Source organism: Pseudomonas sp. ARP3, assembly GCF_001029595.1.
Taxonomy (GTDB): domain Bacteria; phylum Pseudomonadota; class Gammaproteobacteria; order Pseudomonadales; family Pseudomonadaceae; genus Aquipseudomonas; species Aquipseudomonas rhodesiae.
In genome coordinates, this window is the sequence record NZ_LEKF01000002.1 from 344,992 (window position 1) to 402,662 (window position 57,671).

The following is a 57,671-nucleotide window of genomic DNA, read 5'->3' on the forward strand; positions in this document are numbered from 1 at the left end:
TAGATGATGCCCAGGCCCAACGCGCTGAACGCCGCCGCGAATTCCAAGTGCTGCACTAACGCGAATTGCAAGCCAAAGCCCACCAGCGGCGGGCCGAACAGCATGCTGCCATCGACGTAATCACCTTTGGCCGCCGACCAGCGCAACAGTGCGCCACGGCTATCGTCTTGCGGCGCGTCGCGCATCTGCAGCAATTTGCGGCGCGCAAACAACAGGCCGATGGCCAGGTACATCAGGAAGAACAACACCAGAAACGGCTCGGTACTCCACAGCAATTCCGGGGTGTAGGAACGCAAGCCCCAGGCAAAGCCAATGCCGAAGGTGCCAACAAAACCGATCAGGTTGAGCAAGCGCCAGGCCTTGAACCAGGCGATGGCGAGGATGCCAGTGTTGAGCAAGGCAAAGTAACTGAACAGCGCCACATGGTTGCCCGAGCCGGTAGAGGTCAGAATCGGCGCGGCAAAACCGCCGAGCGCCGCCGCGCAGGCCAGCCCCAGCGCGTCCTGGGTAATCGCCAGGATCGCCGAGAACACCGTCACCGCCACCAACAGACCCAGCGCCGCACTCGGATCGATCAGCGGATGCAGGCGCATCGCGGCGAACACCGTGAGGTACAGCACCGCAATCCCGGTGCCTTGCAGCATCAGCCCATAGTTGCTGTTGCGCAGTCGCAACCACCAGCCCAAACCCAGCAGGCCGATGGCCGCCGCCGCCACACCGGCGTAACGCACTTCGATCGGCACCACCATGCCTTCGGTGGCATAGCGCAGCAGGAATGCTAGGCCGAGAAACAACAGCACCACCCCGACGCGCAGCACGGTATTGCCTCCAAACAGCCAATTCCGCGCGCCGCCGAGGGCGCGCTCGATCAGGGTGGGGCCACGGGGTACGACCGGTTCTTTGGGGAGCGGTGCAGGCGCAGGTGTTGGAGCCGGTGCCCACACGTCGGCGGGCAACGGTTGGCTGGCTTGCTTGGTAACGGCCACCGGGGCCAGTTCAGGCGGTAATTCCCAAACCAGTTCGACTGCCTTGGGTGGCGGTGCGGCTTGGGGAGCTTCGGCCACAGGCGTTTCGACAAATACCGGCGGCGCAGGTGTGGGATCAGGTTGTCGCGCGGGTCTTTCCAACTGCGCCAGACGCTGCTCGACGGCGCTCAGGGCTTTTTGCGCGGCCTCCAGCTGACGAGCCTGTTGGTCCGCTTGGGACGACAGCATCGACAGGCGGATCGCCTGGCCAATGCCCAACCCCAACAGCGCACCGATGCCCGCATCATAGAACGACTCATCGAGCGTCCAGCCGAGCACCAGCCCTATCAGCATGAAAATCCATTGCATGAACGATATTCCCTAAGCAAACCGGCGCTCAGTATATCGACGCGCAACCAATGTGGCAGGGGGCTTACCCCCAATAGCGGTGTACCAGTCCACATATCTGCAAACTGACACCCTGCCATCGGGGATAAGCCCCCTCCCACACTTTCAAACTGCGCTGTTTAGTCGAGCGCTTTCCAGATCTCGGTGGCGTATTCGCGGATGGTCCGGTCCGACGAGAACCACCCCATTCGTGCGGTATTGAGCACCGCCGAACGCCACCACGCCTTGGAATCGTGCCAATGCGCTTCGACCCGGGCCTGGGCGTCCCAATAAGAATCGAAGTCGGCGCACACCAGGAAGCGGTCGTAATCGATCAGCCCGTCGATCAAGCCCACATAACGGCCCGGATCGTCAGGCGAGAACACCCCGCCCCGGATCGCTTGCAGCACATCGTTGAGGCGATGGGACGCGGCGATGTCCGGCCCGGCGTGGAATTCACCGGCGTGTTTGCGCGCTTCCACCTGCTGAGCGCTGAGGCCGAAGATAAACATGTGGTCGGCGCCCACGCGCTCGTGCATTTCCACGTTGGCGCCGTCCATGGTGCCGATGGTCAACGCGCCGTTGAGACCGAACTTCATGTTGCTGGTGCCCGAGGCTTCGAAGCCTGCCGTGGAGATCTGCTCCGACAAATCCGCCGCCGGGATGATGCTCTCGGCCAGGCTGACGTTGTAGTTGGGCAAAAACACCACTTTGAGCAGGCCGCGCACGGTCGGGTCGTTGTTGACGGTGCGGGCGATGTCGTTGGTCAACTTGATGATCAACTTGGCCTGGTGATAACTCGCCGCAGCCTTGCCGGCGAAGATCTTCACGCGCGGCACCCAGTCGGTTTCCGGCTCGGCACGGATCGCCTGGTACAGCGCCACGGTGTGCAGCAGGTTAAGCAACTGGCGTTTGTATTCGTGGATGCGCTTGACCTGCACGTCGAACATCGCCGCCGGGTTTACCGAAATGCCCAGGCGCTCGTGGATGATCTCGGCCAGGGCACGCTTGCTGTGCAGACGCTGCTCGGCGAAGGATTTGCGGAACGCCTGTTTCTCGGCGAAGGTTTCCAGCTCGCCCAGGCGCGTCTCCATGTTGTCGAGGATGTCAGGACCCAAAGCGTCCACCAGCATCTGGGTGAGCTGGGGGTTGGCCTGATACAGCCAGCGGCGGAAGGTGATGCCGTTGGTTTTATTGTTGATACGTTCCGGGTACAGCTTGTGCAGTTCGGAGAACACCGTGCTGCGCATCAGTTGGGTGTGCAGGCCGGACACGCCGTTGACGCTATGGGACCCGAGGAACGCCAGGTTGCCCATGCGCACGCGGCGGCCGTTGTCTTCTTCGATCAGCGACACGGCGCGCAACACGTCGAAATCGTGGATGCCCTTGGCGCGCAGCGAGTCGATATGCTGGGCGTTGATCAGGTAGATGATCTGCATATGCCGGGGCAGCATGCGTTCCATCAAGCCTACAGGCCAGGTTTCCAGGGCCTCGGGCAGCAACGTGTGGTTGGTGTAGGACAGGGTTTCGACGGTCACGTCCCACGCGGCTTCCCACGGAATATCGTGCAGGTCGACCAATTGACGCATCAACTCCGCCACGGCGATGGACGGGTGGGTGTCGTTGAGCTGGATGGCGGCGTGTTCGCCCAGACTCAAGACCGAACCGTGCATGTTCTTGTGGCGACGCAGCAGGTCTTGCAGCGAGGCCGAAACAAAGAAGTACTCCTGACGCAGGCGCAGCTCCTGCCCCGCTTCCGTGCTGTCGGCCGGGTACAGCACGCGGGAGATGCTCTCGGCACGGGCCACTTCGGCCACCGCACCCAAGTGGTCACCGGCGTTGAAACGCTCCAGGTGCAAGTCTTCCACCGCGCGGGCACGCCACAGGCGCAGGGTGTTGACGCTGGCGCCGCGCCAGCCGACCACCGGCGTGTCATACGCCACGGCGCGTACGGTTTCGTTGGGCGACCAGACCTGGATCATCTTGCCGGAGGCATCCGCCAATGTTTCGACGCTACCGCCAAAACCGATCGGGTAAATCACTTCGGCCCGTTCGAATTCCCAGGGGTTGCCGAAATCCAGCCAGCGTTCGGTCTGCTCTTGCTGCCAGCCGTCGACAACGGCCTGGCGGAACAGGCCATGTTCATAGCGGATGCCGTAACCGTGGCCGGCAATGCCCAAGGTCGACATGCTTTCCATAAAACACGCCGCCAGACGGCCCAGGCCCCCGTTGCCGAGGGCCGCGTCGGGCTCCAGCAGGCGAATTCGCTCCAGGTCGACGCCCAGCTCGGCCAGCGCATCGCGGGCGATTTCCAGCACGCCCAGGTTGCTCAGGCTGTCGTAGAGCAGGCGGCCGATAAGGAATTCAAGGGAGAGGTAGTACACCCGCTTCTGGCCTTTACGGTAGATGCGTCGGGTGTGATCCATCCAGTGGTCGACCATTTGGTCGCGGGCGGCCAGAGCAATGGCTTCGAACCAGTCGTGGTCGAAGGCATGATCGGGGTCCTTGCCCACCGCATAGGTGAGTTTGGTCAAGACAGCATCGCGAAACGCGGCTACCTCTGCTTCTCGTGCAAGCGGTTCCTGAGACATCGGTGTGACCTCGGGCGAGATTGAAGGAGTTGCTAGAGCCTAGTCGGTCTGACAGACGGCAGAGGCTCTGGTTCGGCAGTTTTTTAACTCATTCACCGTTACCGGAATTAGATGCAGGGGCCGTGCCCGATCCTGCGCCGCGCCGCCTTTTAGCCGAAAACCGCAAAATATTGTTCAAAAAAGCACCAATCCCGGTATGATCGCGCGCCCTGATACCGCCCCACCCTGGAACCCTGATGAAGCCTCAACTGATCGCCGCCGCGGAACTCGACCGTCTCGAAACCTGGCAGAAATACTCCAGCCATATGTGCGGCGGCTGCGTGTCCAGCTGCTGCACGCTGCCGGTTGAGGTGAAGATCAAGGACCTGATCCGCATTGGTATCGTCGATGAGTTCGAACGCGGCGACCCGCCGAAGAACATCGCCAAGCGGTTGCAGAAGGAAGGCATCGTCGAGCGCTACAACAACAAGTCCGAGATTTTTACCCTGCAGCGCATGAGCAATAACGACTGCCTGTACCTGGATCGTAAAACCCGCTTCTGCACTATTTATGACAAACGCCCGGACACTTGCCGCAACCACCCGAAGATCGGGCCGCGGCCGGGGTATTGCGCGTATAAGCCCAAGGAAGTGGTGCGCGAGACTAACTTCAAGACCCTCGATAAGTTCTGATCGGGGTTTTGTGGGGGGCTTGAGGGCCCTATCGGGGGCAAGCCCCCTCCCACCTTTGAATGTGTTCACAGATCAAAATGTGGGAGGGGGCTTGCCCCCGATGAGGCCAGAACAGCCACCCCAAAATCTGCAGGCATAAAAAAACGCCCCCGGCCTTTCGACCGGGGGCGTTTTTCATTCAGCCTGAGTTAACTCAGTTCTTGGCTTTCTTGGCAGCGCGGGTACGCTCGCCTTCGTCCAGGATCTTCTTACGCAGGCGGATCGACTTCGGCGTGACTTCGCACAGTTCGTCGTCCTGGATGAATTCCAGGGCCTGTTCCAGGGTGAAGCGAACAGGTGGAACCAGGGCGATGGTTTCGTCTTTACCCGAAGCACGCATGTTGTCGAGCTTCTTACCTTTGGTTGGGTTGACGCCCATGTCGTTGTCACGGCTGTTCAGACCAACGATCTGACCGTTGTAGATCTCTTGACCGTGTTCAACGAACAGCTTGCCGCGTGCCTGGAGGGTTTCCAGGGAGTAGGTCAGCGCCTTGCCGGTTTCAACCGAAACCAGAACACCGTTCTGACGGCCGGACATGTCGCCGGACTTCATGGTGTCGTAGCGATCGAAGATCGAGGTCAGGATGCCAGCACCGTTGGTCAGGGTCAGGAACTGGTTACGGAAACCGATCAGACCGCGAGCAGGGATGTTGTACTCCAGACGAACACGGCCTTTGCCATCCGGCACCATGTTGGTCAGGTCGCCCTTACGCAGGCCCATCTCTTCCATGACCTTGCCCTGGGATTCTTCAGGGGTGTCGATGGTGACGTTTTCGAACGGTTCCTGCTTCACGCCGTCAACTTGACGGATGATCACTTCCGGACGACCAACACCCATTTCGAAGCCTTCGCGACGCATGGTTTCGATCAGTACCGAGAGGTGCAGCTCACCACGGCCGGAGACCTTGAACTTGTCGGCCGAGTCGCCTTCTTCAACGCGCAGTGCAACGTTGTACAGCAGCTCTTTGTCCAGACGCTCCTTGATGTTACGGGAGGTCACGAACTTGCCTTCTTTACCGCAGAACGGCGAGTCGTTTACCTGGAAGGTCATGGAAACGGTTGGCTCGTCGACGGTCAACGGCTTCATCGCTTCTACGGTGTCCGGGTGGCACAGGGTGTCGGAGATGAACAGCGAGTCCATACCGCTGATGCACACGATGTCGCCGGCTGCAGCTTCTTCGACGTCGATGCGGTGCAGGCCGTGGTGACCCATCAGCTTCAGGATACGACCGTTGCGCTTCTTGCCGTCGGCGCCGATAGCCACAACCGGGGTATTCGGCTTGACGCGACCACGAGCGATACGGCCAACGCCGATAACACCCAGGAAGCTGTTGTAGTCCAGTGCGGAGATCTGCATCTGGAACGCGCCGTCACGGTCAACAGCCGGTGCTGGTACGTTGTCGACGATCGACTGGTACAGCGGGGTCATGTCTTCGGCCATGTCGTTGTGGTCCAGACCGGCAATGCCGTTCAGGGCCGAGGCGTAGACGACTTTGAAGTCCAGCTGTTCTTCGGTGGCACCCAGGTTGTCGAACAGGTCGAAGATCTGGTCCAGAACCCAGTCCGGACGCGCGCCTGGACGGTCAACCTTGTTGATGCACACGATCGGACGCAGGCCGGCTTCGAACGCCTTCTTGGTCACGAAACGGGTTTGCGGCATAGGGCCGTCTTGAGCGTCAACCAGCAGCAGCACGGAGTCGACCATCGACATTACGCGTTCTACTTCGCCGCCGAAGTCGGCGTGGCCCGGGGTGTCCACGATGTTGATGTGGTAGCCGTTCCAGTTGATGGCGGTGTTTTTCGCCAGGATGGTAATACCGCGCTCTTTTTCCTGGTCGTTGGAGTCCATCACGCGCTCGTCGTTGAGCTCGTTGCGCTCCAGGGTGCCGGATTGACGCAGGAGTTTGTCTACCAGGGTGGTCTTACCATGGTCAACGTGAGCAATGATGGCGATGTTACGTAGATTTTCGATCACTTGTGTATCTCGATCAGAGGATTCGGTGTGCTGTCAGGTCGTGGCAGCGATTAACAGTAGAGTCAGGCCTTGCCGTTACAGCTTGACGGCAGAGTCGGGGGGCCGGTGACGCAGGCCACAGGCAAACAGCCCCGGGCTCTTAGCTCGGTCGATAAACGCGCACATTGGCATGCCCCTCACTGAGCAAATGGTGAGCATGCAGGCGACTCATGACGCCTTTGTCGCAATACAACAGGTACTGACGGCTGTTATCCAGTTCCTTGAAACGCGCGTTCAATGCATAGAACGGCAGCGTTTGTACGTCGATGCCAGGAATCTCCAGCGGCTCGTCCTCGGCGGCATCCGGGTGACGGATGTCGATGACGATCTGGCCGGCCAGGGCTTCGCTGACTTCTTCGATCTGCACATCCTGGCCCAACTCGTCGATCACGCGATCGATCGGGACCAGTTTGGCGTTCTCGAGCGCACGCTCCAGAATCGCCATGTCGAATTCTTTCTCTTCATGCTCCACGCGGTGACGCTTGGCGTGGGTCTTGGGGTTCACCGAAATGACCCCGCAGTACTCCGGCATATGTTTGGCAAAGTCGGCGGTGCCGATTTGCTCTGCCAGGTCGATGATGTCCTGCTTGTGACTGGCGATCAGCGGACGCAACACCAGCTTCTCGGTGACGCAGTCGATGATCGACAGGTTGGGCAGAGTCTGGCTGGACACCTGGGAAATCGCTTCACCGGTCACCAGCGCGTCGATCTGCAATTGATCGGCAATTCGGGACGCAGCGCGCAACATCATACGCTTCAATACTACGCCCATATGACTGTTATCGACTTTGCCGAGAATTTCTCCCAGCACTTCCTCGAACGGCACGCTCACAAATAGCACACGCTGGGAGCTGCCGTATTTCTTCCAGATATAGTGCGCGACTTCCATCACGCCCAATTCATGTGCACGCCCGCCCAGGTTGAAGAAGCAGAAGTGGCTCATCAGGCCGCGGCGCATGATCTGGTAGGCCGCCACCGTGGAATCGAAACCGCCGGACATCAATACCAGGGTCTGTTCCAGGGCGCCCAGCGGGTAACCGCCGATGCTGTTGTGCTGGCTGTGGATCACAAACAACCGTTGGTCGCGAATTTCCATGCGCACTTCAATTTGCGGCGCTTTCAGGGAGATTCCGGCGGCGCCGCACTCGCGACGCAGCTTGCTGCCGACGTATTTCTCGACGTCCATCGAGCTGAACGGATGCTTGCCGGCACGCTTGCAGCGCACAGAAAAAATCTTGCCTTCCAGCGAGCTGCCGTAGTGCCGTTTGCACTTCTCGGTGATGTCGTCGAAGTCGCCGAGCGGGTATTCGTCCACCTGCAGAAAATGCGCGATGCCCGGCATGCAGCTCAGGCGTTCGGTCATATCCTTCAAGGCTTTGGGGTCGGTAACACGGGTTTCCAGTTCGAGGTTGTCCCACACGCCGTTCACCACCACAGCCGGGTCCAGATCGCGGAGCACGGCACGGATGTTCTTGGCCAACTGACGGATGAAACGCGTCCGTACCGGTCGGCTTTTGATGGTGATCTCGGGGAAGACTTTAACGATTAATTTCATGGAAACAGCGCGCGCAGGGCCTGCCGAAAAAGGGGGGCGCGGATTATAGCGGAAATCGCTCAAGGTTTAACCAGTTAATATGCACTTCAACCGCCACGCACTAAAGCAGTGCGTTTAACGCGAGCCGCGCCACATTGCGGTGCGCTGTTTTTGCAGTTTTGTCACAATGCACCTTTATAGGGGCGTTTTTGGAACAGAAAACCCATGTTGGCGCACTGGCATGCAATTTGCTCTCTTGTGAGGCAGGTTGCCATGGCGGAGTATCCGCGCCGGCATCACCCACATTCTAAGGGCTAACTCCACTACCCCAGCCCGAAGCCACCCGGAGGACACTATGTCGAAGTCGGTTCAACTCATCAAAGATCATGACGTTAAATGGATTGATCTGCGCTTCACGGACACCAAAGGCACTCAGCACCACGTGACCATGCCGGCTCGCGACGCGCTGGATGAAGCTTTCTTCGAAGAAGGCAAAATGTTCGACGGTTCCTCCATTGCTGGCTGGAAAGGCATCGAAGCCTCCGACATGATCCTGATGCCGGACGACAGCACTGCCGTGCTGGACCCATTCACCGAAGAGCCGACCCTGATCCTGGTATGCGACGTAATCGAGCCTTCGACCATGCAAGGCTACGACCGCGACCCACGTGCGATCGCCAAGCGTGCCGAGGAATACCTCAAGTCCACCGGTATCGGTGACACCGTATTCGTAGGCCCGGAGCCAGAGTTCTTCATCTTCGACGAAGTGAAGTTCAAATCCGACATCTCCGGCTCCATGTTCAAAATCTACTCCGAACAAGGTTCGTGGATGTCCGACCAGGACGTGGAAGGCGGCAACCATGGCCACCGTCCAGGTATCAAAGGTGGCTACTTCCCAGTTCCGCCATTCGACCACGACCACGAAATCCGTACCGCCATGTGCAACGCCATGGAAGACATGGGCCTGGTCATCGAAGTGCACCACCACGAAGTGGCCACTGCCGGCCAGAACGAAATCGGTGTGAAGTTCAACACCCTGGTGGCCAAGGCTGACGAAGTTCAGACCCTGAAATACTGCGTGCACAACACTGCCGTAGCTTACGGCCGTACCGCTACCTTCATGCCTAAGCCTCTGTACGGCGATAACGGTTCGGGTATGCACGTTCACCTGTCCATCGCCAAAGATGGCAAGAACACCTTCGCTGGCGAAGGTTATGCCGGCCTGTCCGACACCGCCCTGTACTTCATCGGCGGCATCATCAAGCACGGTAAGGCCCTGAACGGCTTCACCAACCCATCGACCAACTCCTACAAGCGTCTGGTGCCAGGTTTCGAAGCACCTGTAATGCTGGCCTACTCGGCTCGCAACCGTTCGGCTTCGATCCGTATTCCTTACGTGTCCAGCCCTCGCGCTCGCCGTATCGAAGCTCGCTTCCCGGATCCGGCAGCCAACCCATACCTGGGCTTTGCCGCCCTGCTGATGGCTGGCCTGGACGGCATCCAGAACAAGATCCACCCTGGCGACGCCGCCGACAAAAACTTGTACGACCTGCCGCCTGAAGAGGCCAAAGAGATCCCACAAGTGTGCGGCAGCCTGAAAGAAGCCCTGGAAGAGCTGGACAAGGGCCGTGCGTTCCTCACCAAAGGCGGCGTGTTCAGCGACGACTTTATCGATGCCTACATCGCCCTGAAAAGCGAAGAAGAAATCAAAGTACGCACCTTCGTACACCCACTGGAATACGAGCTGTACTACAGCTGCTGATCCGGTTGCGCTGCTTGACGTAGCGCGATGAAAAAGGCCTCCTTCGGGAGGTCTTTTTTTTGCCCGGACATTACATAGCTCCGTATCTGCAAACCCAATCAAAAAAGGTGGGAGGGAGCTTGCTCCCGGTAGCGGTGGATCAGCTGATACAGGTGCTGACTGACACTCTGCCATCGGTGTAGCCCCCTCCCACAAGGAGATCAGCCTTGAAACGTCGACTTGTATTCGCTTTGTTATTGGCCAGCGCCAGCGCCAGCGCTGCGCCGCCCAGCCTCGAACCTTTACTCAACAGCATCACCGAACGCCTGGCCATCGCCGACCAGGTTGCGCTGAGCAAATGGGACAGCAAAAAGCCGGTAGAAGATAAACAGCGCGAACAGGAAGTGCTCGCCAGCGTCGCCGCCCAGGCGCCCAACTACAAACTCGACCCCGCCGTTGCCGAGCAGTTTTTCGCCGCGCAGATCGAGGCCAACAAACTCGTGCAATACACGCGCTTGTCCGACTGGCAGTTCATGGGCAAGGCCCCGGATCTGCCACGCCCGGACTTGGTGGGTAAAATCCGCCCGCAGCTGGATCAGCTGCAAAAACGCCTCTTGCAGCAATTAGCCGACTTCGCCCCACAGCGTAACAACCCGCAATGCCCTCAATGGGTGGCCAGGGCGATTCACGAGCCACTGCACGAGCCCTTGATGCAGATAGCAAGAGCCCGCGCCACTGGCGAGCTATGCCTCCAGGCGCCTGCCAGCAAATAAATACGTGGACTACCTCATCCTAGGCAGTTTCCGGCATCTTCCGATTGGGGGCTCACCCTAGCCTGGCGGGTCATTGACCACACAGGATGGCCCCATGAAATCCTTCAACGGCTTGATCGCTGCAGCCGCGTGCTTGTCCGCGCTCGGCTGCACCACCCCACAACCGAATACGGCCCCCATCAAAACCGAGTTACTGCTGCAAAGCAACGAGTCATGGGACGGCACGCCTTACAAGGCTTACCCTTCGGGCGCTCCACAGTTGACCCTGATACGCCTCAATATCCCGGCCAATACCCAATTGCCGTGGCACACCCATCCCATACCCAACGCGGCGTATATCCTTTCCGGCGAATTGCAGGTCGAAGCCCGTGAGAGCGGTGCCACCCGCACATTGCGCCAAGGCGATACGCTGGCCGAAATGGTGGGCATCGAGCATCGCGGCAGTACGGGCGACACGCCGGTCGAACTGCTGGTGTTCTATGCCGGTAGCCCCGGTATACCGCTTTCGTAAACCCACTGACCGCCTTATGCATCGCAGGATCGTTTGCCCCAAACGATCCTGCCTTCACGCTTGCTGAACAAACGTCATCAATTCGCACTATATTGGTGCGACAAGTTGCACCCTACCCAATCCGAAAACCCATTTTGGTTCGAAACTTCACGATAAAGCTGGCAGAACGCCACAGTTTCGCGCCAAAAACCCTTATTTCAGGGCCTGCGCGCTTCTTTTCGGAGCCTTGGTTTGGTTTTTGCATTTTCTTGGTATCAGCGTGTGCCTCAAGCCCGCGCCTTGCTCCAAAAGAGGTCCTGATGACCATCAGCGATGCACTGCACCGTTTGCTACTCGACAACCTGACCACCGCGACCATCCTGCTCAATGACGATTTACGTCTTGAGTACATGAACCCGGCGGCGGAAATGCTCCTGGCCATCAGCGGCCAGCGCAGCCATGGGCAGTTCATCAGCGAATTGTTCACCGAGTCGGCCGAGGCCTTGAGTTCGTTGCGCCAGGCAGTTGAACAGGCGCATCCCTTCACCAAGCGCGAAGCAATGCTCACCGCCCTTACCGGCCAGACCCTCACCGTCGACTACGCCGTAACCCCGATCCTGAGCAACGGCGCCACCCTGCTGCTGCTTGAAGTACACCCCCGCGATCGATTGCTGCGCATTACCAAAGAGGAAGCGCAGCTGTCCAAGCAAGAGACCAGCAAGATGCTGGTGCGCGGCCTGGCCCATGAGATCAAGAACCCACTCGGCGGAATCCGTGGCGCGGCGCAGTTACTGGCCCGCGAGCTGCCGGACGAGAACCTCAAGGACTACACCAACGTCATCATCGAAGAAGCCGACCGCCTGCGTAATCTGGTGGATCGCATGCTCGGCTCCAACAAGTTGCCGTCGCTGGCGCTGACCAACGTGCACGAAGTGCTGGAGCGCGTCTGCCAACTGGTCGAAGCCGAAAGCCAGGGCTGCATCACCTTGGTGCGCGACTACGACCCAAGCATCCCCGACGTGTTGATCGACCGCGAGCAGATGATCCAGGCAGTGCTCAATATTGTGCGCAACGCCATGCAGGCCATCAGCAGTCAGAACGAACTGCGCCTGGGCCGCATCTGCCTGCGTACCCGCGCCCTGCGTCAGTTCACTATTGGCCACGTGCGCCATCGCCTGGTGACCAAGGTCGAGATCATCGACAACGGCCCGGGCATTCCTGCGGAACTGCAGGAAACCATTTTCTTTCCCATGGTCAGCGGCCGCCCGGACGGTACCGGGCTGGGCCTGTCCATCACCCAGAACATCATCAGCCAGCACCAGGGCCTGATCGAATGTGAGAGCCATCCCGGCCACACCACGTTCTCGATCTTTCTGCCACTGGAACAAGGAGCCCCATCGACATGAGCCGTAGTGAAACTGTGTGGATCGTCGATGACGACCGTTCTATCCGCTGGGTCCTGGAGAAAGCCTTGCAACAGGAAGGCATGACCACCCAGAGCTTCGACAGCGCCGACGGCGTGATGAGCCGCCTGGCGCGCCAGCAGCCCGACGTGATCATCTCCGATATCCGCATGCCCGGCGCCAGCGGCCTGGACCTGCTGGCGCGGATTCGCGAGCAGCATCCGCGCCTGCCAGTGATCATCATGACCGCCCACTCCGACCTGGACAGCGCCGTGGCGTCTTATCAGGGCGGCGCGTTTGAATACCTGCCCAAGCCTTTCGATGTGGACGAGGCCGTGGCTCTGGTCAAACGCGCCAACCAGCACGCCCAGGAACAGCAGAACCAGGAAGCGCCGCCGACACTGACGCGCACCCCGGAAATCATCGGCGAAGCGCCGGCGATGCAGGAAGTGTTTCGCGCTATCGGGCGCTTGAGTCATTCCAACATCACCGTGTTGATCAACGGCGAATCGGGTACCGGTAAAGAGCTGGTGGCTCACGCCCTGCATCGTCACAGCCCACGGGCGGCCTCGCCGTTTATCGCCTTGAACATGGCGGCAATCCCCAAGGATTTGATGGAGTCGGAACTGTTCGGCCACGAAAAAGGCGCCTTCACCGGCGCGGCCAACCTGCGTCGCGGTCGCTTCGAACAGGCCGACGGCGGCACCCTGTTCCTCGACGAGATCGGCGACATGCCGGCCGACACCCAGACCCGCTTACTGCGCGTGCTGGCCGATGGCGAGTTCTACCGTGTTGGCGGGCACACCCCGGTGAAGGTCGACGTGCGAATCATCGCCGCCACCCACCAGAACCTGGAAACCCTGGTACACGCGGGCAAATTCCGTGAGGACTTGTTCCACCGCCTCAATGTGATCCGCATCCATATCCCACGCATGTCGGATCGTCGCGAAGACATCCCGACCCTCGCCCGTCACTTCCTCAGCCGCGCCGCCCAGGAACTGGCCGTCGAGCCGAAGCTGCTCAAGAGCGAGACCGAGGAATACCTGAAAAACCTGCCATGGCCCGGCAACGTGCGCCAATTGGAGAACACCTGCCGTTGGATCACGGTGATGGCGTCCGGGCGCGAAGTGCACATCAGCGACTTGCCCCCGGAGCTGCTGAGCCTGCCGCAGGACTCCGCGCCGGTGACCAACTGGGAACAGGCCCTGCGCCAATGGGCCGACCAGGCCCTGGCACGCGGCCAGTCGAACCTGCTGGACAGCGCCGTGCCGGCCTTCGAACGGATCATGATCGAAACCGCCCTCAAGCACACCGCCGGTCGCCGCCGCGATGCCGCTGTATTGCTGGGTTGGGGGCGCAATACCTTGACGCGCAAGATCAAGGAACTGGGCATGAAGGTGGATGGTGGGGACGATGACGAGGGCGACGACGCCTGATCTCCAATCTACCGAGGTCTAATGTGGAGGGGGCTTGCCCCCGATAGCAGTAGGTCAGTCACAACCTCTGTGCCTGATACACCGCCATCGGGGGCAAGCCCCCTGCCACATTTTGACCGTCACAGAGCTTCAGGGTCGTGCACCGATTCAATGCACCATGAACCGGCATCGGGCACCGACACGAGCGCCTGAACACCACCGCCGCTAAACACCGCTGCTGAGCTTAAACCGCCAAAGCCCCGAATTCCGGGGCTTTGCGCTTTTCGGCATGATTTTTTGGGGAAAATTGCAAACTCTGGCACGCGCCCTGCAATAACCCTGGTACTACCCAGTTTCGGGGACCTTGGTACAGGCAGGCCGAGAATCCCCTCTTTAACGCCGAAGCCTTTACGGCTTCACCCCGTTTTGGGAGCCCTGGTACAGGCAGGCCGGGAACTCCCTCTTTTATTGCCCTTGGAGATGGATCTCCAGCCGCCAGCGGCCGTCGGCCTCAGCGCCTTTCCACTCTCCGCGCAACGGCCGCGCCGCCACCAGGTTCAGCAGCAAGCCACCATCGGTCTTGCGAATGCGCCAGTTCACGTCCTTATCGTTGACCTTGAGCTGCCCACTGGCAGCCTTGCCCTGGGCGTCGAACAACAGCGCCACGGTGCCGTCGATATGTTCGCCGTGCAGTTGGGGTTCACTGTTGAACCACACCACCACGCCGTCCGGCGCCGTTTCGACCTGCTGCAACTCAACCGGGTCGGGAATGGTCAGGCGGCCGATCATCAGGCCCACCATCAAGCCGACAATCGCCAATGACCCCATAACCCTCGGCAATAGCTTCGGCCTTGGATCCTCTTCGGGGGTAGAATGCAGCGCATCTTTGCCTTCGGAGCCGTGCATGTTTCACGTCATCCTTTTTCAACCAGAAATTCCGCCGAATACCGGCAACGTTATCAGGCTGTGCGCCAACAGTGGCTGCCACCTGCATTTGATCGAGCCCCTGGGCTTTGACATGGACGACAAGCGTCTGCGTCGCGCGGGACTGGACTACCACGAGTACGCCACCCTCAAGCGCCATGCCGATTTGGCCAGTTGCCTGGAAAGCCTCGGCCATCCACGGCTGTTCGCGTTTACCACCAAAGGCTCGCGCCCATTTCATGATGCCAGTTTTGCCGAAGGCGACGCGTTTCTGTTCGGTCCGGAAAGCCGTGGCTTGCCCGCCGACGTGCTCGACGCCCTGCCCGACGGCCATCGCCTGCGCCTGCCGATGCGCGAGGGCTGCCGCAGCCTGAACCTGTCCAATACCGTGGCCGTGGCGGTCTATGAAGGCTGGCGCCAACTCGGTTTCAAGTAATACACAAAACAAATGTGGGAGGGGGCTTGCCCCCCGATGGCGAAGTGTCAGTCAACTTATGTGTGACTGATCCACCGCAATCGGGGGCAAGCCCCCTCCCACATTGGGTGCTGCGTCGGTTACAGATTACTGAACCGTCGGCGCGCCTTCCTGCTGCATGCGCTGCAGCTCTTGCGCGTACAGGGCATCGAAGTTCACCGGCGCCAGCATCAATGCGGGGAACGAACCACGGGTCACCAGGCTGTCCAGGGTCTCGCGAGCGTACGGGAACAGGATGTTCGGGCAGAACGCACCCAACGTGTGGCTCATGGAAGCTTCGTCCAGGCCTTGGATCAGGAAGATACCGGCCTGTTGCACTTCAGCGATAAAAGCCACTTCTTCGCCGTTCTTGACGGTAACCGACAGGGTCAGCACCACTTCGTGGAAGTCGCCTTCCAGGGCTTTCTGACGGGTGTTCAGGTCCAGGGCAACGCTTGGTGTCCACTCCTGACGGAAGATGGCCGGGCTTTTCGGCGCTTCGAAGGACAGGTCACGCACATAGATCCGTTGCAGCGAGAATTGCGGGCCTTGGGCTTCTGCTGCTTCGGTGTTCTGTTGATCAGTCATCGCAGATCCTTCTCTATCTTGGGGTCTTTAAGGGTTTGGGAGTCAGGCGGCCAGCAGCGCATCGAGTTTACCGGCGCGCTCCAAAGCAAACAGGTCATCGCAACCACCGACATGCTGGGTGCCGATCCAGATCTGCGGCACGGACGTACGCCCCGCTTTCTGGGCCATTTCGGCACGCACCTGGGGCTTGCCGTCGACCTTGATCTCTTCGAACGCAACGCCCTTCTTCTCAAGCAGGGCCTTGGCCCGCATGCAGTACGGGCACCAGTCGCTGGAATATACGACGACCTGGCTCATATCACTTCACCAGCGGCAGGTTATCGGCGCGCCAGCTGCTGATGCCACCGGAGAGCTTGGCGGCGGTGAAGCCGCTCTTGAGCATCTCGCGGGCATGGGTACCGGCGTGCTGGCCCTGGGCGTCGACCAGGATGATGGTCTTGGCCTTGTGCTTTTCCAGCTCGGCCAGGCGGGCGATCAGCTTGTCCTGGGGGATGTTCAATGCGCCGACGATATGGCCGGTGGCGAAATCCTTGGCCGGGCGGATATCCACCACAACGGCCTCATCCTTGTTAACCAGTGCGGTCAGTTCCGACGTGCTCAGGCTGCGGCCACCACGGCTCATTTCATGAGCGATCAGCAGCGCCAGCAGAATGACAAAGGCACCCACGAGCAGATAATGGGCAGTGGCAAATGCAATCAGGTGATCAACCATCAAGGAGGTTCCAGGGCGTTAAAATGGCGGTAAGTATACACAGCCGCCAGGGGGGGCCAACCCCCGTAAAGCGGTGACGTGCTCGGAACTTCGCTTTAAACTGCCACTCCCTTTTCAATTGCCTTCCTTTATTAACGCCGCGAGAGGATCTATGACTACCACGCCTAAACCTTTGGTCCTGATAATTCTCGATGGCTTCGGACACAGTGAAAGCCACCACGACAACGCCGTATACGCGGCTAACAAGCCCGTCCTCGACCGCCTCACGGCCACCGTACCCAACGGCCTGATTTCCGGTTCGGGCATGGACGTGGGCCTGCCGGACGGCCAGATGGGCAACTCGGAAGTCGGCCACATGAATCTCGGCGCCGGACGAGTGGTCTATCAGGACTTCACTCGCGTGACCAAAGCGATCCGCGATGGCGAGTTCTTCGAGAACCCGACCATCTGCGCGGCGGTGGATAAAGCAGTCGCGGCCGGCAAGGCCGTGCACTTCATGGGCCTGCTGTCCGACGGCGGCGTTCACAGCCATCAGGACCATTTGGTGGCCATGGCCGAACTGGCCTTTAAGCGCGGCGCCGAAAAGATTTACCTGCACGCCTTCCTCGACGGTCGCGACACACCGCCTAAAAGCGCGCAATCGTCTATCGAACTGCTGGATGCCACCTTTACCGCGCTGGGCAAGGGCCGCATCGCCAGCCTGATCGGCCGTTACTTCGCCATGGACCGCGACAATCGCTGGGACCGCGTCTCCCAAGCCTACAACCTGATCGTCGACGGCCAGGCCGAGTTCAACGCCGCCACCGCCCAGGAAGGTCTCGAAGCCGCCTACGCCCGCGGCGAGAGCGATGAGTTCGTCAAGGCCACCACCATCGGCGAGCCGGTCAAAGTCGAAGACGGCGATGCCGTGGTGTTCATGAACTTCCGTGCCGACCGTGCCCGCGAGCTGAGCCGCGTATTCGTTGAAGACGACTTCAAGGAATTCGAACGGGCCCGCCAGCCGAAAGTGCAATACGTCGGCCTGACCCAATACGCCGCCAGCATTCCCGCCCCCGCAGCTTTCGCGCCGGGCAGCCTGGACAACGTGCTTGGCGACTACCTGGCGAAAAACGGCAAGACCCAACTGCGTATCGCTGAAACCGAGAAATACGCTCACGTGACCTTCTTCTTCTCCGGCGGTCGTGAAGAACCGTTCCCAGGCGAAGAGCGCATCCTGATTCCATCGCCGAAAGTCGCCACCTACGATCTGCAGCCGGAAATGAGCGCACCGGAAGTCACCGACAAAATCGTCGACGCCATCGACCACCAGCGTTACGACGTGATCGTGGTCAACTACGCCAACGGGGACATGGTCGGCCATAGCGGCAACCTGGAAGCCGCAACCAAGGCGGTGGAATGCCTGGATACCTGCGTCGGCCGCATCGTTGACGCCCTGGAAAAAGTCGGCGGCGAAGCGCTGATCACGGCGGACCACGGCAACTGCGAGCAGATGTCCGACGAATCCACCGGCCAGGCTCACACCGCCCACACCACCGAGCCCGTGCCGTTCATCTACGTCGGCAAGCGCGATTTCAAAGTGCGTAAAGGCGGCGTGCTGGCGGATGTGGCACCGACCATGCTGATGCTGATGGGGTTGGAGAAGCCCAAAGAGATGACTGGCACCTCAATCCTGGTCTGATCCAAACAAACAGTGTGAGAGGGCTTTCCCCCTCCCACACTGGCTTTTAAGTGTTTGGCAGATATCTTTTTGCCATACCACCGCCACTCGGCGCTTATCTTGTCCGCTTGCCCGAATTGGGCGTTTTTTTTGCAGCGCTTGGCGGGCATACTAGGCCGTCCCTTTCCCCTGGTGTCGCCCGCCTCTATGCTTCGCGCCTTGATTACCCTTGTTCTTGTCTGCCTGCTCCAACCGGCGTTTGCCGACGAGCGCGCACAAACCCAACAACAGTTGGACGCTACGCGTCAGGACATTGCCGAGCTGAAGAAGCTGCTTGGCAAACTCCAGGAAGAAAAATCCGGAGTGCAAAAGGACCTGCGCGGTACAGAAACCGAAATGGGCAAGCTGGAGAAGCAAGTCCAGGAGTTGCAAAAAGAACTAAAGAAGAGCGAGTCGGAACTGGAGCGACTCGACGCTGAGAAAAAAAAACTCCAGAGCGCACGCGTTGAACAGCAACGCCTGATCGCGATCCAGGCCCGCGCCGCTTACCAGAGCGGCCGCCAGGAGTACCTCAAGCTGCTGCTCAACCAGCAAAACCCGGAAAAATTCGCGCGCACCCTTACCTATTACGATTACCTGAGCAAGGCCCGTCTGGAGCAATTGAAAAGCTTCAACGAGACCCTGCGCCAGTTGGTGAACGTGGAGCAGGAAATCGCCAACCAGCAGTCTCAGCTGGAGGACCAGAAAAGCAGCCTCAATGCCCAGCGCGACGAACTGGACAAGGTTCGCAAGGAACGCCAACTGGCGCTGGCCAAGCTCAACGACGACGTAAAAGCCCGCGATGCCAAGTTGCAGGCCCGCGAGCAGGACCAGGCCGACCTGGCCAAAGTACTAAAGACCATCGAAGAGACCCTGGCCCGCCAGGCGCGCGAGGCCGAAGAAGCGCGGCAAAAAGCCCTGATCGCCCAGCAGGAAGCGGAAAAAAAGCGTCAGCGCGAAGCTGAACTGGCGGCCACCACCGACGCTCCGGCACCGCGCAAACCGGCACATACAGCGCCGGGGCCACTGGTTTCCAGCGCCGGCGAGTCCTTCGGCGGCCCCTTTGCTTCGGCGCGAGGCAAACTTCCATGGCCAGTTGATGGTCGACTATTGGCACGCTTTGGGGAAACCCGTGGCGATGACACCCGCGCCAAATGGGACGGGGTGATGATCAGCGCCGCCGCCGGCAGCCCGGTCCACGCCGTACACGGCGGGCGCGTGGTGTTTGCCGATTGGTTGCGCGGCGCCGGTTTGTTGGTGATTCTCGACCACGGCAATGGCTATTTGAGCCTTTACGGCCACAATCAGACATTACTCAAGTCGGCAGGTGATGTTGTAAAAGCCGGTGAGTCCATCTCCACTGTCGGTAACAGTGGCGGCCAGGACACCCCGGCGCTGTACTTCGCTATTCGTCAGCAGGGTCGCCCGAGCGATCCCGCACAATGGTGCAGAACCCAAGGATAAGGGTCGCATCTACATTAGGAGTTCGTTCGACATGCTGCATTTGTCCCGCCTCACTTCGCTGGCCCTGACGATCGCTCTGGTGATCGGCGCGCCTCTGGCTTTGGCCGACCAGGCCGCTCCGGCTGCACCCGCCGCCACGGCCGCGACCACCAAGGCGCCGTTGCCGCTGGATGAGCTGCGCACGTTCGCCGAGGTCATGGACCGGATCAAGGCAGCCTACGTTGAACCCGTGGACGACAAGACCCTGCTGGAAAATGCCATCAAGGGCATGCTCAGCAACCTCGACCCACACTCCGCCTACCTGGGCCCGGAAGATTTCGCCGAGCTGCAGGAGAGCACCAGCGGTGAATTCGGTGGCCTGGGCATTGAGGTCGGCTCCGAAGACGGCAATATCAAAGTGGTCTCGCCGATCGACGACACCCCTGCTTCCAAGGCCGGCATCCAGGCCGGCGACTTTATCGTCAAGATCAACGGTCAGCCGACCCGCGGCCAGAGCATGACCGAAGCCGTCGACAAGATGCGCGGCAAGATCGGCCAGAAAATCACCCTGACCCTGGTGCGCGACGGCGGTAACCCGTTCGACGTGACGCTGACCCGCGCGACCATCACGGTCAAGAGCGTGAAGAGCCAGTTGCTGGAGTCGGGCTACGGCTACATCCGCATCACCCAGTTCCAAGTCAAGACCGGCGACGAAGTAGCCAAGGCCCTGGCCAAGCTGCGCAAGGACAACGGCAAGAAACTCAACGGCATTGTGCTCGACCTGCGCAATAACCCCGGCGGCGTCTTACAGTCGGCGGTGGAAGTGGTGGACCACTTCATCACCAAAGGGTTGATCGTGTACACCAAGGGCCGTATCGCCAACTCCGAGCTGCGCTTCTCGGCCACCGGTAACGACCTCAGCGAGAACGTGCCATTGGCCGTGCTGATCAACGGCGGCAGTGCCTCGGCCTCGGAGATCGTCGCCGGCGCTCTGCAAGACCAGAAACGCGGCGTGCTGATGGGCACCACCAGCTTCGGCAAAGGCTCGGTACAGACCGTGCTGCCGCTGAACAATGAGCGCGCCCTGAAGATCACCACCGCGCTGTACTACACGCCGAACGGCCGTTCGATCCAGGCCCAGGGCATCGTGCCGGACATCGAAGTGCGCAAAGCCAAGATCACCAACGAGATCGACAGCGAGTATTACAAAGAGGCCGACCTGCAAGGTCACCTGGGCAATGGCAACGGCGGCGCCGATCAGCCGACCGGCAGCGGCGCCAAAGCCAAGCCGATGCCCCAGGACGATGATTACCAACTGGCCCAGGCGCTGAGCCTGCTCAAGGGCTTGAGCATCACGCGCAGCCGTTGATATGCGTTTTGCCCTGATCATCGCCGTGCTGTGCAGCCTGGCAGGCGTCGCCCATGCGACGCCTGCCAGCCAGACACACAAAGCCTACCTGACCCTCATCATCGACGACCTCGGGCAGAACCTGCCCAGGGATCGTCGCGTGCTGGCCCTGCCCGGCCCCGTGACCACCGCGATCATGCCCGACACGCCCCACGCCGCCGAATTCGCCCGCGAAGCGCACAAGGCCGGCAAGATCGTGATCCTGCACATGCCCATGGACCCGGCCACGGGCCCGTTCGCCTGGCACCCGGAGCTACCGATCGAAGAACTCGGCAAACGCTTGGAGGCTGCGTTCGACGCTGTGCCGTTTACCGCTGGCATCAATAACCACATGGGCAGCCGCATGACCGCCCAACCGCAGGCCATGGCCTGGTTGATGGGTGAATTGCAACGGCGCCACAAGTTCTTCGTCGACAGTCGCACCAGCGCACAAACCGTGGCCGCCGCCGAAGCACAGAAAATCGGCCTGGCCAGTGTCTCGCGGGATGTGTTTCTCGACGACGAACGCACCGAAGCGGCCATCACCACGCAGTTGCAAACCGCGATCAAGCTCGCCCACAAACAGGGCTCGGCGGTGATGATCGGCCACCCTTATCCACAAACCCTGGCGGTGCTGGAACGTGAGCTGCCCAAGCTCAAGGCTCAGGGCGTCGAGTGGATCGATATCAAGTCGATGATCAGCGTGCGTAGCAACCGTGCGATGGCAGGCCACGGTCGAGACGGCACTTACCGGCCGGCCCCTAGATAACTACAGCTCGTCGCGCTTCCCGGTCCTGAATAGTGAACCCTCCGTTCACTCTTCAAGGGCATTTCATGAACACCATCAGCGTGGTTATTTCGGGGCTGCTGCTCGGTAGCCTCAGCGGCTTGCTGTATGCCGCACCCAAGGATTTCGGCGAAGGCCTGGTCAACCACCACTCAGCCCGTTTGCTGAGCAATGCACAGCATCAGCACGATCATTGGAGCGGCGTGGGTCGCATCAGAAACGAAAACCAAACCCTCTGCACCGCCAGCCTACTGGACACTCGCAGCGCCGAAGGCATATCCGGACCGGCCTATGTGCTGACCAGCAGCCACTGCCTGCATCGCCTCAACGGCGCCGTGCAGCGGGATCTGCCGATCAAGGGCAATATCAGCTTCAATTACTTTGACGACACCCTCGAAACCATCAAGACCTTTCCCCTCAAAACCTTGAAATGGGGCAGCAGCCAAGGTGTGGACTTGGCGATCATTGAGTTGCAGGCGTCACTGGCCGATTTAATTAAAGCCGGCATCACCCCGCTGAAGCTGGCCAGCCAAGTCCCGGCTACGGGGGATGACATTCTCGCCTTGGCTGCGCCGGAATGGGACACCTTGCATCTATCCGCTTGCAGTCAACAGGTCTCACAGGAATTGGTGGAGCAACCGTTCGTATGGCGCGTCACCATGAAGAACCAATGCAAGAACATCGGCCTCGGCGGTTTCGGCGGGCCCTTGCTCGATCGCGCCACCAATACCCTGTTCGGCGTCCTTAGCACCAGCACCGCCGGCCAGCCCGAGGAGCGCAAATGCCAACGCGACGCCCCCTGTGAAATCCAGAATGGCATGCCCCTCTGGCACCCGGATACCAACTACGGCAGCCCGGTGACCTTTCTGAATGCGTGTTTCGTCGATGGCATGCTCAAGGCCGACGACGAACACTGCGAGCTATACCCGACCACGTCCATTACGTTCAGGAACCCTGAGCCTATCCAGCAATACTTCCTGAAAAAAACCGGCAGCCGACAGCAGAACATCGTGCCGCGGTGGAACCTGGCGTTCACCGTCAACACACCGTTCTATCGATACAAAACCACTCGCCGCGCGATTGATTGCGAAAATCCGGTGTCCTACAGCGCGCCCATCAGCGCGGCAGACGCCTTAGTGAAGGATCCCATCGGACCGCAAACCGGCATGCACATGTTGTGTATCGTCGGTGTGAGTTCCGCCGATCAGCGGACCACCCATGGCATGATGAGAAACGCCCTGACCCTGGCGGTAGAACTAGCCGAACCTGGACCGGCACGCACACCCAACCTGACAATTAGCTTGGATAAACAAGGTTCGGCGGCCTACACGGTTATCTGGAACCTGGCCCCTCCCTTTATGAGTCGCTACACCTACAAATATGGTCCGGCCGCCACCACCGATTGCCTGCGGCCTGTTGATTACTACAACATCCCTGAACCCGTTCCGGCTGAAGACGATGACATCATCGATCTGTTCTACGCCCCCAATGACGCTGCCGATGGTTCTCAGGAAAAGTACGCTCAGCTCATCAATGCCTGGAGCACGCCGTACAAGATCTGCACCTATGCGTTTGACCAGGCGGATCAGCCGTCGACCCTGCGCGTGGACCTGCTCAAGCCGCGCTAATCACCCAACCACAAAACGGGTAAGGCAATCTCCAAGTGGAACAACAAAGGCCAACACCGCAGGCAGGTGTAGCTAGAGGTAACGCCCCATGATCTCGCTGACCACGCCGTCTTTGCGCAACTGATCCAGTGCAGCTTGCAGCTTGGCGACGACGTCATCGGGCACGTTTTTATTCAAGGCCAGGTACAGCTGAGCACTGTTGAAACGCAGCACTGTCTTGAGCCCTGTCACCCCCACCTGACGCGCCAGGTAGCGCCCGGCCGGATCACCGGTGGCCCACAGGTCGATCTGGCCCTCCAGCAGTTTTTGCGCATTGTCTTGATCCCGTAGCACCACTACGGGGTTGAGACCTTGCTTCTCCAGGGTCTCGGCAATGGCATCGCCTTTGTAGGCACCGATCTTGTAGCGCCGGGCCTGCCCCAGTTCATCGAGCTGAATCTTGCTGTCTGCCTTTGCCAGTAGCACCCAATCATCGGGGCCGATGGGGCCGACCCATTTGAACAGCGCTTCGCGGTCCGGCAGACGCGCCATCACGAACACACCGTAACCAGGATTTTCCAGGGCGAGTTTATAGATCCGCTCCCAAGGAAAACGCAGGGTGAGGTTGTAGGAAATGCCCGCGCGCTTGAAGGTCTCGCGCACGATGTCCACGGCGATGCCTTCGATGTTCTCGTCCTTGGCGAAGTTCTTGCCGTTTTTCGCCATGTTGTAAGGCGGGAAATTTTCCGTGAGCAGCACCAGGGAGGTGCCAGGCGCCTCTTCGGCGTAGGCCGAACCGGCCAACAGGGCGCAAGTACTGGCGAGGGTGAGCAGCAGGTGTTTGAACATGAAGGTTACCGAAATCCATGGCAAGCGCAGAGAGTGCCGCGCGCCTGCCATGGTGTCCAGCAACGTTTAGCGGACGACGATACCGCGTGCCGCCATGTAGGCTTTGGCCTCAGGGACAGTGTATTCGCCGAAGTGGAAAATACTCGCCGCAAGCACCGCGCTGGCGTGGCCTTCGATGACGCCATCGGCCAGGTGTTGCAGGTTGCCGACACCGCCGGAGGCGATCACCGGAATGCCCAGCGCGTCACTGATGGCACGGGTCACGCCCAGGTCGAAGCCGTTTTTCATGCCGTCCTGATCCATGCTGGTCAACAGGATTTCACCGGCGCCCAGGCCTTCCATTTTCATCGCCCACTCCACCGCGTCGAGCCCGGTGGGCTTGCGGCCGCCGTGGGTGAAGATCTCCCAGCGCGGGGTTTCGCCCGGGCCGGAAACTTTCTTGGCGTCGATGGCCACCACGATGCATTGCGAGCCGAAGTGCTGCGCGGCTTCGCCGACGAATTCCGGGTTGAACACCGCCGCGGTATTGATCGACACCTTGTCCGCGCCGGCATTGAGCAGGTTGCGGATGTCTTGCACGGTGCGCACGCCGCCGCCCACGGTCAGCGGGATAAACACCTGGCTGGCCATGCGTTCGACGGTGTGCAGGGTGGTGTCGCGGCCGTCGACGCTGGCGGTGATATCGAGAAAAGTAATCTCGTCGGCACCTTGCTCATCGTAGCGACGGGCGATTTCCACCGGGTCGCCGGCGTCACGGATGTTCTCGAACTTGACGCCCTTGACCACGCGACCGTTGTCGACGTCCAGGCAAGGGATGATGCGCTTGGCTAAAGCCATGGGCTTATCTCCAATAAGAGTTGCAAGCTTTGAGCTATAAGCTGCAAGTAGAAGCAGATCTGCTTTTACTTGCAGCTTGCAGCTTACGACTTGGAGCTGGCCGCGTAGCTATCACAAAAAGCCTGAGCTTCAGCCACGTCCAGCGTGCCCTCATAGATCGCACGGCCGGTGATCGCGCCGATGATGCCGGGGGCCTTGGCGTCCAGCAGCGACTTGATATCGCCCAGGTTGTGAATGCCGCCCGAAGCGATCACCGGGATGCGCGTGGCCGCAGCCAATGCGGCGGTGAACGGCACATTGCAGCCCTGCATCATGCCGTCTTTGGCGATGTCGGTGTAGACGATGGCGGACACGCCATCGGCTTCGAACTGCTTGGCCAGGTCGATCACCTGCACGGTGCTGATTTCCGCCCAGCCGTCGGTGGCGACGAAACCGTCCTTGGCATCCAGGCCCACGATCACTTTGCCGGGAAACGCACGGCAGGCTTCGGCAACGAAGGCCGGGTCTTTCACGGCCTTGGTGCCGATGATCACGTAGCTCACGCCGGCTTTGACGTAATGCTCGATGGTTTCCAGGGAGCGGATGCCGCCGCCGATCTGGATCGGCAGGTTCGGGTAGCGCTTGGCGATCGCGGTGACCACTTCACCATTGACCGGCTGGCCCTCGAAGGCGCCGTTCAGGTCCACCAGATGCAGACGACGGCAGCCCCCTTCCACCCATTTGGCAGCCATGCTGACCGGGTCATCGGAGAACACGGTGGAGTCTTCCATGCGGCCTTGACGCAGACGTACGCAGGCGCCGTCCTTGAGATCGATAGCGGGGATAATTAGCATGCTTTTCCTTCGTCAAAGAGCTGCAAGCTGCAAGCTATAAGCTGCAAGCAAGCACGCGTATCAATTCTTGCAGCCTGGGCTTGAAGCTTTCAGCTGCTCTTTTCAAGCGACCACAGGTCACTTTCGATGCTTTCGAACCTTTCTTTAAGGAGCGTCTGCGTATCGAAAATCGCCCTGTTGTAATAGTGCGGTGCCACTTCGTCAGTGAACAACTCAAGGATCTCGGCGACCTCGAACGAGCCCAACTTGAGCTCGAAGCGATCCTCCATGAAGCGCTTGATCTTGACGGTAGCCTCACTCTCCTGCTCGGGAGTGAGGGTCAAGATCGGCGGCTTCGGCTTCCTGGCCATTTACCAGCGTCCATCCCAGGCGGCGAAGTTCTGCAGCAATTGCAGGCCATGGGTATGGCTTTTCTCCGGGTGAAACTGCACGGCAAAACGCGAGCCTTCGGCCAGCGCCGCAGCGAAGTCGACGCCGTAGTGCCCGCCACCCACCACCTGACGCGGGTTACCCGCGGCAATGTAGTAGCTATGCACGAAGTAAAAGCGCGCCATGTCGGGGATGTCGTGCCACAGCGGATGGTCCACGGTCTGGCTGACTTGGTTCCAGCCCATGTGCGGGACCTTGAGATGGGCACCGTCTTCGTGCAGGTCTTTGCCGAAGAACTTCACCTGGCCAGGAAACAGACCGATGCAGTCGACGCCGTCGTTCTCTTCGCTGCGTTCGAGCAAGGCTTGCATGCCCACACAGATGCCTAGGAACGGCCGGTCCTGGCTGACTTCGCGCACCAGGCTGTCAAAGCCCAGGCGACGGATCTCGGCCATGCAATCGCGAATCGCACCGACGCCTGGGAACACCACCCGGTCGGCCTCGCGAATAACTTTGGCATCGCTGGTGATCAGCACCTTGCCGGCACCTACATGTTCGAGGGCCTTGGCCACCGAGTGCAGGTTACCCATGCCGTAATCGATAACCGCGACCGTCTGCATTACAGAACGCCCTTGGTCGATGGCATTTGCCCAGCCATGCGCTCGTCCAGCTCCACGGCCATGCGCAGGGCGCGGCCGAAGGCCTTGAACACGGTTTCGATCTGGTGGTGGGTGTTGGTGCCGCGCAGGTTGTCGATGTGCAGGCTGACCAGGGCGTGGTTGACGAAACCCTGGAAGAATTCCTGGAACAGGTCGACGTCGAAGCCACCTACGGTGGCGCGGGTGTAGGGCACGTGCATCTGCAGGCCCGGGCGGCCGGAGAAGTCGATGACCACGCGCGACAGCGCTTCGTCCAGCGGCACATAGGCATGGCCGTAGCGACGGATACCTTTCTTATCGCCGATGGCCTTGGCAAACGCCTGGCCGAGGGTGATGCCGACGTCTTCCACGGTGTGGTGGTCGTCGATGTGCAGGTCGCCCTTGCAGACGATATCCAGGTCGATCAGCCCGTGACGGGCGATCTGGTCCAGCATGTGCTCAAGAAAAGGTACACCGATATCAAATCGGGCCTTTCCGGTGCCATCCAGGTTGATCGAGGCTTTGATCTGGGTTTCCAGAGTGTCGCGCTCGACGGACGCCATACGTTCGGCCATCACCAGCTCCGCAAAATCATTGGGCGAAAAAGGCAGCCATTATAGGGGCGCGGGCGCTAAACAGAAACATCGAAGGGGATAAGACTGATGGAGTGTCTGTGTTAGACATGTGCAGACAAGCGGGCGCCCCAGAATGGGGCACTGAAGGGATATCTTTTGATGGGAATGTGGGAGCTGGCTGCCTGCGATGCAACTACCTGGGGCCATTCAACTGACCGCAGTGATGCCATCGCGGGCGAGCCCGGCTCCCACAGGAACCGAGCCCCCTCATAAAGGTGTCAGTGGAACAGTACTGCGGTCTTCTGCAGGGTCACCCACACACCCCACGCCAGCGGAATACCTACCACCAGCCACGCAGCGATAGCCAATGGCTTGCTACCGGCAGACGCCTTCCACTCCAGGGAAGTGCTGGCATCAGCACCTTTGTCATGGCCCAGCGCCTGTTCGGCGGCCAGTTCGGCGTCGGTCATGAAGTACTTGTCGGCCACAGGGCGCACCAGCAGGTTGCAGATAAAGCCCAGTACCAGCAGGCCGGCGAGAATGTACAAGGTGATGTCATAGGCCGCGGCGCGCTCGACGCCGATGCTCAGTTGATATTCACGCAGGTAGTTCACCAGCACCGGGCCGAGCACACCGGCCGCCGCCCAGGCGGTCAGCAGACGACCGTGGATCGCGCCGACCATTTGGGTGCCGAACAAGTCGGCCAGGTATGCCGGCACGGTGGCAAAACCACCGCCGTACATCGATAGGATGATGCAGAACGCCGCCACGAACAGCGATACGTTGCCCAGATGCCCCAGGTTCGGGATCAGCGCGTACAGGGCGAAACCCAGAGCGAAGAACACGAAGTAGGTGTTTTTACGGCCCAGGTAGTCGGAAAACGACGCCCAGAAGAACCGGCCACCAATGTTGAACAGGCTCAACAGACCGGTGAAGCCCGCAGCGATGGCCGCGATGGACGCCAGTTGCCCGGCATCCAGCTGACCGAAGGGCACATCCACGCCCAGCAGCTTGCCGCCGAACACTTCCTGCAGCAGCGGCGATGCCATGCCGAGGATGCCGATACCTGCCGAAACGTTCAGGCACAGCACCAGCCACACCAGACGAAATTGCGGGGTCTTCCACGCCACGTTCACGTGTACGTGACGGTGGGTGATCATCGCGTTGCTGGCTTTTTTCGCCGGCGCGGTCCAGCCCTCAGGCTTCCAACCGGTCGGCGGAACGCGGTAGGACAGCGCGCCACCGATCATGAACACGAAATAGATCGCAGCCATCACCAGGAAGCTTTGCCAAACGCCCACGCTGGTGGGCGAAGCGAAATGGCCCATCAATGCCGCAGCCAGCGGCGCACCGACCATCGCGCCGCCGCCGAAGCCCATGATCGCCATGCCGGTGGCCATGCCGCGCTTGTCCGGGAACCACTTGATCAAGGTCGAGACGGGCGAGATATACCCCAGGCCCAGGCCGATACCGCCGATGACGCCGGAACCGATCCACATCAACCAGATCTGGTGGGTATAAATCCCCAACGCCGAGATCAGCAGGCCGCCGCACCAGCACAGCGCCGATACCACACCAGCCTTGCGCGGTCCGGCGTGCTCAAGCCAGCCGCCCCAGATCGCTGCCGAGCAGCCCAGGAAGATAAAGAACAGGGTGTAGATCCAGCCCAGCATCGAGATAGGCCAGTCGCATTGAGACGAGAAGACTTGGGCGATGAAACTCATGTCCGGCGCGCAGGCAACCGGTGCGGTGATACCCAGCGCCTTAGACAGCGGCAGCCAGAACACCGAAAAACCGTAGGCCATGCCGATGCACAGGTGAATGGCCAGGGCGGCCGGCGGGACCAGCCAGCGGTTGAACCCGGGCTTGGCGATAATGCGCTCCTTGGACAGGAACGCAGGCTGTGCGGCTGTAGAAGCGGCCGCAGTGCGAGTGCTCATTAGTGTTTCCCCCAGTTATTGGTATGCGTCCGTCAGGCGCGCTTCCCCCATCGGCCTTGCACGCAAAGCGTGGCCGTTTTATTGAGTGAAACTCCATTTTGGCGCGACGATACGTCGCAGAAGGCAGACGAACGCGCAGAGATTAGCATCTAAAAGCGCGACAAAAACCAAAATGCCATCACCTTTTTAAGGAATTTCGGTTTGTTTGACGTCAAAAACCTGTTCTTGCGGCCATGGATACAATGTAACGATCGATGAACTGACGCAGGCCGTCGGGCGTTATACTCTTCGGCTAATTTTTGAAATCGACATACAAGGACTCGCCCATGAAAGCGTTCGGCAAAATCCTGGGTCTGGTACTTCTCGGGCTGTTGCTGATCATTGTGGCTCTCGGCTTTGCCCTGACCCACCTCTTCGATCCCAACGACTACAAAGAAGAGATTCGCCAGATTGCCCGCGACAAGGCCCACATCGAGCTGACGCTCAATGGCGACATCGGCTGGAGCCTGTTCCCCTGGCTTGGCCTGGAACTGCACGAAGCCAGCGTGGCGACCCTGACCAACCCGACCCAACCGTTCGCCGACCTGCAGATGCTTGGCCTGTCGGTGCGCGTGCTGCCGCTGCTGCGCCGCGAAGTACAGATGAGCGATGTGCGCGTCGAAGGCTTGAACCTGCGCCTGAACCGCGACAAGCAGGGCCACGGCAACTGGGAAGACATCGGCAAGAACGTCCCCGACCCCGCCGAGGCTACCGCCAGTGCGCCCACGCCAGCGCAGCCAACTGCTGAGGTCAAACCGGAAAAACCGGCCCAACCCATCCGCCTGGACATCGACAGCCTGACCATCAACAACGCCCGGGTCGAATACAACGACGAGCAGACCGGCAAGCAGTTCAGCGCCGAAAGCATCCAGTTGAGCGCCGGCGCCATTCATGAAGGCGCCAGCATCCCGGTCAAGCTCACCGCATTCTTCGGCAGCAACCAGCCAGTGATGCGCCTCAAGACCGAACTGACGGGCAACCTGCGCATCCAGCGCGCCCTCAAGCGCTACCAGTTCGAAGACATGCGTATCAGCGGCGAAGCCACCGGCGAACCGCTGCAAGGCAAGACCGTGACCTTCTCCACCCAAGGCCAACTGCTGGTGGATCAAGCGGCCAACATCGCCGAATGGACCAATTTGAAACTGTCGGCCAACCAGCTGCGCGCGCTGGGCGAATTGAAAGTCAACGATCTGGATAAGACTCCACAGCTCAGCGGCGCGTTGTCGATCGCTCAGTTTGACCTGGCCAAGTTCCTCGACAGCGTGGGCAACCCGCTGCCGCCGATGGCCGAAGGCAGCCTGAGCAAAGTCGAACTGGTCAGCCGCCTCAAGGGCACGCCCACCAGCCTGGCCTTGGAAGACCTGAACCTGAAACTCGACGGCAGCACCTTCACCGGTCGCGTCGCCGTGGACGACTTCGCCAAGCAGTCGCTGCGTGTCCAACTCAAGGGCGACACCTTCAACGCCGACAATTACCTGCCGGCCAAATCCGAATCCGCCAAAGGCGCCAGCGCCGAACGCCAGGCCGAAGTCCAGAACAGCGAAGCCGGCGCGATGGCCGCCGGCGGCACCACACCACTGCCGGAGGCTCCGACCAAAGGCGCCTGGAGCACCGACAAATTGCTGCCGCTGACGCGCCTGCGCACCCTCGACGTCAATGCCGACCTCGCCTTCGGCCAACTGACCCTGAGCAAGCTGCCGATCCAGAATGCAGTGCTCAAAGCATCCGGCATCGATGGCCAGCTCAAGCTCGAAACCTTGAGTGGCGGGCTCTATAACGGCTCCTTCCAGGCCAACGGCAATCTGGATGTACGCCAGGACATTCCGGTACTGGCGCTGCAAAGCCGCATCAAGCAAGTGCCTGTCGAACGCATCCTGCAAGCCCAGGGGCAAACGCCGCCGGTCAAAGGCCAGGTGACGCTCGACAGCAACCTCACCGGTCGCGGCAACAGCCAGAAAGCCCTGATCGACAGCCTCAACGGTACCGCCAGCTTTGTGATCAACAACGGCGTGCTGCTCAACGCCAACCTTGAACAGCAACTGTGCACCGGCATCGCCTTGCTCAATCGCAAGACCTTGAGCGGCGAGCAACGCGGCAAGGACACGCCTTTCCAGGAGCTCAAAGGCAACCTGACCTTCCGTAATGGCGTGGCCAACAATCCGGACCTGAAAGTGCGCATCCCGGGCCTGACGGTCAATGGCAACGGCGATGTTGACCTGCGGGTGCTGGGCATGGATTACCGCGTGGGCATCATTGTCGAAGGCGACCAGCGCGAAGTGCCGGACCCGGCCTGCGAGGTGGGTGCCAACTTCCAGGGCATCGAAGTACCGCTGCGCTGCCGTGGCCCGCTGGAGCTGGGCGCCAAGGCGTGTCGCCTGGACAAGGACGGCCTCGGTCAGGTCGCTATCAAGGCCGCCGGCAACCGTCTCAACGAGAAGCTCGAAGAGAAACTCGACAAGGTCAACCCGCAACTCAAAGACGCGCTCAAAGGCCTGTTCAAACGATGAGAGACGAGCAGTTTTCAACGGCGGTGCTGGATTGGTACGACCGCCACGGTCGCCATGACCTGCCTTGGCAACAGGGCATAACACCCTACCGGGTGTGGGTCTCGGAGATCATGTTGCAGCAGACCCAGGTGAGCACCGTGCTCAATTACTTCGACCGGTTCATGGCGTCCCTGCCAACGGTCGAAGCCCTGGCCGCCGCACCGGAAGACGAGGTGCTACACCTGTGGACCGGCCTGGGTTACTACACCCGCGCACGCAACCTGCAAAAAACCGCGAAAATCGTGGTCGCCGAGTACGGCGGCGAGTTTCCGCGGAGCGTGGAAAAACTCACCGAGCTACCCGGCATCGGCCTGTCCACTGCCGGAGCGATCGCCAGCCTGAGCATGGGCCTGCGTGCACCGATCCTCGACGGCAACGTCAAGCGCGTGCTGGCACGGTTTACCGCGCAAGAGGGCTACCCAGGCGAACCCAAGGTGGCCAAGCAACTGTGGGCCACCGCCGAACGCTTCACGCCCCATGATCGGGTCAACGCCTACACCCAGGCCATGATGGACATGGGCGCCACCCTCTGCACCCGCAGCAAACCCAGCTGCCTGTTGTGCCCGCTGGAAAAAAGCTGCGAAGCACACATGCTTGGCCTGGAGACGCGCTACCCGATCCCGAAACCGCGTAAGAGCATTCCGCAGAAGCGTACGTTGATGCCGATGCTGGCCAATGCCGAGGGCGCGATTCTGCTTTACCGTCGCCCGTCCACCGGCCTGTGGGGCGGCCTGTGGAGCCTGCCGGAACTGGACGAGCTGCAAGACCTTGAACACCTCGCCCATCAGCATGCCCTTGAGCTGGGCACGCAACAGGAACTGCCGGGGCTGATCCACACCTTCAGCCACTTCCAACTGGCCATCGAACCCTGGCTGGTCCAAGTGCAGGAATCCGCCCATCACGTGGCCGAGGCCGACTGGCTCTGGTATAACCTCGCCACCCCGCCGCGCCTGGGCCTCGCCGCCCCGGTGAAAAAACTGCTCAAACGCGCGGCCGATGTATTGAACGCAGGAGAGTCGTCATGACCCGCACCGTAATGTGCCGCAAGTACAAAGAACAATTGCCCGCCCTGGAACGCCCTCCGTATCCGGGCGCCAAGGGCCAGGACATCTACGAAAACGTCTCCGCCAAGGCCTGGGCCGATTGGCAGAAGCACCAGACCCTGCTGATCAACGAAAAACGCCTGAACATGATGAACGCCGAAGACCGCAAATACCTGCAAGGCGAAATGGACAAGTTCTTTTCCGGCGAGGATTACGCCAAGGCCGAAGGCTACGTACCACCTGCTCAATAACTGATCAAAAACCGGGGTCGGAACGTAAGCGACGGTAATAATTAAATATTTTTTGAAAACTTGCTTGACGACCCCCTGAAAAACCCGTTTAATGCGCCCCGTTGCCCAGATAGCTCAGTCGGTAGAGCAGGGGATTGAAAATCCCCGTGTCGGCGGTTCGATTCCGTCTCTGGGCACCACTCATTAGTTTCAGGTGGTGCACATATCATCTGAAACACATAAGAAACCCGCCTAGTGCGGGTTTTTTATTGCCTGGGATTTGACGCCCCCAGGCCTGTTCGAAGCAACGAACCGTTCCATTAGCCCCACTCCTTCGAGGCTTTCCCGCGAGACAAAAAACTCACCTCACTCCAGCAAAAACACCATCAGCGGATTGTCATTCAACCGCCCATTGAACGCCGGAGCCAGATGCTCCAACGGTGTTTGCTTCAACAGCGCGGTTTCCTTGCGCGCTACGATCACCCAGGCCGGACGCGGTAACGTGGCCAGGCGCTGTACTTGATCACGACCGACGAACAGCGGCTGTTCATCGTGATCCAGGTTCATCATGTAGCGCACCGCCCAGGTGTCCCGCCCCAGATTGACGAACACCAACGGCCCCGGCCGCGCGGCACGCAGCGCCTCGACCTGGCCGACAAAATGGCGTGTATCGAATTGCAGATCTTTAGCCGGCTCCACCACGCTCACCAGCAGCAACCATTGCCCCAGCAACGCAATCAGACTGAGCCACACCAGGCGCCGCGGCCGACGCCAGCTGATCAGCGCGGCCACTTGCATCACCAGCAGCGCGCCGATCAGCAACGGCAATGAGACGTCTGGCCAGTAGCCGTGCTTCTGCCATGTGTGTCGACACACAAACACCACAACCACACACAAGGTCGGCAGCGCCGCGACAAGCACCTCATAGCAGCGGCGCACGCCGATCAGCCAGCCTTGCGCCTGGAGCAGCCCGTAGGCGGCGACAGCGGCGAACATCGGTACCATCGGCAGGATGTAATACGCCCGCTTGAAGTGCGGCACCGACAACCCGAGCAGGATCATCAAACCACAGGCGCCCAATCGCACCACGAGCTGCATATCATCATTCGCCCAGCGCGCAGACCAGCGATGACGCAACGCAAACAACGTTGCCAGCGCCAGGGGCACCACGGGGAAGTAGCGGTACAAACTCAACTGGAAGTAGAAATAGAACGGCTCGCCGCTTTCATCCAGGCGCCCGCCCACCTGCATTCTAAATACCTCGGCGGCAAACCCATCGCCACCGCTCAAGCGTGCGAGCTCCATCAGCAACCACCAGCACGCCGCCAGCAGTATCAACCCGATAACCCCATGGACAAGCACCTGCCTGACCCGCTCGCCCGGCTTTCCCAACGCCCAATACACGCACACCACACCGCAGACCTCGATCAACCCCAGCGGCCCGCGTATCGCAAAGCCCAGCACGAATAGTGGGAAGACCGCCAGTTGCCTGAATCGTGAACCCAAGCGCTCCCCCGTGTGCAGCAGATAGAAACTACCTACACACAGCAACGCCACCATCTGATCCAGACATACCGAACGGGACTTTTCGAGCAATTGAGTGGTGAGCAATGTCAGCAGCACGCTGAGCAGCGCCCACTGGCGGCTTGACGGAGCCAGCAAGCGATAGATCAAGGCCACGACCCCAGCAGAAGCCAGCGCCGTGGGCATTACATTGGCCAAGTGATTGGGCGCGCCGAACAGACGGGCAAACAGGTAACTGAAGAAGGTCGCGGTGCCAGGATAGTCCGCGTAAGGCTGGCCGTACGTCGTAGGAAAAAGACTGGCGCCGTGGCGATACATTTCTTGCAGGAACAGCGCCCAGCGCCCGTCAAATCCCTGCGGCTGCTGGTCCCAGATGCCCAGCGTAAACAGCATCAGGGCGAACAAAAAAATGCCCAGGGACTCCAGGCGAAAGCGGTTGCGGTGGTCCATCGTTTGACCTGTCAGGTAGAAAGCGCCGACCTATGGTGCCGGTCGCCCTGCTGAATAGCGCCTGAACAACCCTCAATATTTCACCCTTCAGCGCCCGCCACGCCATACCAGTGCGGGCACCAGGCGCACGTAGATCAATTCGCCGACCAGCTCCACCAGGGTTTGCAGGATGACCGCCGTCGCGGCCAGCCCACGCACCTCCTCGGGCAATGCCAACGCCAGCGGCAGCACCACCAGCGAATTGCGCGTCGACGCGCTGAACGTCACCGCCCGCGCGGGCGCACTCGGCAACGCGAACAGCCGCGCGGCCAAGGCGCCCGTCAGCGGCGCCAGCAACAGGAAACCTACATAGGCCGGAATGACCGGCAGCAACAGGCTGAAATCGCGCACCACCGACGTGATCTGCGAACCGATCACCACAAACAGCACCAGCGCCATCGCCGGCACCGGCAGCCAGGCCCAAGCCGCGTTCCAAGCGCCGACGACTGCCGACCTGCGCGCCACAAACGTGGTCGCCACCGCCGCCACCATCGGCACCACAATCAGCAGCACAAATGCCTGCACAAACGGCTGCGCGTCAATCACTACGCCGGATTGCGACCCCAGCATCAGCCCCAAGTACAGCGGCAACAACAGCAACTGCAGCAACAGCAGCACCGGCGTCGCCGCGAGCATCAAGCGTGAATCGCCCTTGCCGATATGGGTAAACACCACCACGTAATCGATGCACGGCGTCAGCAACACCAGCAACGCCCCCACCAGCAGCGCCGGACGCTCCGCCAAGCCAAGGGTCAGCCCCCACACCAGCAAGGGCACCAGGATGAAATTAGCCAGCAGCAAGGCCGCCATAAAGCGCTTGTGGCTCAAGCCTTCGCGCAGGTCCAGAAACGGAATTTGCAGGAACATCGCGTACATCAGCACCGCGATGGCCGGTGTGATCCACACACCCAGGCCGTGCCCCCACGAAGGCGCAAGCAGGCCGAAGCCGACAGCCAGAAGGACGGTGATGAAGTAGATAGGGATCTGGTGATGTTCGAGGGTGTCGCGGGTCATGGAAACGCCCTGGTGGAACGCAAAAGCGCAAGCCTAAGCATCTACTGGCGTGATTACCAGGCGAGCGGCTGGAACGGCGAGAACATGTCAGCCAATTAATGGCGGATACCCTTGGGATTTGCGCCAACCTGCGCTTCAATACCCAACCCAGATCCTGACCCCAAGGACGTGAGCCCATGGCCTCGCCGAACAAGCAGCAAAAACGTGCCCATCGGGCCAAGGCCAAGGCCAAGCAGAACCGCACCCAGCGCGCGGTCGCGACTAAGCCGGATGCGTTCGCCGGCGATGACAGCCGTATCGATTTGGAGTCGGTGGATTTAACAGAGCTGTTCGTGGAGATGCGCGTTGCCGGCGAGATCAGTCAGCAAGCGCTGTGCGCCGCATTCCTGGCCCACCCGCTGCTTGCGCTGGTACTTGAGCAGGAAGGCGAAGAAGAGGCTACCGACTTTATCCTGGCGGCACTGATCGAATATCGGCAGTGGGCCACGGACAGCGACGATGAAGCCGCCGCATTGGCGTGGATCGAATCGCCGCAGTTTCAAGCGGACTACGTTGCCGCCTCCCAAGCCCTTACCAACTCGCAAGACTGACAAAAAATGGGAGGGGCTTGCCCCCTCCCACATTGGAATGGCGGTCAGTTAAGCACCGCCGCCCCTACTCTCTGAGCCTTGCGCCGGCTCGACACCATCAACCCCGCCGCCACTACCAGCAGGCTCAGGATGCCCGTCGCGATGATCTCCACGCGATGCGCTTCCTGGAACAGCATGATGGTCAACGTGCCCACGATGAACACCATCACCGCGTAGGTCAGGCCGGGGAACAGCCACATCTTGAAGACAATCTTCTCGCCCGCCGCTGTGCGTTTCTGACGCATGCGCAGTTGCGACACCGCGATCACCAGATACACCAGCAGTGCGATTGCACCGGAGCTGGCCAGCAGGAATTCGAACACTGCCGCCGGGGCCACGTAGTTGGCGAACACCGCCAGGAACGCTGCGCCAGTGGACAGCATCACCGCCCAGTAAGGCGTGCCGCTCTTGTTGGTGCGCTTGGACACAGCCGGGGCATCGCCGCGACGCCCGAGGGAAAACAGCATGCGCGACGCGGTGTACAGCGCCGAGTTCAAGCAGCTGGTCACGGCCACCAGGACCACCAGGTCGACGATCAGCTTGGCATTCGGAATGCCCATGCGTTCCAGCACGGTCTGGTAGGAACCTACCGCCGCCAGGGTCGGATCATTCCATGGCACCAGGGAGACGACGATGAAGATCGACAACAGGTAGAACAAGCCGATACGCCAGATCACCGAATTGGTGGCCTTGGTGATCTGCTGGCCTGGGTTCTTCGACTCGGCCGCAGCGATGGTGACGATTTCGGTGCCCATAAACGAGAACATGGTGGTCAGGATCGCAGCCAACACTGCGCCCATGCCGTTCGGCATAAAGCCTTGGGTGTCGAACAGGTGCGAAACGCCGCTGACCTGACTGGTCGGCAGGAAACCGAAAATCGCCGCCAGCCCGAGGATCACAAACCCAACGATGGCCACGACTTTGATCAGCGCGAACCAGAACTCGAACTCGCCGTAGTTCTTCACACTGAACAGGTTGGTGGCGGTCAGCAGCAGTGTGATCACCAGCGTGAACGCCCAGATCGCCACATCGGGGAACCAGGCATGCAGGATAGTGGCGGCCGCGTTGGCTTCCAATGGAATCACCAGCACCCAGAACCACCAGTACAGCCAGCCGATGGTAAAGCCGGCCCAGTGGCCAATCGCACGGTCGGCGTAAGTGGAGAACGAACCGGTATCCGGTGAAGCCACGGCCATTTCGGCCAGCATGCGCATCACCAGCACCACCAACGTACCCGCAGCGGCATAAGCCAGCAGCACCGCAGGGCCGGCAGCAGCGATCGCGTGGCCGGAGCCGACAAACAGGCCGGCGCCGATAACACCGGCAATCGACAGCATGGTGACGTGACGCGGTTTGAGCCCCTGTTCGAGGTCATTGGAGCTTTGCGTACTACTCATTGACACACCTTTGCGAGGAATTGCGAAAACGGTCCGCCCGACCTGGGATCCTCCTCGTGAAAAGAAACCAACAGGGCGTTCTTTATTTTTTACGCAAGATTTGCGCCAAAATGTTACAAAGCCGCGATTGACGCGGGCTGTAGGACTTTTCCACAGCGCACGCAAGTCATTGAGAACAATGGCATTCCGCTATAGCGTTACCGTCCGACTCACTATTCAGGCCGATACGCGCACCAAAAACACACACACAAAATAAGTAACGCCCCATAAAAGCGCCGATAGCGACCGTTTGCCCGTTTAACCCTTCCAACACCTGGCCAAAGCTGGCACCATCGCGCCCTTTTTGACGCGAAGCCTGCGGCTTTCCGGGTTCAAACGCTTGTTCGGTTGTTGACGGCGCGACACGTCGCTGTGCCGATGCGACACCCTGCCGCATGCCGCCCGCTTACCGCCCGCCGCGCTGTTGGCTGCCATCCGGACGCTATGCTAGCTTGGCGCCTCGCCAGGAAGGCGGCCCAACAGCAGGCACGCAGAACACAATGAGGACCCCCCATGGCCGAGGCCACGCCCGCGCTTGAAATCCGCAACCTGCATAAACGTTATGGTGAGCTGGAGGTACTCAAAGGTATCTCGCTGACCGCTCGCGACGGCGATGTGATCTCGATCCTGGGTTCCTCCGGTTCCGGCAAGTCGACTTTCCTGCGCTGCATCAACCTGCTGGAGAACCCTCATCAGGGCCAGATCCTGGTGGCGGGTGAAGAACTCAAACTCAAAGCCGCGAAGAACGGCGAGCTGATGGCCGCCGACGGCAAGCAGATCAACCGCCTGCGCAGCGAAATCGGTTTTGTGTTTCAAAACTTTAATCTGTGGCCGCACATGAGCATCCTCGACAACATCATCGAGGCGCCCCGCCGTGTGCTCGGCCAGAGCAAGGCCGAAGCCATCGAAGTGGCCGAAGCGCTGCTGGCCAAGGTCGGCATCGCCGATAAGCGCCACGCCTACCCGGCACAATTGTCCGGCGGCCAGCAACAACGCGCCGCCATCGCCCGCACCCTGGCGATGCAGCCCAAAGTCATCCTGTTCGACGAGCCCACTTCCGCCCTTGACCCGGAAATGGTTCAGGAAGTACTTAGTGTGATCCGCGCGCTGGCCGAAGAAGGTCGCACCATGCTGCTGGTCACCCACGAAATGGGCTTTGCCCGTCAGGTGTCCAGTGAGGTGGTGTTCCTTCACCAAGGCCTGATCGAGGAGCAAGGATCGCCACAGCAGGTATTTGAAAACCCGCTTTCGGCGCGCTGCAAACAATTCATGTCCAGCAACCGCTAACGGAGCAACATGCATGCAGAACTATAAAAAGTTCCTTTTGGCCGCCGCCGTCACGATGGCGTTCAGCGCCTCGGCCATGGCAGAAACCTTGATAATGGGGATTGAAGCGGCCTACCCGCCGTTCAATAACAAAGACGCCAGCGGTAACGTCGTTGGCTTCGACAAAGATATCGGCGACGCCCTGTGCGCCAAGATGAAAGTCGAGAAGTGCGAAGTGTATGTGTCCGACTGGGACGGCATCATCCCGGCCCTGAACGCCAAGAAATTCGACTTCCTGGTGTCCTCGCTGTCGATCACCGACGAACGCAAGCAAGCCGTCGACTTCACCGATCCGTACTACTCCAACAAGCTGCAGTTCATCGCGCCCAAGACCACCACAGACTTCAAGACCGACGCCGGCTACCTGAAGGGTAAGGTCATCGGCGCACAACGCGCGACGCTGGCCGGTACCTACCTGGAAGACAAGCTGCCAGATACCGAAGCCAAGCTCTACGACACCCAGGAAAACGCCTACCTTGACCTGACGTCCAACCGCCTCGACGGGATCCTCGCCGACAAGTACGTGCAGTACGAATGGCTCAAGAGCAAAGACGGTTCGGCCTTCGAGTTCAAGGGTGACCCGGTTGTCGAGAGCGACAAGATCGGTATCGCCGTACGCAAAGGCGACCCACTGCGCGAGCGCCTGAACAAAGCCCTGGCGGAGATCAAGGCTGACGGCACCTACAAGAAAATCAACGACAAGTACTTCCCGTTCAGCATCGAATGACCTGAACGCCTGCCCGGCGCGCTCCCCCGAGCGCGTCGGTCCTGAGCTTTACCTTGCGAAACGACTAAACCATGAATTTCGACCTTTACGGATTCGGCCCCGCGCTCGCCGCCGGCGCGCTGATGACCGTCAAACTGGCACTCACGGCCCTGTGCCTGGGGCTGGTGCTCGGCCTGGCCGGCGCCCTGGCCAAAACATCCCCGTACAAGCCGCTGCAATGGCTTGGCGGTGCTTACTCCACCGTGGTCCGTGGTATCCCGGAACTGCTGTGGGTACTGCTGATTTACTTCGGCACGGTCAACATGATGCGTGCCCTGGGTGAGTTTTTCGGTAACCCCGACCTGTCTCTCAGCGCCTTTGCCGCCGGGGTCATTGCCCTGGGCCTGTGCTTCGGCGCCTACGCCACGGAAGTATTCCGCGGCGCGATCCTCGCCATTCCCAAAGGCCACCGCGAAGCGGGCGTGGCATTGGGGCTTTCGAAGTTTCGGATCTTCACCCGCCTGATCATGCCGCAGATGTGGCGCATCGCCCTGCCGGGCCTGGGCAACCTGTTTATGATCCTGATGAAAGACACCGCCCTGGTGTCGGTGATCGGCCTGGAAGAAATCATGCGCCACGCGCAGATCGGCGTCACGGTGACCAAACAACCGTTCACCTTCTTTATGGTTGCGGCGTTCATGTACCTGGGGCTCACCGTCCTGGCGATGACCACCATGCACTTCCTGGAAAAACGCGCCGCCCGCGGCTTTGCGAGGAGCACCCAATGAGCGGCGACTACAGCTGGCTGGCGCATTTCGACCTGGGCCTGAACTGGGCCGTGATCATCAAGTGGCTGCCCAAACTGGCCCAGGGCGCCATCCTCACCCTGGAACTGGTGGCCATTGCGGTCATTGCCGGGCTGCTGCTGGCGATTCCTTTGGGCATCGCCCGCTCGTCGCGCCGCTGGTACGTGAGCGCCCTGCCCTACGCCTATATTTTCTTCTTCCGTGGCACGCCGCTGCTGGTGCAGCTGTTCCTGGTCTACTACGGCCTGGCGCAATTCGATGCGGTGCGTAACAGCTTTATGTGGCCATACCTGCGCGATCCGTTCTGGTGCGCCACCGCCACCATGACCCTGCACACCGCCGCCTATATCGCCGAGATCCTGCGCGGGGCGATCCAGGCCATCCCACCGGGCGAAATCGAAGCCGCCCGCGCCCTGGGCATGTCCAAGCCCAAGACGCTGTTCTATATCGTCCTGCCTCGCGCCTCGCGCATCGGCTTGCCGGCGTACAGCAACGAAGTGATCCTGATGCTCAAGGCCAGCGCCCTGGCGAGTACGGTGACCCTGCTGGAACTGACCGGCATGGCGCGAACCATCATTGCCCGAACCTATCTGCCGGTGGAGATCTTCTTCGCTGCCGGCCTGTTCTACCTGTTGATGGCCTACATCCTGGTGCGTGGCTTCAAACTGCTGGAACGCTGGCTGCGCGTCGATGCCTGCCAGGGACGTTAAGGCGCACTTCCAGGCACTGGATGCCTTTCTGATCGAGCACCAAGGGCTGTGGAAACCACGGCCCTTCACTCATCGCCAATTGGCCTGGGAATCACGACATCCAGAGCTGGCACACTGGTTGCGCCAGCGCTCGCTGGATGACGCTGAAACCAGCCACAACACCCCCTATGATCTCCCGGCGCCCGCGCCTTTTGCACAACTTGCCGCACAAGCGCGCCAGCTCAGTGCTGTGGATAAGTTGCCGACGCAGCCCCTGCCGCCCGCGCGCCATCGCTTGAATGTCGATGTGCCGGGCCGCAAGTGGCAGCAAATCGAAGCCTTCGGTGCAGCCCTGTCGTTTGCGCAAGCCCCCACGCACTGGCTGGATTGGTGTGCCGGCAAGGGCCACTTGGGCCGCCGGCTGCTGCAAACCGCGCAACAGCTGACCTGCCTCGAATACGACCCGGCACTGATCGCCGCAGGCCAGGCCCTGAGCGACCACCATGGCTTGGCCGCGGCCCATCGCCTGCAAGACGTCATGGCGGACCTCACCCTCTGCGCCGAACACACCCCCGTCGCCCTGCACGCCTGCGGTGACCTGCATGTGCGCCTGCTGCAACTGGCCAGTGCGCAAGGCTGCAAACAGCTGGCCCTGGCGCCCTGCTGCTACAACCGCATCAGCGCACCGGCGTACCAACCACTGTCCGAGGCAGGCCGCGCTTCAACGTTGCAGCTGTCAGTCGAAGACCTCGGCCTGCCGCTCAGCGAAACCGTCACTGCGGGCAAACGCGTACGCCAGCAGCGGGACACATCCATGGCCCGCCGTCTGGGCTTCGATCAACTGCAACGGCAGCTACGGGGTTGCGATGAGTACCTGCCCACCCCTTCACTGCCGACCGCGTGGCTGAGCGTACCGTTCGCCGACTACTGCCGAGCGTTGGCAAACCTGAAAGGTTTATCCACAGGCGAGCAGGATTGGGCCGCGCTGGAGGCCTATGGCTGGGCTCGCTTGGCCGAGGTGAGAAACCTGGAACTGGTGCGTGGTCTGTTTCGACGACCGCTGGAGATATGGCTGGTGCTGGATCGTGCGCTGTTTCTGACCGAACAAGGCTACCGCGTTGAACTGGGCAGCTTCTGCGACGCCGCACTGACGCCGCGCAACTTGATGGTGCTTGCCGAGCGCGATTAAGAGGCAAATTGACGCAGCGCAGCCTGTGGATAACTCTGTTGATGGTTTCTTTACAAAGCCTTTAATCATCTAGCTCGCAGGCCAAAACCCGAGCTGTTCATTTTTTGTTCACAAAATAAAATGCACGTAAAACAGGCAGTTAAGCCCAGATGAGAACCGCTCCACAAAAAGAGTGTTTCTTAATGGCGCATCCAACCGATTGTGCATAAGCCTCTGACGATTAGCCTCTAAACCGCGCTTTACGCGGTTCTTTTACGCGCAATCAATAGCCGGCAAAGCTCATTGATATCCGCACCTGCCTGGCTGGACGCCACGTTATCCAGCGGGTCGGTGGCAAACGCCAGGGCTTGGCTGATCAGCGCGTCGTCATGTACGACCGCCAACGCGTCAGCCTGGCGACGCAGCGTAAAGGCTTCCAGCATTTCCCGGTTAAACGCCGATTGGTCATCTACTTGATTGATCACGAAGTGGCAACGGGGCGGGCGCGCACGCTCAAGGTAGGGCGCCAGCAGTGCGTCCAACTGGTCCTGGGTGCCGAGGCAGGCGGCGTTAGGTTGAGCGATGACCAACACAATATCGGCCACGTTCAGGGCTTGATGCAGATAAACGTTGTTACCCGCGGGGGTATCGATGATCACCGTGTGAGCTTCGCTCAGCCCCATGACCGACAGGTGCTCGGCCAACCAAGTGGGCTCGCGCGTAAGCCAGCGTTGCAGGCCCTCCTTCTGGCGGCTGTCGGTGTCGCCGAATGGGATCACCTGAGAGCCGGCGAACCCCGCTTGCAAGGCGCCGGCCCACGGCGCATTGAGCAAACTGCTGCGCCCCACACCGGGGCGCTGATGATCGACGCCGAAGTGCTGGCGCAGCGCATTCTGCGGGTCCAGATCCACGGCCACCACCGCCTCACCCAAGCGTTGCAACCCGCTGCTCAATGCCGTGACCAGCGTGCTACGACCTACGCCGCCGTTGATCGAGACCACCGCCACCACAGTGGCACGCAGCGGCACGGGTTCGGCCTGTGCGGACGGTTGATTGCCGTGAGCCCCATGAGGACGAACGAGCGAGCCATCTTCACGGTTTACCCGGGTGCCATCATCAAATGGAATGCTGCCGAAAAAGTGCAACCGAGCGTTTTTGCCCTTTGGGTCACGGGAAACGCTGTTGCCGAACAGGGCAAATAGATCATCGGTGCGGCTCATGGCCGGGCTCCTTCGCAACGCCATCGGAAGACGTGGAAGGTCGGCCCATCAAGGCTTCCCATACGTGTTCATATTGGCGTGTTTATTGGCTGCATTCTGTGTCAGCCCCGATGAAGTGTCATTATTTTGATCAAAAATCCACCACCCTTTCAGACGAGCGGAAAACTGCCAATTTACTGACGAAAAATACCGTCATTTGATAGGCGGTGATTTCATCGTGCCATTGTTTTTTACCCGCCATCCCCGCACCATTGCGGCAACTTCCAGGCTGTACGTTTTGGATAAGCGCAGTGGCGATACGCTTTAAATTCCCTCGGTTCCTCTACGGCCTCGCCATCGCGGTGGTGCTGGGCGGCGGACTGCTGGGCGATTTACTCGCCGATTGGGATTTCAGCCAGATCAGCCGTAAAGCCGAAGCGCTCTACGGCCCCCTCGGCCCCGGTCGACAGCGCATTGATGCCTGGCAACAGCTACTGGCCACAGAAAAGCAGGTCAGCGAGAGCGAACAACTCAAAGTGGTTAACTTGTTCTTCAATCGTCAGCTGCATTACGAAGAAGATATCGACCTGTGGCACGAGGTGGATTATTGGGCGACGCCCATTCAATCCTTGTGGAAAGGCGCCGGCGACTGCGAAGACTACGCCATCGCCAAATACTTCAGCCTGCGTCATTTGGGCGTACCGGCCGAGAAGCTGCGCATAACCTACGTCAAGGCTCTGCGCCAGAATCGTGCACATATGGTGCTGACCTACTATTCAAGCCCCGAGGCCATGCCCTTGGTACTGGACAGCCTGATGGACCCGATTCTGCCGGCCAGCCAACGGCCGGACCTGCTGCCGGTTTACGCCTTCAACGGCGAAGGGCTGTGGCTGACCGGCGCGACGGGCAACAAAAAAGTCGGCGATACCAAGCGTCTGTCGCGTTGGCAGGATGTATTGAAGAAAATGACCGCTGAAGGGTTTCCGACCGGTTCGGATAATTAACAGGAGCTACGATGTCACTGTTCAAACAATTGCTGATCGCTATCTGCGTGTTCCTGGTGGTCGCATTCAGCGGTAGCTTCTTCGTCAGCCTGGAAAGCTCGCGTACCCAGTACGTCAACCAACTGCGCTCCCACGCTCAGGACGCGGCCACTGCGCTGGCGCTGTCGTTGACGCCGAACATCGATGACCCGGCGATGACCGAGCTGATGGTCAGTTCGATCTTCGACAGCGGCTACTACGCCAGCATCCGCGTGGTGGACCTGAGCAACAACCAAGTGCTGGTAGAGCGCGCCGCCGAGCCGGACGCCAGCAGCGTCCCGGCGTGGTTCGTGAAGATGATCGGCTTGGCGCCGGCCGGCGGCGATGCGATCGTCAGCCGTGGCTGGCAGCAGGCGGCGCGGGTCGAGGTGGTCAGCCATCCAATGTTTGCCTTGGCCAAGCTGTGGCAGAGCGCATTGGGCAGCCTGGGCTGGCTGCTGCTCTGCGGCGCCGTGAGCGCGGTACTGGGCGCCCTGTTGCTGCGGCGTCAATTGAAGCCGCTGGATTATATGGTCGAGCAGTCCCATGCCATCGCCCGCCGTGAATTCCTGAGCCTGCCCGATCTGCCCCGCACTCCTGAGCTGCGCCGGGTGGTGCAGGCGATGAATCAGATGGTGGAGAAGCTCAAGGCGCTGTTCCGTGAGCAGACCGAACGCAGCGAGAAACTGCGGGTGGAGTCCTACCAGGACAGCCTCACGGGCCTGGCCAACCGTCGTTATTTTGAAATGCAGCTGCAATCGCGCGTCAGCAACGTTGAAGAAGCCAGTTCGGGTTACCTGCTGATGTTGCGGGTCAACGACCTGAGCGGCCTCAACCAACGCCTGGGCGGGCAACGTACTGACCAACTGCTGCAGGCCGTCAGCCAGCAACTGGTGCGCACCTGCGCCAAGTACCCGGAAACCCAGAACCTGATCACCCGCAGCCGTGGCGGCGAATTCGCGGTGCTCGGCCCGGGGCTGGTGCGCGATGAAGCGTTGCAGCTGGCCCAGGCCCTGGAAGGCACCCTGCAAAGCCTTTACGAAACGGGAGCCACCGATATGCCGATCGTGGCTTACATCGGGCTGGCACCGTACAAACCGGGCGATGCCTCGGCAGACCTGCTAATGCTGGCCGACCAGGCACTGGCCCAGGCCGAAGCCGGTACAGGCCAGACTTGGGTGTGCCTGGAACACCAGACCCAAGGCACCGTCAGCGACGATCACCACAGCTGGCACACCTTGCTCGACGACGCCCTGACCCAAGGGCGCTTCCGGTTGTTTTTCCAGCCGGTGGTGAGCAGCAGCGACACCCAACAGGTCCTGCATTACAAAGTGTTGTCACGCTTGCTCGACCCGCAGGGCCAGACCATCGCGGCGGGCCACTTCCTGCCATGGCTGGAGCGCTTCGGTTGGACTGCACGCCTTGACCAATTGATGGTTGATCTGGTGATCAAGCACCTGGCCCAGCACAGCCCATCGGTGGCCTTGAACCTGTCGGCCGCTACCCTGAACGACCCGCAGGCACTGGAGCGCGTCTTCGAACGCCTGGCTCAAAACCCCGCCCTGGGGCCGCGCCTGACCCTGGAAATCGGTGAAGAACAAGTGCCCGAGCAGTCGCAGCTGGAGCGCCTGACCCGACGCTTGCGCAGCCTGGGCTTCAGCCTTGGCCTGCAGCGTTTCGGCGGGCGTTTCAGCATGATCGGCAACCTGGCGAACCTGGGCCTGGCGTACCTGAAAATCGACGGCAGCTACATCCGTGCCATCGACCAGGAAAGCCACAAGCGCTTTTTTATCGAAGCCATCCAGCGCGCCGCCCACAGCATCGATTTGCCGTTGATTGCCGAACGTGTGGAAACCGAGGGTGAGCTACAGGTGATTCGCGAGATGGGGATTGAAGGGGTACAAGGCCAACTGGTGGGTGAACCGGCGCCCTGGAAGTAGAACGTCCTCGCCTCCTTGACGGTCATGCCGTGAAGGAGGTGGGGCGGCTCAGATCAAGCCGGTTTCATCGTCATTGATCAACTCGCTCAACCCACCCAATGCTGCCCGGGCCTGGGTACGTTCGAGGAACTTGGCCTGCGCGGCGGGCGGCAAGTCCGTGATGCTCATGACGTTCTTGGTGATCAGGACCTGGATCAAGTCGTCCAGCACCCGAATCATCTCAAAGTCACTTTGCTTGAGCTGCTTGAGGCTGTTGTCGACCACATCGTCGGCAAACCACGCCTGTATCTCATGATGGTCGGCCGGTAGCGTCTCGGTGGCCTCGGCATAGGCCTGGGCCTCGACACGGATCAAAGCGTTGTTTTGATCGCGTTGCACGTAGAACATCAACGTTCTCCCAATAAAAAATCCCTGCAGGTGCCGCGCACGGCCTCTGCAGAGATTACACACATTTTCCCGACGCTGATGCCCACGCAGCGCCAATCCCGAAAGATTGGCGCTGCCGGGGAATCAGTCGTGGTGCTTGACGGTCAAGTCGCCACCGGCGATCAGGCTATTGATCGCGGAGCTGCCAGCACCCCAGTTGGCGCCATCGACCTTGATGGTGACATCTGCCGTGCCGCCACCCGACGCGGTGAACGACCCGGTGCTGCTGACGCTCAACGTCGAGTTGCCCGACGCGTCGGTCGACAGTTTCAGGTAGTTGGCCAGATTGGTGTCGTTATTGCCTTGCAGCAAATCGGACAGATCCAGCTTGTCGCCTTCGCCGTGCTTGAAGTCAGTAATGCGATCGAAACCGCCGTTGGTGTTGGTGTCGCCTTTGAGCCATACGAAGGTATCGGCACCCGCGCCGCCGGTCAGGATATCGTTACCCTTGCCGCCCACCAGGATGTCATTACCGGCACCGCCGGAGAGGCTGTCGTTGCCGCCCTGGCCGAACAAGATGTCGTTACCGGCGTTGCCGATCAGGGTGTCGCCGCCATCATTGGTGCCGTAGATGTTCGACGCGTTGGCCAGAGCACCGATGTCCTGCACGTGCTCAGTGATGTACTGGTGCAAAGTGCGGTCATCAATGTGGTCGACCGTAGTGGACAGCTTCTCGGCGGCGAACGCCTTGAGTGCGGCACTGCCTTCCTGACCTTTGTAGGTGATCAGGTCACCGAACACGATGTCATTGCCAGAGCCGCCGGTGATGCTATCGGCGCCCGCGTCGGCGGTATGGCCAGTGATCGCATCCGCCAGCTTCGCGGTGTCGATGGTGGCGACCACCTTGTCGGTGTCGAATTGCTTGAGCACAGCAGTGTCAATGCTCGAACCCAGGCCGATTGCCTCGACGGTGACCTTGCCGCTCACTGCGTTAACCAGATCGTTGTAGGCCGTCTTCGCGTTCGTCAATGCGGTGCTGGAGTTGTTATAGACCGCAGCCACATCAAAGCCGCCGTTGCTGTTGGCCACCACGGTGCCTTCATAGGTCCGATTGTTCCAACTATCGTAGGAATAGACCCTGCCATCCGCATCGACAACCATATGGGAGGAACCGTTGATGGTGGTGTAAACGGCCTTGCCCTGGCCCAAAACGTAATTCGAGCTGTTGACGATGCTATCGAAGTAAACGCTGGAGCCCGAGCCCCATACCTTGACCCCACCCAGGTAAGGACTGCCTTGCACGTCGGTGTACATATTCGGCGAGCCGTCGGTGATGAAGTACGTCAGGTTCGTCGCACCCTTGTTACTCGTGGCTTCGCTGCTCTTGAACCAGTTTGTGGCGGCGTTGAACGCATCCTGATAGTTGGTCATGTCGCTCGAATTAGAGCTCATCTGGTTCAACACCGCCTGCAAGGCCGCTTTGGCACCGTCCTTGTCAGCCAGGTTGACCGAGACCTGCGCCTGAACCTGGGTGTCGAAGTCCACCAACATGACTTTCACCACGCCGGAGTCCTTGGTGCTGGCATTGGCAATCAAGGTATCGAATACGCTGGCCAGTTGAGCCTTGATCGACTTCATTGCATCGGTACCGATACTGCCCGAAGTATCGACGAGGAAAGCAATATTGTAATTGCTGCCCTGGGTGACCACGCCGGCTTTGTCGCCCACCACCACGTTATTGGTCGAACCGCTCAAGTTGATGGTATCGACAAGACCGGTGCCTTCCGTCACCTGATAGGTCTGCGGCGCCACTGTGATGGTGCTGGTGGCCACGCTTGAACTCAGGCTGTTGCTACCTTCATTGTCAGTCACGGCGATATCGATGGTGCGATCACCAAGGGACGGGTATTTGCCGGTGTTGGTGTACTGGAACGACTCAAGCAGGGCTTTGTAGGTGGCCGCATCAGCCGCACCCGACAGGGTCAATACAATCTTGCCACTGACGTCCGTGCCGACGCTGGTCAGGGTGACGCCGTTGTAGGTCCCGCCCACATTTATCAGGCTTGAGCTCAACTGATCGCCCGCGCTGGCGTTTTTCAAGGTAATGGTCGCGCTTTGCATCTGGCTGCTGTCGACGTCGCCGATGGCCACGCTGCCGGTAATTGCCACACCGGCAGTGTCGCGCTCGGTGTACGCAGCGCTATAACCGGTGGCAACCGCGCCGTCTGCGGTGCTGAGGTCCAGGGTAGGCGCGTCGTTGACCGAGGTTACGGTGATGGTGCCGTTGGCCGCTGGCGAGGTCAGTACGTTGCTGCCGTCAGCGTTGCCGCTGTCGGTGGCGGTGTAGGTGAAGTTCGCGGTGCCATTGAAGTTCGCGTTCGGCTTGAAGTAAACCGTGGCTTCGCCGTTGACCGCGTTAATGGCGCCGGTCAACGCTTTGGTCATGGCCGCGTCGGTGTAGAAGGTGCCGTTGGTTGGCGTGCCGACCGTGAAGGACTTCACGTTCGCCAGGCCATCCACGTCGGTTGCGTTCAGCTTGACTGCGATACCAACCGTTGGATCTTCAGCACCGGTCGCGGTAGTCGCCGCTGCCACCGGCGCATCATTGACCGGAGTCACGGTGATGGTGCCGTTGGCCGCTGGCGAGGTCAGTACGTTGCTGCCGTCAGCGTTGCCGCTGTCGGTCGCGGTGTAGGTGAAGTTCGCCGTGCCGTTGAAGTTCGCGTTCGGCTTGAAGTAAACCGTGGCTTCGCCGTTGACCGCGTTAATGGCGCCGGTCACCGCTTTGGTCATGGCCGCGTCGGTGTAGAAGGTGCCATTGGTTGGCGTGCCGACAGTGAAGGATTTCACGTTCGCCAGGCCATCCACGTCGGTTGCGTTCAGCTTGACTGCGATACCAACCGTTGGATCTTCAGCACCGGTCGCGGTAGTCGCCGCAGCCACCGGCGCATCATTGACCGGAGTCACGGTGATGGTGCCGTTGGCCGCTGGCGAGGTCAGTACGTTGCTGCCGTCAGCGTTGCCGCTGTCGGTGGCGGTGTAGCTGAAGTTCGCGGTGCCATTGAAGTTCGCGTTCGGCTTGAAGTAAACCGTGGCTTCGCCGTTGACCGCGTTAATGGCGCCGGTCACTGGTTTGGTCATGGCCGCATCGGTGTAGAAGGTGCCGTTGGTTGGCGTGCCGACGTTGAACGACTTGACGTTGGCCAAACCATCGACATCGGTGGCGGACAGCTTGACCGCGATCCCGACACTTGGGTCTTCAGCACCGGTCGCAGTGGTGACGATCGCCACTGGCGCATCGTTGACCGCAGTGACCACAACGCTCACCTTGCCAATCGTGACCATTTCAATCTGCGTGCTCGACTCCATGGCTGTTGCCTTCACAGTCAGATCGAAATTGGCCGTCGCATCCTTGGCCGGAGTGACGGTCAAGGTAGCCAGGTTCCAATTGCTGACATCGTACTGGGTGGTCGCACCCGTCGAGGTATAGCTGTGGCCCGAGGCGCCGTCGGTAATGACAGCGCCTTCAGGCAGGCCGCTGATTTCTATCTTGTGCAATTCCGACTGGTCATTGTCGACAAACGTGGTCGTGATCGGGCTGATCTTGATCGCACTGTCTTCCAGGCCGTGGTTGTAAACGTAGCCGGTGTAATAGCCTTCTCCGTTGACCACGTGAGCATCGTCAAAGACCGCCCCGGCGGCTTTCAACGCGTCCAGGCTGGTATAGGTCTGCACGCCGCTGCTACCCAACGCCATCGACGGGCCGCTGTTGATCGAGACATTGACGTCGTAGTTGCCCGGGCCGGCCTGGTTGTAGTGATAGATGTCGAGGGTGTAATAACCCGACTCTGGCGGCGTAAAGGGGGCTGCGTTAATCCCGCTGCCCTGGCTCCAGGTCTCGGTCGACACCAACTTGCCGCCGACGGTAACCGCCAGGCTGTCATCGGCGCTGCCGGTGAAGCTGTAGCTCTTGCCGGCTTCCAGGTAAACCAGGCCGGAGACTTTGGTCGCGGTGTGCTCCACCACATTACCATTGCTCACGTTGGCGGTCACACCGGTGGAGGCTGCGCTGCCAGGGGTTTGGGCGTTGATGACCCGGATCAAATCGCTGGACTGAACAACACCATTACCGTTCGTACCCAATGCACCAGGCAGGTTGCCGCCGGTCCAGGTTTGAATGGTCAAGCCGGTTGGTACGTCACCGAACGAGCCGACGGTCACGACAGGAACGTCCGTCACTGGGTGGATATCCACGGTGATGGTTTGAGTGTCGCTGTTGAGCTGGCCGTCGGTAGCCTGGAACTTCAGCTCGGTGTAATCATCATGCTTGTTACCGATGCCGGCGTTTTTGAAGCTGTCATCGCCCGACTCGTTGGCCGCTGGGCTGTAACGCACATTGTGATTGTCGAAGTCGGCCTGGCTGAAGGCCTTGCCCGGCGACGTATCGGTTTTCAGATCAGCTGCGTTGAGCTGGACCCAAACACCGTCGACTTTGTACTCGATGGCACCGTTGGGCAGGCTGGTGAAGACGACTTTCAGGTCCGTGGAATCCACATCATTGACCCCGAACGTCGACCACTTCAGCTCGACTGGGGTGTCTTCGTTGCTTTCTATCCGGCCATTGCTCGCAGTCGGCGCATCGTTGACCGCAGTCACAGTGATGATGCCGTTGGCGGGAGCCGACGTCAGCGGGTTGCTGCCATCAGCGTTGCCGCCGTCGGTCGCGGTGTAGGTGAAATTCGCGGTGCCGTTGAAGTTTTCGTTCGGCTTGAAGTAAACGGTGGCTTCGCCGTTCACCGCATCAATGGAACCGGTCACCGGTTTGGTCATCGCCGCGTCAGTGTAGAAGGTGCCATTGGTAGGCGTGCCAACGGTGAACGATTTCACGTCCGTTGGGCTGTCTACGTCGGTCGCGGACAGTTTGACCGCGATACCTACGCTTGGGTCTTCAGCACCGGTCGCCTTAGTGGATTCAGCCACCGGCGCATCGTTGACCGCAGTCACAGTGATGATGCCGTTGGCGGGAGCCGACGTCAGCGGGTTGCTGCCATCAGCGTTGCCGCCGTCGGTCGCGGTGTAGGTGAAGTTCGCGGTGCCGTTGAAGTTTTCGTTCGGCTTGAAGTAAACGGTCGCTTCGCCGTTGACCGCATCAATGGAACCGGTCACCGGTTTGGTCATCGCCGCGTCGGTGTAGAAGGTGCCATTGGTAGGCGTGCCAACGGTGAACGATTTCACGTCCGTCGGGCTGTCTACGTCGGTGGCGGACAGTTTGACCGCGATACCTACGCTTGGGTCTTCAGCACCGGTCGCCTTAGTGGGTTCAGCCACCGGCGCATCGTTGACCGCAGTCACAGTGATGATGCCGTTGGCGGGAGCCGACGTCAGCGGGTTGCTGCCATCAGCGTTGCCGCCGTCGGTCGCGGTGTAGGTGAAGTTCGCGGTGCCGTTGAAGTTCGCATTTGGCTTGAAGTACACCGTGGCTTCGCCATTGGTGGCATCAATAGCGCCCGTCACTGGCTTGGTCATGGTCGCGTCGGTATAGAACGTGCCGTTGGTCGACGTACCGACGGTGAACGATTTCACGTTCTCCACGCCATCGATATCAGTAGCCGAGAGTTTGACCTCAATGCCCTGGGCCTGATCTTCGGAACCGGTCGCGGTAGTGGCCATGGCTTCCGGTGCATCATTCACTGCAATCACATTGATCGGCAGAGTGATCGACTCGGATTTCGGATCAGCGGTGCCGTCCTGCGCAGTCGCAGTGACAATCAGGTTCACCAGACCGTTGGCGTTTTCCGCCGGGGTGAAGACCAGGGTGGCCTTATTCCAGTCGCTGATATCGACGCTTTGATTGCCAGCTGTCGCTGTGAAGGTGTGACCCGGCGTGCCATCGGTGATGGTCGCGTTGAGCGGGACGCCACTGATTTCCAGCTTGAGCGTCTCGGAGCCATCCTTGTCGGTGGCGTAAGCGTCGATGGTCGACAGCTTGATCGCATGGTCTTCCAGGCCTGTGTTCAGCACCTGGGTGACGTTGATGTTATCCAGCACGCCGCCGAACGAGTTGTTTGTCTCGCCAGCAGGGGCTTTGAATTCGAGCTTGGCATCGCCGTCAGCGGTGACCGGCACGACGAAGGTATAAGTCTTCATGCCAACGGTGGTGGTGTCCAGGGTGCCGACTTTGACGCCGCCCCAGAATACGTCGATCACCGAATTGTTCTCGGCACCCGCACGTGGCGAGTAGTCGACCGAGATGGTGTACGCCGTGCCGGCTTCCGCCTTGATGATGGTGTACAGGCTGGAGTCGTCGCCGGCGTTTTTCTCAAGCTCGATGACCTGGCTGTTGCCTGGGGTCGCTACGCCGTAGATGCTGCTTTGGCCGATTTCGACTTGGCCATCGGCATTCCCCGTGAGCCACGGAGTGCTCGGGGTGCCATTGACGACCGGGTTGTTAGCATTACCTACCGCGACGTCGCCCCACGAACCATTGAGATTGGCGCCGTCGAAATTGATCGAGGTCACCACGCCACCGCCAAGCAGGCCCAAGTGCGGGGCGTCGGTAACCGGCGCGATCGTGATGTCGGCTGTGGTTACGGCGCTCGATTTACCGCCGTTGTCGACCGCAGTAAAGGTCAGCTCGGTTTTGCCGCTCCAGTCGCCGGTCGGGGCGAAGTAAACCGCCGCCTTGCCGTCGGCACCCGCTGGCACCGAGTCGCCGATCTTGAGTTCAGTTTGCAGCGTGGCGTCGCTGTACAGCTTGCCGTTCTCCGGCAAGGTAGTAATGACAAAGCTGGAGATGGAACCGTCCACGTCCTTACCATCCAGCACGATCTTGGCCGTATGGTCTTCATCGGCGGTGGTGTTGTCGGCCGATGCAATCGGCGCGTCGTTGAACAGGTCGATAGTGACCTTGCCGGTGGCGCTGCCGGTTTGCGGCGGTTCGCGATCCAGGTTGCCGCCGCCGACGTCAGTCACGTCGATGGTGACGGTACGATCAGTGCCGACAGGATTATCGCCCGGGCTCTGGAAGGTGATGGCTTCAACCACCTTGACGAAGTCGGCGGCGCTGCTGCCGGTCGCCGAGTCGCTGGTGAGGGTGTAGATGATTTTCCCGTCAGCGGCGCTGCCGCTCTGGGTGATGGTGATGCCGGCAACGGCCAGAGCCTTGAGCACGTCGGTGTTGCTAAGCACATCACCCGAAGCCAGATGGTCGACGGTGACCACGACTTTGCTGAAGGTGGTGTTGTCGACGTCTTTGATGGTCAGGTTCTCGACCAGCGCGACCGCGTCTTTTTGCTCAGTGAACGTGGTGCTGTCGAACTTGACCACAGGCGGATCGTTCACCGGAACCACGTGTACCACGGAGGTCACGGGTGCCGAATCCAACTGACCGTCGTTAACGGTGATGGTCAGGGTACGATCGACCCGGGCCGGGTTCTCGCTTTCGCTGGCGAAGTGCACCGAACGCAGGACTTCCTGGTATTCCGCCTTGGTGGCTTCACCAGACAGGGTCAGGACGCCAGTGGCTTTGTCGTAGCTGACACCAATTTTGGTGTTGCTGACATCCGCGATCAGCACATCGTCTGCCAGGTGGTTGACGAGTGTGACTTTGGCGCTTTGCAGGGTGCTGTTGTCGACGTCGCTGACGGTCAAGGTCGTCGCCACGTAGCCGCCAGGCTTGCCTTCAATATAGGTGTCGCCGAATGCGTTGGTCGAAGCATTGCCCAGCACAGGAGCGTCATTAACCGCAGTCACCGTGATGGTGCCGTTGGCTGGGGTCGACGTCAGCGGGCTGCCGTTGTCAGTAATACCGCCGTCGGTGGCGGTGTAGGTGAAGTTTGCGGTGCCGTTGAAGTTTTCGTTCGGTTTGAAGTAAACGGTCGCTTCGCCGTCGACCGCATCAATGGAACCGGTCACCGGTTTGGTCATGGCCGCATCGGTGTAGAAGGTGCCGTTGGTAGGCGTGCCGACGGTGAAGGATTTCACGTCCGCCAGGCCATCCACGTCGGTCGCGCTCAGCTTGACCGCGATACCCTCGCTTGGGTCTTCAGCACCGCTCGCCTTAGTGTCCGCAGCCACCGGCGCGTCGTTAACCGCAGTCACAATGATGGTGCCGTTGGCTGGCGCAGAAGTCAGCGGGTTGCTGCCGTCAGCGTTGCCGCTGTCGGTGGCGGTGTAGGTGAAGTCCGCGGTGCCGTGGAAGTTTTCGTTCGGCTTGAAGTAAACCGTCGCTTCGCCGTCGACCGCATCAATGGAACCGGTCACCGGTTTGGTCATGGCCGCGTCGGTGTAGAAGGTGCCGTTGGTCGGCGTGCCGACGGTGAACGATTTCACGTTCTCCACGCCATCGATATCAGTAGCCGACAGTTTGACTTCAATGCCCTGGGCCGGATCTTCGGAACCGGTCGCATTAGTGGCTTCAGCCACCGGCGCATCGTTGACCGCAGTCACAGTGATGGTGCCGTTGGCTGGGGTCGACGTCAGCGGGCTGCCGTTGTCAGTAATACCGCCGTCGGTGGCGGTGTAGGTGAAGTTTGCGGTGCCGTGGAAGTTTTCGTTCGGTTTGAAGTAAACGGTGGCTTCGCCGCTGACCGCATCAATGGAACCGGTCACCGGTTTGGTCATGGCCGCATCGGTGTAGAAGGTGCCGTTGGTAGGCGTGCCGACGGTGAAGGATTTCACGTCCGCCAGGCCATCCACGTCGGTCGCGCTCAGCTTGACCGCGATACCCTCGCTTGGGTCTTCAGCACCGCTCGCCTTAGTGTCCGCAGCCACCGGTGCGTCGTTGACCGCAGTCACGGTGATGGTGCCGTTGGCAGGCGCAGAAGTCAGCGGATTGCTGCCGTCAGCGTTGCCGCTGTCGGTCGCGGTGTAGGTGAAGTCCGCAGTGCCGTTGAAGTTCGCATTTGGCTTGAAGTAAACGGTCGCTTCGCCGTTGACCGCATCAATGGAACCGGTCACCGGTTTGGTCATCGCCGCATCGGTGTAGAACGTGCCATTGGTTGGCGTGCCGACGGTGAACGATTTCACGTTCTCCACGCCATCGATATCAGTAGCCGACAGTTTGACTTCAATGCCCTGAGCCGGATCTTCCGAACCGGTCGGAGTGGTGGCGACAGCTTCTGGCGCGTCGTTGACCGCAGTCACGGTGATGGTGCCGTTGGCAGGCGCAGAAGTCAGCGGATTGCTGCCGTCAGCGTTGCCGCTGTCGGTCGCGGTGTAGGTGAAGTCCGCAGTGCCGTTGAAGTTCGCATTTGGCTTGAAGTAAACGGTCGCTTCGCCGTTGACCGCATCAATGGAACCGGTCACCGGTTTGGTCATAGCCAANCCGGTCACCGGTTTGGTCATCGCCGCATCGGTGTAGAACGTGCCATTGGTTGGCGTGCCGACGGTGAACGATTTCACGTTCTCCACGCCATCGATATCAGTAGCCGACAGTTTGACTTCAATGCCCTGAGCCGGATCTTCCGAACCGGTCGCAGTGGTGGCGACAGCTTCTGGCGCGTCGTTGACCGCAGTCACGGTGATGGTGCCGTTGGCTGGCGCAGAAGTCAGCGGGTTGCTGCCGTCAGCGTTGCCGCTGTCGGTCGCGGTGTAGGTGAAGTCCGCAGTGCCGTTGAAGTTCGCATTTGGCTTGAAGTAAACGGTCGCTTCGCCGTTGACCGCATCAATGGAACCGGTCACCGGTTTGGTCATCGCCGCATCGGTGTAGAACGTGCCATTGGTTGGCGTGCCGACGGTGAACGATTTCACGTTCTCCACGCCATCGATATCAGTAGCCGACAGTTTGACTTCAATACCCTGGGCCGGATCTTCCGAACCGGTCGCAGTGGTGGCGAC

44 protein-coding genes, 1 tRNA gene and 1 pseudogene (2 of these 46 only partly in view) are annotated in these 57,671 nt (G+C 60.3%); 24 read left to right on the forward strand and 22 right to left on the reverse strand.

The annotated features are described in order from the left end of the window. Together ABX75_RS03360 and ABX75_RS03365 are read right to left on the reverse strand one after the other, a co-directional pair. Window positions 1–1,334: the beginning of a DUF2339 domain-containing protein gene (locus ABX75_RS03360; protein ID WP_047881454.1), read on the reverse strand. It extends 2,224 nt beyond the left edge of the window; the window shows 1,334 of its 3,558 coding nt (coding positions 1–1,334); the start codon lies at window positions 1,332–1,334; its stop codon lies beyond the left edge, outside the window. A 158-nt stretch (window positions 1,335–1,492) separates the two neighbouring features. Beyond that, a complete protein-coding gene (locus tag ABX75_RS03365; RefSeq protein ID WP_047881455.1) occupies window positions 1,493–3,943 on the reverse strand; it encodes a glycogen/starch/alpha-glucan phosphorylase in 2,451 nt (816 codons plus the stop codon). A gap of 236 nt (window positions 3,944–4,179) precedes the next feature. Here ABX75_RS03365 and ABX75_RS03370 point away from each other — a divergent pair, with 236 nt between their 5' ends. Continuing rightward, window positions 4,180–4,614, forward strand: coding sequence for a YkgJ family cysteine cluster protein (locus ABX75_RS03370; protein ID WP_034095454.1), 435 nt, complete (start codon window positions 4,180–4,182; stop codon window positions 4,612–4,614). Between the two features lie 193 nt (window positions 4,615–4,807). On the opposite strand, the gene typA is transcribed toward ABX75_RS03370, so the two are convergent. Then, on the reverse strand, window positions 4,808–6,628 hold the full coding sequence (gene typA, locus ABX75_RS03375) for a translational GTPase TypA (RefSeq protein WP_016972267.1): 1,821 nt from the start codon (window positions 6,626–6,628) through the stop codon (window positions 4,808–4,810). A gap of 139 nt (window positions 6,629–6,767) precedes the next feature. Next, window positions 6,768–8,222, reverse strand: coding sequence for a tRNA uracil 4-sulfurtransferase ThiI (gene thiI / locus ABX75_RS03380; protein WP_034095453.1), 1,455 nt, complete (start codon window positions 8,220–8,222; stop codon window positions 6,768–6,770). A gap of 334 nt (window positions 8,223–8,556) precedes the next feature. Between thiI and glnA the strand changes: the two genes are divergently transcribed. From glnA to ntrC, 5 genes are all read left to right on the forward strand, one after another. Then, window positions 8,557–9,963, forward strand: coding sequence for a glutamate--ammonia ligase (gene glnA, locus ABX75_RS03385; protein ID WP_034095452.1), 1,407 nt, complete (start codon window positions 8,557–8,559; stop codon window positions 9,961–9,963). Between the two features lie 206 nt (window positions 9,964–10,169). Beyond that, entirely contained in the window at window positions 10,170–10,715 is a 546-nt protein-coding gene (locus ABX75_RS03390; protein ID WP_047881456.1) for a chorismate mutase, read from the forward strand. Between the two features lie 94 nt (window positions 10,716–10,809). Beyond that, a complete protein-coding gene (locus tag ABX75_RS03395; protein ID WP_047881457.1) occupies window positions 10,810–11,226 on the forward strand; it encodes a cupin domain-containing protein in 417 nt (138 codons plus the stop codon). A 299-nt stretch (window positions 11,227–11,525) separates the two neighbouring features. Next, window positions 11,526–12,611, forward strand: coding sequence for a nitrogen regulation protein NR(II) (glnL, locus tag ABX75_RS03400; RefSeq protein ID WP_034095449.1), 1,086 nt, complete (start codon window positions 11,526–11,528; stop codon window positions 12,609–12,611). Continuing rightward, entirely contained in the window at window positions 12,608–14,044 is a 1,437-nt protein-coding gene (gene ntrC, locus ABX75_RS03405) for a nitrogen regulation protein NR(I) (RefSeq protein ID WP_034095448.1), read from the forward strand. Before glnL ends, ntrC begins: the two co-directional genes overlap by 4 nt. Before the next feature lie 444 nt (window positions 14,045–14,488). Here ntrC and ABX75_RS03410 read toward each other — a convergent pair whose 3' ends face one another. Beyond that, window positions 14,489–14,929: a hypothetical protein gene (locus ABX75_RS03410; RefSeq protein ID WP_040265722.1), complete on the reverse strand. Its 441-nt coding sequence runs from the start codon at window positions 14,927–14,929 to the stop codon at window positions 14,489–14,491. On the opposite strand from ABX75_RS03410, the gene ABX75_RS03415 reads away from it, so the two are divergent. Continuing rightward, entirely contained in the window at window positions 14,928–15,383 is a 456-nt protein-coding gene (locus tag ABX75_RS03415) for a tRNA (cytidine(34)-2'-O)-methyltransferase (protein ID WP_034095446.1), read from the forward strand. The genes ABX75_RS03410 and ABX75_RS03415 overlap by 2 nt on opposite strands. A 126-nt stretch (window positions 15,384–15,509) precedes the next feature. On the opposite strand, the gene secB is transcribed toward ABX75_RS03415, so the two are convergent. The 3 genes from secB to ABX75_RS03430 are packed head-to-tail and all read right to left on the reverse strand — an operon-like array spanning window position 15,510 to window position 16,701. Beyond that, on the reverse strand, window positions 15,510–15,989 hold the full coding sequence (gene secB / locus ABX75_RS03420) for a protein-export chaperone SecB (RefSeq protein ID WP_014716520.1): 480 nt from the start codon (window positions 15,987–15,989) through the stop codon (window positions 15,510–15,512). A 42-nt stretch (window positions 15,990–16,031) separates the two neighbouring features. Continuing rightward, entirely contained in the window at window positions 16,032–16,286 is a 255-nt protein-coding gene (gene grxC, locus ABX75_RS03425) for a glutaredoxin 3 (RefSeq protein ID WP_034095445.1), read from the reverse strand. A 1-nt stretch (window position 16,287) separates the two neighbouring features. Beyond that, window positions 16,288–16,701, reverse strand: coding sequence for a rhodanese-like domain-containing protein (locus ABX75_RS03430; RefSeq protein WP_034095444.1), 414 nt, complete (start codon window positions 16,699–16,701; stop codon window positions 16,288–16,290). A gap of 151 nt (window positions 16,702–16,852) precedes the next feature. Here ABX75_RS03430 and gpmI point away from each other — a divergent pair, with 151 nt between their 5' ends. The 5 genes from gpmI (at window position 16,853) to ABX75_RS03455 (ending at window position 23,642) form a co-directional block, all read left to right on the forward strand. Continuing rightward, window positions 16,853–18,379 (forward strand): 2,3-bisphosphoglycerate-independent phosphoglycerate mutase, encoded by a 1,527-nt coding sequence (gene gpmI, locus ABX75_RS03435; protein WP_034095443.1) that lies wholly within the window; start codon window positions 16,853–16,855, stop codon window positions 18,377–18,379. A 186-nt stretch (window positions 18,380–18,565) separates the two neighbouring features. Then, window positions 18,566–19,861, forward strand: coding sequence for a murein hydrolase activator EnvC (locus tag ABX75_RS03440; protein ID WP_034095442.1), 1,296 nt, complete (start codon window positions 18,566–18,568; stop codon window positions 19,859–19,861). A 31-nt stretch (window positions 19,862–19,892) separates the two neighbouring features. Beyond that, window positions 19,893–21,209 carry a S41 family peptidase gene (locus tag ABX75_RS03445; protein WP_034095441.1) on the forward strand — a complete coding sequence of 439 codons (1,317 nt, stop codon included), beginning with the start codon at window positions 19,893–19,895 and terminating at the stop codon, window positions 21,207–21,209. Window position 21,210: 1 nt separating this feature from the next. Beyond that, window positions 21,211–21,996 (forward strand): divergent polysaccharide deacetylase family protein, encoded by a 786-nt coding sequence (locus tag ABX75_RS03450; protein ID WP_034095440.1) that lies wholly within the window; start codon window positions 21,211–21,213, stop codon window positions 21,994–21,996. A 65-nt stretch (window positions 21,997–22,061) separates the two neighbouring features. Then, the gene (locus ABX75_RS03455) at window positions 22,062–23,642 is read left to right on the forward strand and encodes a trypsin-like peptidase domain-containing protein (RefSeq protein WP_047881458.1); all 1,581 of its coding nucleotides are present in this window, start codon (window positions 22,062–22,064) and stop codon (window positions 23,640–23,642) included. Window positions 23,643–23,714: 72 nt separating this feature from the next. On the opposite strand, the gene ABX75_RS03460 is transcribed toward ABX75_RS03455, so the two are convergent. From ABX75_RS03460 to ABX75_RS03490, 7 genes are all read right to left on the reverse strand, one after another. Further along, on the reverse strand, window positions 23,715–24,470 hold the full coding sequence (locus tag ABX75_RS03460; protein WP_034095438.1) for an ABC transporter substrate-binding protein: 756 nt from the start codon (window positions 24,468–24,470) through the stop codon (window positions 23,715–23,717). A gap of 66 nt (window positions 24,471–24,536) precedes the next feature. Then, window positions 24,537–25,307, reverse strand: coding sequence for an imidazole glycerol phosphate synthase subunit HisF (gene hisF / locus ABX75_RS03465; protein WP_003171107.1), 771 nt, complete (start codon window positions 25,305–25,307; stop codon window positions 24,537–24,539). Window positions 25,308–25,390: 83 nt separating this feature from the next. After that, on the reverse strand, window positions 25,391–26,140 hold the full coding sequence (gene hisA / locus ABX75_RS03470) for a 1-(5-phosphoribosyl)-5-[(5-phosphoribosylamino)methylideneamino]imidazole-4-carboxamide isomerase (RefSeq protein WP_034095437.1): 750 nt from the start codon (window positions 26,138–26,140) through the stop codon (window positions 25,391–25,393). Between the two features lie 89 nt (window positions 26,141–26,229). Continuing rightward, window positions 26,230–26,490, reverse strand: a complete 261-nt coding sequence (locus ABX75_RS03475) for a DUF2164 domain-containing protein (RefSeq protein ID WP_047881459.1) — start codon at window positions 26,488–26,490, stop codon at window positions 26,230–26,232. Further along, window positions 26,491–27,129: an imidazole glycerol phosphate synthase subunit HisH gene (gene hisH / locus ABX75_RS03480; RefSeq protein ID WP_034095435.1), complete on the reverse strand. Its 639-nt coding sequence runs from the start codon at window positions 27,127–27,129 to the stop codon at window positions 26,491–26,493. It abuts the gene before it with no gap. Further along, window positions 27,129–27,722 carry an imidazoleglycerol-phosphate dehydratase HisB gene (gene hisB / locus ABX75_RS03485; RefSeq protein WP_034095434.1) on the reverse strand — a complete coding sequence of 198 codons (594 nt, stop codon included), beginning with the start codon at window positions 27,720–27,722 and terminating at the stop codon, window positions 27,129–27,131. The genes hisH and hisB overlap by 1 nt, the downstream gene beginning before the upstream one ends. A 278-nt stretch (window positions 27,723–28,000) precedes the next feature. After that, window positions 28,001–29,662, reverse strand: coding sequence for an OFA family MFS transporter (locus ABX75_RS03490; protein WP_034095433.1), 1,662 nt, complete (start codon window positions 29,660–29,662; stop codon window positions 28,001–28,003). Window positions 29,663–29,988: 326 nt separating this feature from the next. Here ABX75_RS03490 and ABX75_RS03495 point away from each other — a divergent pair, with 326 nt between their 5' ends. The 4 genes from ABX75_RS03495 (at window position 29,989) to ABX75_RS03510 (ending at window position 33,720) form a co-directional block, all read left to right on the forward strand. Beyond that, window positions 29,989–32,208, forward strand: coding sequence for an AsmA family protein (locus tag ABX75_RS03495; RefSeq protein WP_047881460.1), 2,220 nt, complete (start codon window positions 29,989–29,991; stop codon window positions 32,206–32,208). Next, window positions 32,205–33,272 carry an A/G-specific adenine glycosylase gene (mutY, locus tag ABX75_RS03500; RefSeq protein WP_034095431.1) on the forward strand — a complete coding sequence of 356 codons (1,068 nt, stop codon included), beginning with the start codon at window positions 32,205–32,207 and terminating at the stop codon, window positions 33,270–33,272. Before ABX75_RS03495 ends, mutY begins: the two co-directional genes overlap by 4 nt. Continuing rightward, window positions 33,269–33,541: an oxidative damage protection protein gene (locus ABX75_RS03505; protein ID WP_034095430.1), complete on the forward strand. Its 273-nt coding sequence runs from the start codon at window positions 33,269–33,271 to the stop codon at window positions 33,539–33,541. Before mutY ends, ABX75_RS03505 begins: the two co-directional genes overlap by 4 nt. A gap of 103 nt (window positions 33,542–33,644) precedes the next feature. Further along, window positions 33,645–33,720, forward strand: a tRNA-Phe gene (locus tag ABX75_RS03510). Between the two features lie 166 nt (window positions 33,721–33,886). Here ABX75_RS03510 and ABX75_RS03515 read toward each other — a convergent pair. Together ABX75_RS03515 and ABX75_RS03520 are read right to left on the reverse strand one after the other, a co-directional pair. Further along, window positions 33,887–35,494: a glycosyltransferase family 39 protein gene (locus ABX75_RS03515; RefSeq protein ID WP_047881461.1), complete on the reverse strand. Its 1,608-nt coding sequence runs from the start codon at window positions 35,492–35,494 to the stop codon at window positions 33,887–33,889. Window positions 35,495–35,581: 87 nt separating this feature from the next. Continuing rightward, window positions 35,582–36,547 carry an arsenic resistance protein gene (locus ABX75_RS03520; protein WP_034095428.1) on the reverse strand — a complete coding sequence of 322 codons (966 nt, stop codon included), beginning with the start codon at window positions 36,545–36,547 and terminating at the stop codon, window positions 35,582–35,584. Window positions 36,548–36,723: 176 nt separating this feature from the next. Here ABX75_RS03520 and ABX75_RS03525 point away from each other — a divergent pair, with 176 nt between their 5' ends. Next, window positions 36,724–37,137 (forward strand): hypothetical protein, encoded by a 414-nt coding sequence (locus ABX75_RS03525; RefSeq protein WP_034111372.1) that lies wholly within the window; start codon window positions 36,724–36,726, stop codon window positions 37,135–37,137. Between the two features lie 44 nt (window positions 37,138–37,181). Here the strand turns inward: ABX75_RS03525 and gabP are convergent, their stop codons facing one another. After that, window positions 37,182–38,573: a GABA permease gene (gabP, locus tag ABX75_RS03530; RefSeq protein WP_047881462.1), complete on the reverse strand. Its 1,392-nt coding sequence runs from the start codon at window positions 38,571–38,573 to the stop codon at window positions 37,182–37,184. 552 nt (window positions 38,574–39,125) lie between these two features. Here gabP and ABX75_RS03535 point away from each other — a divergent pair. The 5 genes from ABX75_RS03535 (at window position 39,126) to ABX75_RS03555 (ending at window position 43,328) form a co-directional block, all read left to right on the forward strand. Continuing rightward, a complete protein-coding gene (locus tag ABX75_RS03535; protein ID WP_034095425.1) occupies window positions 39,126–39,899 on the forward strand; it encodes an ABC transporter ATP-binding protein in 774 nt (257 codons plus the stop codon). A gap of 13 nt (window positions 39,900–39,912) precedes the next feature. Further along, window positions 39,913–40,665, forward strand: coding sequence for an ABC transporter substrate-binding protein (locus tag ABX75_RS03540; RefSeq protein WP_040265691.1), 753 nt, complete (start codon window positions 39,913–39,915; stop codon window positions 40,663–40,665). A gap of 71 nt (window positions 40,666–40,736) precedes the next feature. Further along, window positions 40,737–41,432 carry an ABC transporter permease gene (locus ABX75_RS03545; protein ID WP_034095423.1) on the forward strand — a complete coding sequence of 232 codons (696 nt, stop codon included), beginning with the start codon at window positions 40,737–40,739 and terminating at the stop codon, window positions 41,430–41,432. A 38-nt stretch (window positions 41,433–41,470) separates the two neighbouring features. Then, the gene (locus ABX75_RS03550) at window positions 41,471–42,160 is read left to right on the forward strand and encodes an ABC transporter permease (RefSeq protein ID WP_034111429.1); all 690 of its coding nucleotides are present in this window, start codon (window positions 41,471–41,473) and stop codon (window positions 42,158–42,160) included. Next, window positions 42,141–43,328 (forward strand): methyltransferase, encoded by a 1,188-nt coding sequence (locus ABX75_RS03555; RefSeq protein ID WP_047881463.1) that lies wholly within the window; start codon window positions 42,141–42,143, stop codon window positions 43,326–43,328. Before ABX75_RS03550 ends, ABX75_RS03555 begins: the two co-directional genes overlap by 20 nt. A gap of 239 nt (window positions 43,329–43,567) precedes the next feature. On the opposite strand, the gene bcsQ is transcribed toward ABX75_RS03555, so the two are convergent. Next, on the reverse strand, window positions 43,568–44,527 hold the full coding sequence (bcsQ, locus tag ABX75_RS03560; protein ID WP_034111370.1) for a cellulose biosynthesis protein BcsQ: 960 nt from the start codon (window positions 44,525–44,527) through the stop codon (window positions 43,568–43,570). A gap of 290 nt (window positions 44,528–44,817) precedes the next feature. On the opposite strand from bcsQ, the gene lapG reads away from it, so the two are divergent. Next, window positions 44,818–45,510: a cysteine protease LapG gene (gene lapG / locus ABX75_RS03565; RefSeq protein ID WP_047881464.1), complete on the forward strand. Its 693-nt coding sequence runs from the start codon at window positions 44,818–44,820 to the stop codon at window positions 45,508–45,510. An 11-nt stretch (window positions 45,511–45,521) separates the two neighbouring features. Next, window positions 45,522–47,468 carry a cyclic di-GMP receptor LapD gene (gene lapD, locus ABX75_RS03570; protein WP_047881465.1) on the forward strand — a complete coding sequence of 649 codons (1,947 nt, stop codon included), beginning with the start codon at window positions 45,522–45,524 and terminating at the stop codon, window positions 47,466–47,468. Between the two features lie 48 nt (window positions 47,469–47,516). Here the strand turns inward: lapD and ABX75_RS03575 are convergent, their stop codons facing one another. The 3 genes and pseudogenes from ABX75_RS03575 to ABX75_RS29895 all read right to left on the reverse strand — a co-directional run. Continuing rightward, the gene (locus ABX75_RS03575; RefSeq protein WP_034095418.1) at window positions 47,517–47,855 is read right to left on the reverse strand and encodes a hypothetical protein; all 339 of its coding nucleotides are present in this window, start codon (window positions 47,853–47,855) and stop codon (window positions 47,517–47,519) included. A gap of 123 nt (window positions 47,856–47,978) precedes the next feature. After that, the coding region (locus ABX75_RS03580) for a tandem-95 repeat protein (RefSeq protein WP_371263972.1) at window positions 47,979–57,158 on the reverse strand (9,180 nt) is incomplete at its 5' end. A gap of 1 nt (window position 57,159) precedes the next feature. Then, a pseudogene (locus ABX75_RS29895) lies at window positions 57,160–57,671 on the reverse strand (retention module-containing protein) (its annotated part continues 2,817 nt past the right edge of the window); the annotation flags it as partial.

What these genes read in the sequence shown, in the direction of transcription:
- ABX75_RS03365 (WP_047881455.1), bottom strand. Translation starts at nt 3,943, where the DNA reads ATGTCTCAGGAACCGCTTGCACGAGAAGCAGAGGTAGCCGCGTTTCGC.
- ABX75_RS03370 (WP_034095454.1), top strand. Translation starts at nt 4,180, where the DNA reads ATGAAGCCTCAACTGATCGCCGCCGCGGAACTCGACCGTCTCGAAACC.
- thiI (WP_034095453.1), bottom strand. Translation starts at nt 8,222, where the DNA reads ATGAAATTAATCGTTAAAGTCTTCCCCGAGATCACCATCAAAAGCCGA.
- glnA (WP_034095452.1), top strand. Translation starts at nt 8,557, where the DNA reads ATGTCGAAGTCGGTTCAACTCATCAAAGATCATGACGTTAAATGGATT.
- ABX75_RS03395 (WP_047881457.1), top strand. Translation starts at nt 10,810, where the DNA reads ATGAAATCCTTCAACGGCTTGATCGCTGCAGCCGCGTGCTTGTCCGCG.
- glnL (WP_034095449.1), top strand. Translation starts at nt 11,526, where the DNA reads ATGACCATCAGCGATGCACTGCACCGTTTGCTACTCGACAACCTGACC.
- ntrC (WP_034095448.1), top strand. Translation starts at nt 12,608, where the DNA reads ATGAGCCGTAGTGAAACTGTGTGGATCGTCGATGACGACCGTTCTATC.
- ABX75_RS03415 (WP_034095446.1), top strand. Translation starts at nt 14,928, where the DNA reads ATGTTTCACGTCATCCTTTTTCAACCAGAAATTCCGCCGAATACCGGC.
- ABX75_RS03410 (WP_040265722.1), bottom strand. Translation starts at nt 14,929, where the DNA reads ATGCACGGCTCCGAAGGCAAAGATGCGCTGCATTCTACCCCCGAAGAG.
- secB (WP_014716520.1), bottom strand. Translation starts at nt 15,989, where the DNA reads ATGACTGATCAACAGAACACCGAAGCAGCAGAAGCCCAAGGCCCGCAA.
- grxC (WP_034095445.1), bottom strand. Translation starts at nt 16,286, where the DNA reads ATGAGCCAGGTCGTCGTATATTCCAGCGACTGGTGCCCGTACTGCATG.
- ABX75_RS03430 (WP_034095444.1), bottom strand. Translation starts at nt 16,701, where the DNA reads ATGGTTGATCACCTGATTGCATTTGCCACTGCCCATTATCTGCTCGTG.
- gpmI (WP_034095443.1), top strand. Translation starts at nt 16,853, where the DNA reads ATGACTACCACGCCTAAACCTTTGGTCCTGATAATTCTCGATGGCTTC.
- ABX75_RS03440 (WP_034095442.1), top strand. Translation starts at nt 18,566, where the DNA reads ATGCTTCGCGCCTTGATTACCCTTGTTCTTGTCTGCCTGCTCCAACCG.
- ABX75_RS03445 (WP_034095441.1), top strand. Translation starts at nt 19,893, where the DNA reads ATGCTGCATTTGTCCCGCCTCACTTCGCTGGCCCTGACGATCGCTCTG.
- ABX75_RS03450 (WP_034095440.1), top strand. Translation starts at nt 21,211, where the DNA reads ATGCGTTTTGCCCTGATCATCGCCGTGCTGTGCAGCCTGGCAGGCGTC.
- ABX75_RS03455 (WP_047881458.1), top strand. Translation starts at nt 22,062, where the DNA reads ATGAACACCATCAGCGTGGTTATTTCGGGGCTGCTGCTCGGTAGCCTC.
- ABX75_RS03460 (WP_034095438.1), bottom strand. Translation starts at nt 24,470, where the DNA reads ATGTTCAAACACCTGCTGCTCACCCTCGCCAGTACTTGCGCCCTGTTG.
- hisF (WP_003171107.1), bottom strand. Translation starts at nt 25,307, where the DNA reads ATGGCTTTAGCCAAGCGCATCATCCCTTGCCTGGACGTCGACAACGGT.
- hisA (WP_034095437.1), bottom strand. Translation starts at nt 26,140, where the DNA reads ATGCTAATTATCCCCGCTATCGATCTCAAGGACGGCGCCTGCGTACGT.
- ABX75_RS03475 (WP_047881459.1), bottom strand. Translation starts at nt 26,490, where the DNA reads ATGGCCAGGAAGCCGAAGCCGCCGATCTTGACCCTCACTCCCGAGCAG.
- hisH (WP_034095435.1), bottom strand. Translation starts at nt 27,129, where the DNA reads ATGCAGACGGTCGCGGTTATCGATTACGGCATGGGTAACCTGCACTCG.
- hisB (WP_034095434.1), bottom strand. Translation starts at nt 27,722, where the DNA reads ATGGCCGAACGTATGGCGTCCGTCGAGCGCGACACTCTGGAAACCCAG.
- ABX75_RS03490 (WP_034095433.1), bottom strand. Translation starts at nt 29,662, where the DNA reads ATGAGCACTCGCACTGCGGCCGCTTCTACAGCCGCACAGCCTGCGTTC.
- ABX75_RS03495 (WP_047881460.1), top strand. Translation starts at nt 29,989, where the DNA reads ATGAAAGCGTTCGGCAAAATCCTGGGTCTGGTACTTCTCGGGCTGTTG.
- mutY (WP_034095431.1), top strand. Translation starts at nt 32,205, where the DNA reads ATGAGAGACGAGCAGTTTTCAACGGCGGTGCTGGATTGGTACGACCGC.
- ABX75_RS03505 (WP_034095430.1), top strand. Translation starts at nt 33,269, where the DNA reads ATGACCCGCACCGTAATGTGCCGCAAGTACAAAGAACAATTGCCCGCC.
- ABX75_RS03515 (WP_047881461.1), bottom strand. Translation starts at nt 35,494, where the DNA reads ATGGACCACCGCAACCGCTTTCGCCTGGAGTCCCTGGGCATTTTTTTG.
- ABX75_RS03520 (WP_034095428.1), bottom strand. Translation starts at nt 36,547, where the DNA reads ATGACCCGCGACACCCTCGAACATCACCAGATCCCTATCTACTTCATC.
- ABX75_RS03525 (WP_034111372.1), top strand. Translation starts at nt 36,724, where the DNA reads ATGGCCTCGCCGAACAAGCAGCAAAAACGTGCCCATCGGGCCAAGGCC.
- gabP (WP_047881462.1), bottom strand. Translation starts at nt 38,573, where the DNA reads ATGAGTAGTACGCAAAGCTCCAATGACCTCGAACAGGGGCTCAAACCG.
- ABX75_RS03535 (WP_034095425.1), top strand. Translation starts at nt 39,126, where the DNA reads ATGGCCGAGGCCACGCCCGCGCTTGAAATCCGCAACCTGCATAAACGT.
- ABX75_RS03540 (WP_040265691.1), top strand. Translation starts at nt 39,913, where the DNA reads ATGCAGAACTATAAAAAGTTCCTTTTGGCCGCCGCCGTCACGATGGCG.
- ABX75_RS03545 (WP_034095423.1), top strand. Translation starts at nt 40,737, where the DNA reads ATGAATTTCGACCTTTACGGATTCGGCCCCGCGCTCGCCGCCGGCGCG.
- ABX75_RS03555 (WP_047881463.1), top strand. Translation starts at nt 42,141, where the DNA reads ATGCCTGCCAGGGACGTTAAGGCGCACTTCCAGGCACTGGATGCCTTT.
- bcsQ (WP_034111370.1), bottom strand. Translation starts at nt 44,527, where the DNA reads ATGAGCCGCACCGATGATCTATTTGCCCTGTTCGGCAACAGCGTTTCC.
- lapD (WP_047881465.1), top strand. Translation starts at nt 45,522, where the DNA reads ATGTCACTGTTCAAACAATTGCTGATCGCTATCTGCGTGTTCCTGGTG.
- ABX75_RS03575 (WP_034095418.1), bottom strand. Translation starts at nt 47,855, where the DNA reads ATGTTCTACGTGCAACGCGATCAAAACAACGCTTTGATCCGTGTCGAG.